The 57671-nt window shown below is 65.2% G+C and carries 53 protein-coding genes and 1 tRNA gene (1 of these 54 running past the window's edge); 37 read left to right on the top strand and 17 right to left on the bottom strand.

The features are described from left to right. The 5 genes from cofE to RA25_RS23510 all read left to right on the top strand — a co-directional run. Positions 1–661, top strand: the 3' portion of a protein-coding gene (gene cofE, locus RA25_RS20280) for a coenzyme F420-0:L-glutamate ligase (RefSeq protein ID WP_019296526.1). 113 nt of this gene lie to the left of the window's left edge; only the last 661 of its 774 coding nucleotides appear in the window; the start codon falls outside the window, past its left edge; its stop codon occupies positions 659–661. After that, positions 658–1326, top strand: a complete 669-nt coding sequence (gene npdG, locus RA25_RS20275) for an NADPH-dependent F420 reductase (protein ID WP_039174745.1) — start codon at positions 658–660, stop codon at positions 1324–1326. The genes cofE and npdG overlap by 4 nt, the downstream gene beginning before the upstream one ends. Before the next feature lie 25 nt (positions 1327–1351). Continuing rightward, entirely contained in the window at positions 1352–2392 is a 1041-nt protein-coding gene (locus RA25_RS20270) for a TIGR03842 family LLM class F420-dependent oxidoreductase (RefSeq protein ID WP_019296524.1), read from the top strand. A gap of 180 nt (positions 2393–2572) precedes the next feature. Next, on the top strand, positions 2573–3196 hold the full coding sequence (locus tag RA25_RS20265; protein WP_039174744.1) for a TetR family transcriptional regulator C-terminal domain-containing protein: 624 nt from the start codon (positions 2573–2575) through the stop codon (positions 3194–3196). Positions 3197–3353: 157 nt separating this feature from the next. Continuing rightward, positions 3354–3575 (top strand): tyrosine-type recombinase/integrase, encoded by a 222-nt coding sequence (locus tag RA25_RS23510; RefSeq protein WP_446720389.1) that lies wholly within the window; start codon positions 3354–3356, stop codon positions 3573–3575. Between the two features lie 95 nt (positions 3576–3670). Here RA25_RS23510 and RA25_RS20260 read toward each other — a convergent pair. The 10 genes from RA25_RS20260 to RA25_RS20215 form a co-directional block, all read right to left on the bottom strand. Next, positions 3671–3747 (bottom strand) — tRNA-Arg (locus RA25_RS20260). Positions 3748–3782: 35 nt separating this feature from the next. Then, positions 3783–4265, bottom strand: a complete 483-nt coding sequence (locus RA25_RS20255) for a GNAT family N-acetyltransferase (protein WP_019296521.1) — start codon at positions 4263–4265, stop codon at positions 3783–3785. A gap of 125 nt (positions 4266–4390) precedes the next feature. Beyond that, positions 4391–5161 carry a hypothetical protein gene (locus RA25_RS20250; protein ID WP_039174743.1) on the bottom strand — a complete coding sequence of 257 codons (771 nt, stop codon included), beginning with the start codon at positions 5159–5161 and terminating at the stop codon, positions 4391–4393. Beyond that, positions 5161–5538, bottom strand: a complete 378-nt coding sequence (locus RA25_RS20245; RefSeq protein WP_019296519.1) for a hypothetical protein — start codon at positions 5536–5538, stop codon at positions 5161–5163. The genes RA25_RS20250 and RA25_RS20245 overlap by 1 nt, the downstream gene beginning before the upstream one ends. 60 nt (positions 5539–5598) lie before the next feature. Then, positions 5599–6561 (bottom strand): dynamin family protein, encoded by a 963-nt coding sequence (locus RA25_RS20240; protein WP_039174742.1) that lies wholly within the window; start codon positions 6559–6561, stop codon positions 5599–5601. Next, positions 6558–8618, bottom strand: a complete 2061-nt coding sequence (locus tag RA25_RS20235) for a dynamin family protein (RefSeq protein ID WP_019296517.1) — start codon at positions 8616–8618, stop codon at positions 6558–6560. Before RA25_RS20235 ends, RA25_RS20240 begins: the two co-directional genes overlap by 4 nt. A 77-nt stretch (positions 8619–8695) precedes the next feature. After that, the gene (locus RA25_RS20230) at positions 8696–9886 is read right to left on the bottom strand and encodes a hypothetical protein (protein ID WP_039174741.1); all 1191 of its coding nucleotides are present in this window, start codon (positions 9884–9886) and stop codon (positions 8696–8698) included. Further along, the gene (locus tag RA25_RS20225; protein WP_039174740.1) at positions 9883–10854 is read right to left on the bottom strand and encodes a PP2C family protein-serine/threonine phosphatase; all 972 of its coding nucleotides are present in this window, start codon (positions 10852–10854) and stop codon (positions 9883–9885) included. The genes RA25_RS20230 and RA25_RS20225 overlap by 4 nt, the downstream gene beginning before the upstream one ends. Continuing rightward, positions 10838–12169: an FHA domain-containing protein gene (locus tag RA25_RS23350; RefSeq protein ID WP_052254321.1), complete on the bottom strand. Its 1332-nt coding sequence runs from the start codon at positions 12167–12169 to the stop codon at positions 10838–10840. The genes RA25_RS20225 and RA25_RS23350 overlap by 17 nt, the downstream gene beginning before the upstream one ends. 11 nt (positions 12170–12180) lie before the next feature. Beyond that, complete coding sequence (locus RA25_RS20215; RefSeq protein ID WP_039174739.1) at positions 12181–13500, bottom strand: serine/threonine protein kinase; 1320 nt, start codon at positions 13498–13500, stop codon at positions 12181–12183. 390 nt (positions 13501–13890) lie between these two features. On the opposite strand from RA25_RS20215, the gene ehuR reads away from it, so the two are divergent. From ehuR to RA25_RS20150, 13 genes are all read left to right on the top strand, one after another. After that, positions 13891–15285 (top strand): MocR-like ectoine utilization transcription factor EhuR, encoded by a 1395-nt coding sequence (gene ehuR, locus RA25_RS20210; protein ID WP_029204841.1) that lies wholly within the window; start codon positions 13891–13893, stop codon positions 15283–15285. Between the two features lie 95 nt (positions 15286–15380). Continuing rightward, positions 15381–16397, top strand: a complete 1017-nt coding sequence (locus RA25_RS20205) for a TRAP transporter substrate-binding protein (RefSeq protein WP_039174738.1) — start codon at positions 15381–15383, stop codon at positions 16395–16397. A 70-nt stretch (positions 16398–16467) separates the two neighbouring features. Further along, positions 16468–17034 carry a TRAP transporter small permease gene (locus tag RA25_RS20200; protein WP_039174737.1) on the top strand — a complete coding sequence of 189 codons (567 nt, stop codon included), beginning with the start codon at positions 16468–16470 and terminating at the stop codon, positions 17032–17034. A gap of 10 nt (positions 17035–17044) precedes the next feature. Next, positions 17045–18331: a TRAP transporter large permease gene (locus tag RA25_RS20195; protein WP_039174736.1), complete on the top strand. Its 1287-nt coding sequence runs from the start codon at positions 17045–17047 to the stop codon at positions 18329–18331. Between the two features lie 12 nt (positions 18332–18343). Next, positions 18344–18781 (top strand): universal stress protein, encoded by a 438-nt coding sequence (locus RA25_RS20190; RefSeq protein ID WP_039174735.1) that lies wholly within the window; start codon positions 18344–18346, stop codon positions 18779–18781. A 10-nt stretch (positions 18782–18791) separates the two neighbouring features. Next, positions 18792–19556 (top strand): ectoine utilization protein EutA, encoded by a 765-nt coding sequence (eutA, locus tag RA25_RS20185; protein WP_039174734.1) that lies wholly within the window; start codon positions 18792–18794, stop codon positions 19554–19556. Positions 19557–19574: 18 nt separating this feature from the next. Continuing rightward, a complete protein-coding gene (gene eutB, locus RA25_RS20180; RefSeq protein ID WP_019296506.1) occupies positions 19575–20582 on the top strand; it encodes a hydroxyectoine utilization dehydratase EutB in 1008 nt (335 codons plus the stop codon). Next, positions 20575–21567: an ectoine utilization protein EutC gene (gene eutC, locus RA25_RS20175; RefSeq protein ID WP_019296505.1), complete on the top strand. Its 993-nt coding sequence runs from the start codon at positions 20575–20577 to the stop codon at positions 21565–21567. The genes eutB and eutC overlap by 8 nt, the downstream gene beginning before the upstream one ends. A 19-nt stretch (positions 21568–21586) precedes the next feature. After that, positions 21587–22774: an ectoine hydrolase DoeA gene (gene doeA, locus RA25_RS20170; RefSeq protein WP_019296504.1), complete on the top strand. Its 1188-nt coding sequence runs from the start codon at positions 21587–21589 to the stop codon at positions 22772–22774. A gap of 3 nt (positions 22775–22777) precedes the next feature. Beyond that, a complete protein-coding gene (doeB, locus tag RA25_RS20165) occupies positions 22778–23770 on the top strand; it encodes a N(2)-acetyl-L-2,4-diaminobutanoate deacetylase DoeB (protein WP_039174733.1) in 993 nt (330 codons plus the stop codon). A gap of 12 nt (positions 23771–23782) precedes the next feature. Then, positions 23783–24262, top strand: a complete 480-nt coding sequence (locus tag RA25_RS20160; protein ID WP_039174732.1) for an Lrp/AsnC family transcriptional regulator — start codon at positions 23783–23785, stop codon at positions 24260–24262. A gap of 114 nt (positions 24263–24376) precedes the next feature. After that, positions 24377–25852 (top strand): NAD-dependent succinate-semialdehyde dehydrogenase, encoded by a 1476-nt coding sequence (locus RA25_RS20155; RefSeq protein ID WP_039174731.1) that lies wholly within the window; start codon positions 24377–24379, stop codon positions 25850–25852. Between the two features lie 153 nt (positions 25853–26005). Further along, a complete protein-coding gene (locus tag RA25_RS20150) occupies positions 26006–27379 on the top strand; it encodes an aspartate aminotransferase family protein (RefSeq protein WP_039174730.1) in 1374 nt (457 codons plus the stop codon). Positions 27380–27392: 13 nt separating this feature from the next. On the opposite strand, the gene RA25_RS20145 is transcribed toward RA25_RS20150, so the two are convergent. Both RA25_RS20145 and RA25_RS20140 read right to left on the bottom strand, forming a co-directional pair. Next, a complete protein-coding gene (locus tag RA25_RS20145) occupies positions 27393–28835 on the bottom strand; it encodes a sensor histidine kinase (protein ID WP_039174729.1) in 1443 nt (480 codons plus the stop codon). A gap of 5 nt (positions 28836–28840) precedes the next feature. After that, entirely contained in the window at positions 28841–29575 is a 735-nt protein-coding gene (locus RA25_RS20140) for a response regulator transcription factor (RefSeq protein ID WP_039174728.1), read from the bottom strand. A gap of 227 nt (positions 29576–29802) precedes the next feature. Between RA25_RS20140 and RA25_RS20135 the strand changes: the two genes are divergently transcribed. Genes RA25_RS20135 through RA25_RS20115 form a run of 5 tightly spaced genes read left to right on the top strand, consistent with a single transcriptional unit; the run spans position 29803 to position 34858 of the window. Further along, positions 29803–31047: an ABC transporter substrate-binding protein gene (locus tag RA25_RS20135; RefSeq protein WP_039174727.1), complete on the top strand. Its 1245-nt coding sequence runs from the start codon at positions 29803–29805 to the stop codon at positions 31045–31047. Between the two features lie 60 nt (positions 31048–31107). After that, positions 31108–31980, top strand: a complete 873-nt coding sequence (locus tag RA25_RS20130; RefSeq protein ID WP_039174726.1) for a carbohydrate ABC transporter permease — start codon at positions 31108–31110, stop codon at positions 31978–31980. Further along, positions 31973–32872 (top strand): carbohydrate ABC transporter permease, encoded by a 900-nt coding sequence (locus tag RA25_RS20125; protein WP_039174725.1) that lies wholly within the window; start codon positions 31973–31975, stop codon positions 32870–32872. Before RA25_RS20130 ends, RA25_RS20125 begins: the two co-directional genes overlap by 8 nt. 4 nt (positions 32873–32876) lie before the next feature. Continuing rightward, positions 32877–33974 carry an ABC transporter ATP-binding protein gene (locus RA25_RS20120; RefSeq protein ID WP_039174724.1) on the top strand — a complete coding sequence of 366 codons (1098 nt, stop codon included), beginning with the start codon at positions 32877–32879 and terminating at the stop codon, positions 33972–33974. After that, positions 33971–34858, top strand: coding sequence for a glucokinase (locus RA25_RS20115; protein ID WP_039174723.1), 888 nt, complete (start codon positions 33971–33973; stop codon positions 34856–34858). Before RA25_RS20120 ends, RA25_RS20115 begins: the two co-directional genes overlap by 4 nt. A gap of 48 nt (positions 34859–34906) precedes the next feature. On the opposite strand, the gene RA25_RS20110 is transcribed toward RA25_RS20115, so the two are convergent. The 4 genes from RA25_RS20110 to RA25_RS20095 are packed head-to-tail and all read right to left on the bottom strand — an operon-like array spanning position 34907 to position 38501. Then, positions 34907–35665, bottom strand: coding sequence for an iron ABC transporter ATP-binding protein (locus RA25_RS20110; RefSeq protein WP_039174722.1), 759 nt, complete (start codon positions 35663–35665; stop codon positions 34907–34909). Then, a complete protein-coding gene (locus tag RA25_RS20105) occupies positions 35662–36606 on the bottom strand; it encodes an iron chelate uptake ABC transporter family permease subunit (RefSeq protein ID WP_039174719.1) in 945 nt (314 codons plus the stop codon). Before RA25_RS20105 ends, RA25_RS20110 begins: the two co-directional genes overlap by 4 nt. After that, positions 36599–37585, bottom strand: a complete 987-nt coding sequence (locus RA25_RS20100) for an iron chelate uptake ABC transporter family permease subunit (protein ID WP_082023120.1) — start codon at positions 37583–37585, stop codon at positions 36599–36601. Before RA25_RS20100 ends, RA25_RS20105 begins: the two co-directional genes overlap by 8 nt. Next, positions 37578–38501 (bottom strand): siderophore ABC transporter substrate-binding protein, encoded by a 924-nt coding sequence (locus tag RA25_RS20095; protein WP_039174718.1) that lies wholly within the window; start codon positions 38499–38501, stop codon positions 37578–37580. The genes RA25_RS20100 and RA25_RS20095 overlap by 8 nt, the downstream gene beginning before the upstream one ends. A 367-nt stretch (positions 38502–38868) precedes the next feature. Between RA25_RS20095 and speA the strand changes: the two genes are divergently transcribed. The 12 genes from speA to RA25_RS20035 all read left to right on the top strand — a co-directional run bounded on the left by speA (position 38869) and on the right by RA25_RS20035 (position 54127). Next, positions 38869–40755, top strand: coding sequence for a biosynthetic arginine decarboxylase (gene speA, locus RA25_RS20090; protein ID WP_039174716.1), 1887 nt, complete (start codon positions 38869–38871; stop codon positions 40753–40755). A gap of 77 nt (positions 40756–40832) precedes the next feature. Beyond that, on the top strand, positions 40833–42044 hold the full coding sequence (locus tag RA25_RS20085; protein WP_039174715.1) for a saccharopine dehydrogenase family protein: 1212 nt from the start codon (positions 40833–40835) through the stop codon (positions 42042–42044). A gap of 108 nt (positions 42045–42152) precedes the next feature. Beyond that, positions 42153–43325, top strand: coding sequence for a carboxynorspermidine decarboxylase (locus tag RA25_RS20080; protein WP_039174714.1), 1173 nt, complete (start codon positions 42153–42155; stop codon positions 43323–43325). Then, on the top strand, positions 43322–44182 hold the full coding sequence (gene speB, locus RA25_RS20075) for an agmatinase (RefSeq protein WP_039174711.1): 861 nt from the start codon (positions 43322–43324) through the stop codon (positions 44180–44182). Before RA25_RS20080 ends, speB begins: the two co-directional genes overlap by 4 nt. A 193-nt stretch (positions 44183–44375) precedes the next feature. After that, positions 44376–46361 (top strand): TonB-dependent receptor plug domain-containing protein, encoded by a 1986-nt coding sequence (locus RA25_RS20070; protein WP_052254320.1) that lies wholly within the window; start codon positions 44376–44378, stop codon positions 46359–46361. Positions 46362–46657: 296 nt separating this feature from the next. Next, positions 46658–48424: an IucA/IucC family protein gene (locus RA25_RS20065; protein WP_052254319.1), complete on the top strand. Its 1767-nt coding sequence runs from the start codon at positions 46658–46660 to the stop codon at positions 48422–48424. Continuing rightward, positions 48411–50123, top strand: a complete 1713-nt coding sequence (locus RA25_RS20060; RefSeq protein ID WP_039174710.1) for an IucA/IucC family protein — start codon at positions 48411–48413, stop codon at positions 50121–50123. The genes RA25_RS20065 and RA25_RS20060 overlap by 14 nt, the downstream gene beginning before the upstream one ends. A 5-nt stretch (positions 50124–50128) precedes the next feature. Further along, positions 50129–51361, top strand: coding sequence for an AMP-binding protein (locus tag RA25_RS20055; protein WP_039174708.1), 1233 nt, complete (start codon positions 50129–50131; stop codon positions 51359–51361). Beyond that, entirely contained in the window at positions 51358–52647 is a 1290-nt protein-coding gene (locus RA25_RS20050; protein WP_039174706.1) for a DUF6005 family protein, read from the top strand. Before RA25_RS20055 ends, RA25_RS20050 begins: the two co-directional genes overlap by 4 nt. Continuing rightward, positions 52644–53483 carry a sugar phosphate isomerase/epimerase family protein gene (locus RA25_RS20045; RefSeq protein ID WP_039174703.1) on the top strand — a complete coding sequence of 280 codons (840 nt, stop codon included), beginning with the start codon at positions 52644–52646 and terminating at the stop codon, positions 53481–53483. Before RA25_RS20050 ends, RA25_RS20045 begins: the two co-directional genes overlap by 4 nt. 111 nt (positions 53484–53594) lie before the next feature. Continuing rightward, a complete protein-coding gene (locus tag RA25_RS20040; protein WP_039152654.1) occupies positions 53595–53849 on the top strand; it encodes a type II toxin-antitoxin system CcdA family antitoxin in 255 nt (84 codons plus the stop codon). Then, a complete protein-coding gene (locus tag RA25_RS20035; protein WP_019296476.1) occupies positions 53837–54127 on the top strand; it encodes a CcdB family protein in 291 nt (96 codons plus the stop codon). The genes RA25_RS20040 and RA25_RS20035 overlap by 13 nt, the downstream gene beginning before the upstream one ends. A 16-nt stretch (positions 54128–54143) precedes the next feature. Here the strand turns inward: RA25_RS20035 and RA25_RS20030 are convergent, their stop codons facing one another. Continuing rightward, the gene (locus RA25_RS20030; RefSeq protein WP_039174700.1) at positions 54144–55982 is read right to left on the bottom strand and encodes an ABC transporter ATP-binding protein; all 1839 of its coding nucleotides are present in this window, start codon (positions 55980–55982) and stop codon (positions 54144–54146) included. 267 nt (positions 55983–56249) lie between these two features. Here RA25_RS20030 and RA25_RS20025 point away from each other — a divergent pair, with 267 nt between their 5' ends. After that, entirely contained in the window at positions 56250–56543 is a 294-nt protein-coding gene (locus tag RA25_RS20025; protein WP_039174698.1) for a DUF2218 domain-containing protein, read from the top strand. A 159-nt stretch (positions 56544–56702) separates the two neighbouring features. Next, complete coding sequence (locus RA25_RS20020; RefSeq protein WP_039174696.1) at positions 56703–57620, top strand: MotA/TolQ/ExbB proton channel family protein; 918 nt, start codon at positions 56703–56705, stop codon at positions 57618–57620. Positions 57621–57671 lie beyond the last annotated feature (51 nt).

The raw sequence follows: 57671 nt of genomic DNA, 5'->3' as shown, positions 1-57671 counted from the left end.
ACGCGGCGACATCCTTTGCGTCGCGCAAAAAGTCTTCTCCAAGGCCGAGGACTGCATCATCCCGCTGGCCTCGGTGACGCCGTCGGCGGAGGCGCTGAAATACGCCGAAGAGCTGAACAAGGACCCGCGCAAGGTCGAGATCGTCCTGCGCGAAAGCACCCGCGTGGTGCGCGCCTTCCGCCGCCCGGACCAGAACGAGGGCACGATGATCTGCGAGCACCGGCTCGGCTTCATCTCAGCCAATGCGGCGGTGGATGAGTCGAATTTCGGCGAGGAAGATGCGGCGATGATACTGCCGCCCGATCCGGATGCCAGCTGCGCCCGGCTGCAGCAGGATCTGTCGCACCGTTTTGACGCCGAGATCGGCGTGGTAATGACCGACACCTTCGGCCGCCCCTGGAGGCTGGGCCAGGTCAATGTGGCGATCGGCCTGGCCAAAGTGCCAGCGACCATCCGCGAACAGGGCAAAAGCGACGCCTGGGGCCGCCCGCTGCAGGTGACTGAACCGGCACTGGCCGATGAAATCGCCGCCGCCTCGGGGCTGGTGGTGCGCAAGAACGGAAAGACACCGGCGGTGCTTCTGCGCGGGCTCGACTGGCAGCCCGCCGACAGCCGCGGCGCCGACATACTCAGGAAAAAACAGGAGGATATGTTCCGATGAGGATCGCAATCATTGGCGGCACCGGGCCGCAGGGACAGGGTCTGGCTTTGCGCTTTGCCCGCGCCGGCATCAATGTGGCTCTGGGTTCGCGCGACGGTGAGCGCAGCGCCGGCATCGCAGCAGAGCTGATGGCGAAACTGCCCGCGGGCGCCGCCGAAATCACCGGCCTCGGCAATGAAGCCGCCACCGCAGCTGCGGATGAGATGGTGATCCTCGCGGTGCCATTCTCCGCCCATAACGCCACGCTCAAGGCGCTGAAGCCGGGCCTTGCGGGCAAGATCCTGGTCGACATCGTGGTGCCGCTCAAGGAAGGCGACCCCAAGAAGTTGGAAATGCCGACCGAAGGCTCCGCCACCGAGGCCGCGCAGGCGCTCCTAGGCGACGAGATCCCGGTGATCGGCGCGCTGCACAACGTGTCGGCCACCACGCTCAACAACCTGGACTGGCCGATCAACTGCGACATCCTGGTCTGCGGCAACAGCCTGCCTGCCCGCAAGAAGGTGATGGAGCTGGTCGGCGCGCTGGATGTCCAGGCCTACAACGCCGGCGACGCCGAGGCCGCCCGCTGCATCGAGGCGATCACCCCGATCCTGATCCGCCAGAACATTTCCAAGGCGGTGCCCTTCACCCATGCGGGCATCCGCATCTGGGCCCCCGATCACTGAGATTCCAACGAGGAGGAAAACACACATGGAATTCGGTATTTGCTTCAAGGGCTTCGTTGAGCCCGAACGCGCCCGCGCGCTGGTCCGCCAGGCCGAGAACGCAGGCTTCACCTACTGCTGGTTCTACGACAGCCACATCCTGTGGCGCGAAAGCTTCGTCGCCATGGCGATGTGCATGGAGCACACCACCAACATGCGCTTCGGCCCGCTGGTGACCAACCCGAACTCGCGCGAGTGGTCGGTGGCGGCCTCGCTGTTCGGCTCGCTGGCGAAACAGTCCGGCGGCCGTTTCGACATCGGTCTCGGCCGCGGCGACAGCGCCGTGCGGGTGATGGGCAAGAAGCCCTCGACCATCAAGCGGATGGAAGAGTTCACCCACGTGGTCAAATCGCTGATCCGCGGCGAGGAAGTGCAGTACGGCGAATGCCCCGAGCCGGTGAAATTCCCCTGGGCGCAGGGCTATGAGCTGCCGGTCTGGATCGGCGCCTACGGCCCCAAGGCGCTGGCTTCGGCCGGCAAGGTCGGCGACGGCGTGGTGCTGCAGATCGCCGAGCCCAAGATCATCAAATGGCTGGCCGATCAGGCCAAGGCCGGCGGTGAGGCTGAAGGCCGCGACATGTCAAACTACCGCGTCATGGCCGCGGCGCCCGCCCACACCGGCCCAATCGAGGAAGGCATCGAGAAGACCAAGTGGTTCCCTGCCATGGTCGGCAACCACGTCGCTGACATCGTCGAGAAATACGGCACCGGCGGCGATCATGTCCCGACCAGCCTGACCGACTACATCAAGAACCGCAAAGGCTACGACTATTCCAAGCACGGCCAGAGCGATAACCCCTATCTCGACTTCATCACCGAGGACATCGTCAAGAGCTTCTGCGTGCTCGGCACCCCGGATGAGCATATCGCCAAGATCCGCGATCTGGAGGCCGCTGGCACCACCCAGTTCAACATCTATCTGGACAGCGGCGACGAGGAGAAGATCATCGCCGATTACGGCGATCACATCATCCCGGCCTTCCGGGAGGACGGTTCCGTATCCTCCCCGATGCTGGCTGCCTCCTAAGGGCTGACGCCAGCCATCTCCCCTGACGGCACAGCCTTCCGGCGGGCAGCCTCCCCTGCCCGCCGGTTTTTGCTGCCCGCAGCCGCCGTCGGACCGCCCACCGGACCGCCCGCTGGCCTTCCCCCCCGAGTTGTGCCAAGACAGCGCCGAGTCGGATTGATATGAAATGGCGGATTCCGCATGGCGCGCATGGCATCAGAGAAACCGAAGACCAAGATCCAGCGTCAGAAAACAGAACAAATCATGGCCGCGGCGCTTGAAGTCTTCTCCCGTCATGGTTCTTCCGGCGCATCTATCAACATGATTGCCAAAACAGCAGGGCTGACTACTCCCAACCTGCTTTATTACTTTGAAAGCAAGGACGCGATCCGGCGGGAGCTTATGGGCCGAACACTGCAGCTGTGGATGGCACCGTTGAGCATGCTGAGCCCGCACGGCGAACCTATTGATGAAATCTGCGAATACATCCGGCGAAAATTGGACGTGTCACGAAGCTTCCCCAAGGAAAGCAAGTTCTTTGCCAATGAGGTCCTGAGCGGGCTGCCGCGTTCCCGCAGCGAAATCTTTGGCCCTCTCAAAGAGCTCTACAGCGCAAAAATCCTGCTGCTGGAAGAATGGATGGATGACGGAAAGATTGCATCTGTGGATCCGCATCACCTTCTGTTTTCGATTTGGGCAACCACGCAGCACTATGCCGACTTCGACGTACAAATCGCGGAAATTGCTCCCAGCAAGGCGGAAGACAGATATGTTGAGGCTGAAGCATTTCTCTTAGAAATGTACAAAAAATTGCTCGCCGTTTAAGGTGCGAGTTTAGCTGAGCTATATTTTCAGCAGGCCACGCCCGAAGATATGCAAGGAACAGGGTGTTAAACCTCTGAACTGTACAGAATTCAAAAAACAAGCGCGAATAGCGGCCGCATAGCCGGGCCAATGGTAATTGCCTTAAGCACGGTCTGCGCTGCTTGGTTCGCAGTGTCCTCACCGGCTGCATGAACACATACGAACACCGTGCCCTCCTCAACGGGATACCTACGCCACCCGGATGCTGAACAATGGTATGAGGCTAGAGAAGGTATCCCACCTTCTCGGACACGCCACTGTGACCCAGACACAGAAGTACGCCAAGTTCGCCAAAAGGGATGTCGCGGACAGGGCGAGGGAGATCATGAATGGAAGCTGAAATTCCAGCAGCCCCGAAATTGGCCCTTGTATGGACCTACTATATACGGCCCAAGGTCAAAGACGCTACTTACTAACTGATTTTAAAGGAGAAAATGGCGATCCCTGAAGGACTCGAACCCTCAACCTGCTGATTAGAAGTCAGCTGCTCTATCCAGTTGAGCTAAGGGACCGCTCTGCGCCAGTTATGACAGGCTGCCCCCGGGGGTCAAGCCGCGGCGCGCAGATCCAGATGCATAAAGACCGACCACGGATCCTCGGCATAATCCGCAAACGGCGGGCAAGGGGCAAAGCCAAAGGATTCGTACAAACGCCGCGAGGGCAGGAAATCCTCGGTGGAGCCGGTCTCGAGGTAGACCGCGACCGCATGGCTGCGGCGGGCAAGCTCCAGCAGGAAGGCCAGCATGGCACGGCCTGCGCCACTGCCGCGGGCCCCTGCCAGTGTGTGCATCGACTTCAGCTCGCGGGTGCCATCGCCCAGGTCCTTGAGCGCCCCCATGGCAAGCGCCTGGCCGTCCCGTCGCAGCAGGAAGAATTGCACCTCCGGCCCCTCCAGACCGCTGGCGTCCATGGCATGGCAGCTTTCCTCAGGCGATTGCGCTGCCATCTGCGCCAGATGGCGGCGGATCAGGGCGGCAGCCTCTGGATCAGAGGGGCGGGCGGCGGCGATGTCAAAGGCTGTGTCGGTCATCGTCAAAGTCCATCGGGCGGGTTGCCCTAAGGTATTGCCCGGCCAGCGGCGGATGGCAATCGCGCAGGCGCTCTAATGCACCCCCAACGCAGGTGATGCCTGATTTTTAGGCAAGGCCGGGGATGTCAGCGGTAGAGGCTGCACCAGATGGCCATCAGGGTACGGGCAGCTTCCGGCGGCAGTGCCAGGAGCAGCAAGGCGCCGCCGTCGGAGGCCGCGAGGATGTGCAGTTGCGGCGTGACCGGCAGCAGCAGGCAGTCCGGTTTTGGCACAGGCATCCGGGCAGAGGCGGGGCGGGCCGATTTGGAGGTGAGCGCCTTTCGTACCGCATCCAGCCGGGTGAGCAGCGCGTCCGAGCCGCCCGCCTGCGTCTGTGCGCTGTGTCGCGGGCAGTGAAGCCATGCAACAGCCTGCACTTCGGCTTGGGCGCGAAACTTGTCCAGCCGGCTGCTGCTGCCCCCTGCGGTCAGGGCGGCGGCCAAGGTCCCTGCGGTGCAGCTGCCCGCACCTTGCGGCACGGCGCAAGGCCGGCGGCGAAAACTGAAAGCCTGATCCCGGGCCTGAGCATCCAGTTGCCGCAGGCGGGCAGCAAAGAGCTGGGCTGCGGCTTCCGGATCCTCGGCAGCAGTGGAGGGGTCCGTGCAGCCGTTCAGGCGGATGCCTGCAAGCCTCCGATGCACCACAGTGAGGACCGCGGCGGGCTGCTGGCGGATGTAAAGGATGATTTCGCGCGGCAGCACGGTATCGCGGATTTCGCGCAGCACTGCGGCGCCGAGACTGTCTGTCGCCTCTGCACCGGCATTGCCGCCGGGTTGCGCCAGCCGGACCAGCGCCTGCTGCAGGGCTGAGGCGGCGGCACTGCCAGGCCGCGGGGGGCGCTGCGCGGGAGTCGCCATCACATACCGCCTTTCTGGCGCGCGAGCAGCTGCCGGGCCGGGGCCGCCAACCGGGCGGCGGCCTCTGCGTCGTCGCAGATACACAGCACAGCATCGCCGGAGCCGCCACCAGCGCGCAGGAACAGGCGAGCCTCGCCCGGGGCGAGCAGCAGAACGTCATCCGCGGGCGTATTGGCGGCGCCGCCGGCCTGAACTGCTGCATCCAATGCCAGGAAGCCGCGGCGGGCCTGCTGGCAAAGGTCGTCGAGATATTCCTGCGGATGGCCGCCATCGCTGCTGCTGCGCAGGACAATGCTGGCGCCGAGGTCGCCAAAGGCGGCCAGGCGGCAGCCGGGTTCAAAATGGCGCAGGGCGTCGAGCTGGCGGGCAAGGGTCATGGCCTATCCCAGCCGCGCGGTGGTGCATCAAATCGAGCAGGTGCTGGCAGCATGGCGGCGTCAGTCTCCGTCAGTGGGGGGTTCGGGGCGCTGGCTGCGCCGGGAGGGGGCAGAGACCCGGCGCGGCATCACCCGGGGGCCCTCATTGGCGGCGGCCGCCTGAAGCTGCGGCTGTGCCTGAGGGTCCGCCTGGGGGCTGCTATCGCGCATCCCGCCGATGTCCAGCACCTCTGCCCGCAGCTGCTGGTCCGGCTGCAGCGCCTCCGTGGCAGTGGCAGGCTTCAACGCAGGGCGGGGACGGTGCGGCTGCGCCCAGTTCAAGAGCAGGTCGACCAGGTATTCGATGAACCCGTCAGCGCCGCTGGTCTTCCAGGCCTCCATATCCTCGCCCGCGGCCAGCGCCTGGCTGAGCGACAGCGGGAACACCGCATTGAAGCCATCGCCGGTTTCCTTCTGTACCCGGCGCAGCACCCGGTCACGGTCGCGCGGGGTCTTGAGCTTGTCGAAATGGGTAATCAGCAGGGTGCTGGGGGCGTCGAGCCGGGCAGAGATTTCCTCCCATACCGCCGCTTCTGACTGGCGCCAGGCCTGGGTGGCATGGGTGCACCAGATCACGCTGTCCACCTCCGGCAGCAGGTTCTGCCAAACGCTGGCGGGCATGTTGGGGTCGGAGATCCCGGGCATGTCGATCAGATCGCAGAGCTCCAGCGCCTCGGCCGGCAGAGTCAGGCGGATCAGTGCGGTGGTTTCCAGCGGCACATCGTCCAGATCCTCCAGCCGCACGGGGGTCTCGCTGCCGTCGGTGCCGGTCAGGCAGGCGCCCTCCGCCCCGTGAGAGATCCAGACCGGCGGCAGGCGGGTGGCGGTGACGCGGGTGGGCAGCGGCTGCTGGCCCACCAGCAGATTGGTGAGAGTGCTTTTGCCGGCGCTGAATTCGCCCATCAGCGCCAGCCGCGGCTTGCGGGCCGGGGCGGGTTCGGGAGGCAGCGGCGCCGGGGCGTGCTGGGCAGTCTGATACGTCATGCGGTGAAACTCCTGAGTGTTTCCAAGGCAGTAGTCGTCTGAGTCTGCTGATAGCGGGCCTCGTCGCCCGCAAACAGCGCCTGCATGTCGCCGCCGCCGCGGCGGCAATCGGCGATCTCGAGCAGGATGTCACGCTGGCCGTCGAAGAAGCCCTGCAGCCGCGCGAGGACAGCGGCGCGGACGTCGGCGGTCTGCACTGTCTTGAGCTGGGTCATGAAATCCTCGGTCTCGCCTTCGATCAGGCTGCGGAACTGTTTGGCAAAGGCCTTGTAGCCGCGGGTGCGGCGCCACCAGGAAGCCCACCAGCTGTCGTTGAAATCCAGCGCGATTGACTGAGCCAGCGCCACCGGGGAGGCAGGCTGGGGCACGTCGGGTACTGCCAGCTGGATGCCCTCCACTGCCGGGCCGAAACCGTCATAGAGCAGCTCCGCCACATCCTGCACCGCAGCCTCGTAGCGATTCTGCGCAGCAGATTGCAGACGGCTGGTCATCACCGAGTAGGCAGAGCGCAACAGCATCCGCAGCCCGGCTGGGTCGTATTCCCAGTGGCAATCCTCGCCCCATTTTTCCAAATGGTCGATCAGCGCGTGGGTGGCACGGTCGGTGAAGGTGGCATGGGCCCGGTCGGCGCGGTCGCGGAAAGCATTGAGCACCTGGCCGGCCTCTGCGTCCATTGCCTCCAGATGGGTCTGGCAGATGTCTTCGAAGGCGGTGCGGACGTCGTGCATATTGGCACCGCCTGTGCTGCCTTCACCCTGCACCAGGATTGCATTGGCGGCCTGCTGGCCTGTGGCGGCTGTGGTGGCGGTGGCGGCAATGCGCTGCAACAGCGGCGTGCCCAGGTCGGCAACGATGCGCTCGGACACGGCGCGGTTCAGGGCCGGGAGGCCTGACAGCTCCCACACCATGTTCTGGGGGGTGGCCTTGGCATGGGAGGCATTGACCGAGGCCTCGGCCCAATTCAGCAGCGCGGCAGAGCTGGACGGGTCCATATCCTCCAGCCCGCCGGTCAGCACCTGGTTGGCCCAGTAAGCACTGCCGAAGATGATCTCGGCCTCCTGCGGCCCATGGTGGGTTTCCAGCGTCTGGCGGATGCTGGCCTCGATCTCGGCAATCTGGTTTGCCGGATCGGCCAGCTCATCAATGCGGTTGACAAAAATCACCACCTCACGCGACTTGAGGTTGGAGATCATCCGGATCAGCCCCATGTCGACAGAGGTCAGCGCCTGTCCCGCCGACAGCACCACCACGCAGATGCGGCTGTCGCGGATCGCCTGGATGGTGATCTGTTCGCGCATCATGAAGGTGTCGTTGACGCCCGGCGTGTCGCGCAGGCACAGCCGGTGCGGCACCGAGCGGCTGTTGAGGAACAGATCGGCGGCGCGGGTGATGTCGGCAAAGCGGCCCTGTTCGTCCACCGTGCCCGGCTCCTCGTCGCCGAAGTCATCGCCCAGGCAGATGTAGCGTTCGATCAGGTTCTTGTCGAAATAGCCATAGTCGTGCTTCTGCCCCATCAAAAGTTCGAACTTGCGGCCCAGACGCTGGCGGGAGCGGTCGCGCATTTCCTCTATCTGGGTGCGGATTTTCTGCAGTTCGCTATCCGCGCCGGCGCGGCCAGCCATTTCGCCGATGCGGCCGCCCTTGGTGGTCAGCCGGTCCCACTCATCTTCGGTCATGAACTGGAAACAGGCCTTGTTCCCGGTGCGGGTCTCGCCCGGCTCCAGGTGCAGCGAGGTCACAACCGAGGTCCAGGGGTTCACGTCTGACGGCAGCAGGTCGGCCCAGCCGGCCATCGCATTGACCAGCGAGGTCTTGCCGGATTTCACCTGCCCCAGCAGAGTGACGCTGGGCTCGAAGGTTCCCAGTTCCTCCTGCAAGCGGGTCAGGCTGCGCTTCACCCGTTCACCCGACACGCCGAGCAGGGTAGTCAGCGCACCATCGAGCCGCCGCGCCTTGCGGGCGAAATCCGCCAGCGGCTCCAGCCCGGCGCCGAGGTTGGTGGGGCGGGCGGAGGCGCGGATGTCGGTGGCGCTCTCGATCTGGTTTTCCATGTTCATGGCGGGGCCTGTATTTCGTGTCCTGCTTCGGAGTTTTGGTCTGCTGCCCGGCACGCGGGTCTCGGGGTTTTGCGCCCCTATCCGGGCGGCTCTACCATCAGTTCCTTCTTCAGCTGGATCAGCAGCGTCACCGCATCGACCGCCGCGTCCTCGTCCTGTTCCAGCTGGCACAGCATCAGCATTTCCTCGCCGTCCTGCGCGGCCTCGCGGGCAGCCTCCACCGCGGCGCTGGCGGGCATAGCGTCGAGCGATTGGGACAGGCTGCGGATCATCTCCATGCATTGCGCCAGGACCGGGGCGGCCTGCGGGCCGCCGGCGGCTTCGGCTTCGGCCAGCATCGCCTCGGCGCCGGTTTGCAGCTGATCCAGCGCAGCGGCCAGGCTGGCAGCCTGCGGTGCGGCGGCAGCCGCCGGCGCCGGAACAGCAGGCGCAGTCTCAGCTGGCAGGGTGCCGCCGAACTGGCGGATCAGCAGCTCTGCCTGATCAACGTCAGAGGCGCGGCCCTGGTCGACCTGGCGCTGGATATCCTCGCTCAGCTGCCTGCCTCCGCTGGAACGCCACAGCCCGTCCTGCGGGGCCCCGGCGGTGCGGGCGGTCAGCCCCTGGATCGCGGCAACCGGGTAGACGCCCAGAAACTCCTCTGCCGCCACCGGCTCCAGCGTTTCGATCAAGGCAGGCAGGGTGCCGCGCATCACCAGACGGTCGGCCATGGTGAGCACGAGGAAACTGTGATCCTTGGTGCTGTCCGGCACCGCGGCCCAGAGCGCCTGTTCACCTGCGGTGAATTCCTGGCTGCACCACAGGATGATGTCGGCGCTGGCGGCGGCCTGCTGCAGCATGTCTTGCCGCTCGGATTGCGGACCTGCCAGCGGCAGTTCGCGGTAGCTGTGCCAGCGCAGGCGCGGATCGGTCAGAGTCTGGCGCACCCGGCAGGCGTCCTGCGGCAGCTCCATCTGCGCCAGCAAGCCGGACATTTGCAGCCGCTTGCCCGCGGCAGTCTCAATTTCTGCCATTTCCTCGGTGCCATAACAGACATCAACCAGCAGGCCGCCGCCGTTGCGGCCGATCACAACCCGGCCAAGCAGCATGTCGATGAGGGCGGATTTACCGCTGCCGGCAGCCCCTGCAACCGCCACCCGCACCGGCTGGCGCAGGCGCTGCAACAGCTTGCTGCCCCAGCCGCTGACCTCCGTCGGCAGACAGCCCGCGCTGAGGGTCTGTTCCAGCTGGCCTGCCAGCGGGCTTATGTCTCTTTGAGGAAGGCTCACGCGGATGCATCCGTTTTGCTGCGGCCCGCCTCCGGCGCGTCGCGCCAGGAGGATGCGGCCATGAAGGTGACAACCCGTCGGCCTGCGCGCTGGCGTGCGGCGGCGGGTTCGGGCGGCTGCTGTTCCGGCGCTGGCGCCGCAGGAGCGCCTGCAACGGCAGGTCCAGGCGCCCGCGGGTCAAACGGCTTGATCACGCAGAAAGCCGCGTTGTCCTGCTCCGGCGCGTCCAGCGCCTCCAGCCGCCGCATCAGCGCCGCACCGATGCGGGCGCTGGGGCTGTGGCATTCGGCGGCCAGCACCTCGGCAATCTCCTCCTCTGCCAGGAACAAGAGCCCGTCGCTAGCGGCCAGCACGATGTCGCCGTGTTGCAGCCGCACCGGTGCGCTGCGGCAGTCGACCAGCGGGATATCGGCGCCGGTCAGCACCGAGGTCACGCAATGGCGGTCCGGGTGGGCGGCGGCCTCAGCCGGGTCCAGGCGGCCGCGGGCGACCAGCTTCTCCAGTTCCGCCGCCATCGAATGATCGGCGTTGAGGCGGATCAACGCGCCGTCGCGGAACAGGTACAGCGGTGAATCCCCGACCGAAATCCAGTAGAGCCGGTCGCGGAACAGCACCGGCGCCAGCAGGGTGGCACCCATGCCCTGCGCCTGTACCTGCGGCTGGTGGCTGGCATATTCGCCCAGGCAAGCGTTGGCGCCGTCGGCCGCGCTGTGCAGCACCGCGCCGATGGCGGGCTCCAGCTGCTCCGGCTCGCCGGTGCGCAGCTTCAGCTCCGCAAACACCTCCGTCACCACGATCCTGGCGGCCACATCGCCGGCCGCGTGCCCGCCCATGCCGTCGGCCAGCACCGCAAAGCCGGTGCCGGCACCAGCCAGGAAATCGGCGGCGACAGCATCTTCCTGACGCTCACGGCGGCCCTGGCTGATGGCCGTTGCGGCGTCGTACTCCAGGTCAGCGGAATGCAGCATTGGAACCTTCACCTTGCTGCGGCTGATCCCAGCCGAAAGAGGCACCGCACAGAGGCACGAACCGCAGGGTGGTTTCGCCGATGCGGATCTCGTCGCCGGCCGCCAGTTCTTCGGTGCTGAGCACCGGGCGGCCGTTGCGGCGCACCAGGTTGGCCTTGCCGCCGTGGCCGATGTAAAACGCCTTCTGCTCCGGGTCATAGGCGATGGCGGCGTGGTTGTCGCGCGAGATGCTGTTGTCGCCGAAATCCAGCCGCACGGTCTGATCCTCGCCGCGGCCAATGACCGTCACACCGCTGAAGAGGGTAAAGGCAGCACCGCGGCCCGGCCCCTGCACAACCGCCAGCCAGCCAACCGGGAACTGGGTGTAGCCGGGCGCAGCCTCCTCGGTGCTGCGCGCGAAGGGATCGCTGCCGGGTGCCTGCGCCGGGCTGAAACCCAGCAGACGGGTTTTGACCCGGCCCGCGCGGCTGGCGCCGCGGCCCATTGAGGGCGCGGGCACGTCGATCGGAGCCGCAGCCGTGGGCGGACCCTGCGGCTCAGCGGCCTGCGGAGCAGGCGCGGTTTTCTGCGGCGCCTCGGCTGCAGGCGGGGGGGCTGACTGCATCTGAGGTACAGGGGCTGGCTGTGCCTCTGCGGGGGCCGGCGCGGGTGCATCCATTCCGTATTGAGGTTGCGGGGCCGGTTCAGGTAGCAGTTCCGGTTCGGGCTGCACTTCCGGCTGAGGGGCAGATGCGGACTTGCGGTGGAAAACCCGGTAGCTTTCAGGTTGCTCCGCGGCGGGCTCCTGCTGCTGCAGGCGGCTGAAGTCCGGCTCCTCCGCAAAGGCGTCCAGTTCCTCGCCGTCTTCCGCCTCCATATAGGCTTCTACTTCTGAAGCGGCGGCGAAGGGATCATCACTCTCAGCATACTCCTGGGCCGCGGCGGCGGAACCCGGATCCAGGGCCGAGTCCTGCGCCTGTTCACGGGCAAAGAAGGCGGCGATGGCATCGTCCTCCGGTCCTGGCTCGCCCAGACTGTCCAGATACTCCTCCGCGCTGTCCTGCGGCCCGTCCTGACGGGCGCCTTCCGGGCTGTCTTCCTCCAGGAAATCCTCGGGCAGAACATAGTCCTCTGCCGCGGTCTCCGGCTCCGGGTCCAGCTGGAAACCGCGGTCCAGGCTGAAGGGCACGCTGGGCTGCTCCGCCTCAGGTGCGGCAGCGAGGCTGTCAAACGGGTCGCGCGCAGGCGGCTGCACCGGTTCGGCGGCGGGGTGGCCTGCAGCCTCCGCCCGCACCCGTTCCCGCTTCTCACCGATGATATCCTTGATGAATTTCATTGCCGTTCCCTTCAGTTCTTAACGGTTGCCGGGGTGCCGTCCTGGAACCCGAAAATTCTGCGCAGGCGGCCTGCGAATGTGGGTTTGTCCGCTTCTGCACCGCTGTCTGCTGCCGAAGCCGGCGGCTGTTCGGCGGCAGGCGCGTTGCGGCTGCGCCGCGTGCGGGCGTCTTCCTCCGCCAGCCAGGCTTCCAGATCGCTGACCGGCTCGCCAAACAGGTTGACCATCTGGCGGGGGGCTTCTGGCTCAGCGGCGGGCACCGGCTCCTTGCGCGCGGTGCGCGGCTGGCCGGGAGTCAGGCTGGAGTTGGTCGCGGCCACCAGGTCGGCGATGGTTGCGTCCAGAGCGCCATTATCGGCAGGGTCAGGATCTTCGCCCGGCATGCCCGCAGCCTCCGCCACCGGATCCCCGGCATCGCATTCCGCCAGCATCTCTGCCCAGGCGCGGGTGGACTGGAACCGTTCGGCGGGCGGCACCGACATCGCCTGATCAACAGTGGCCAGCAATGCCGGATCCGCTGCCCAAGGCCCGCCCAGCAGCGGCGGGCAAGGGTCGGGGTTGCCCGCCATCACCGCATTCAGCCGCTGCTGGCTGCCCGCGGGCGGTTCCCCGGTGATCAGGTAATAGAAGGTGGCGCCGAGCGCATAGATATCGCAGGCCGGGCGCTGTGGCAGGTCGGGCTTGTACAGCTCATGCGCCGAATAGCCGTCCTTGACCGCCAGCAGCATCGGCAGTGCGGTATCGTCCTTGGGGGTGCTGCCCGCCGCGGCGCCGAAGTCGATCAGCGTCAGGGTGCCGTCCTGGCCCAACAGCAGATTGTCGGGCGAGATGTCGCGGTGCAGGATGCCCAGCTTGTGCACGCAGCCTAGCGCCTCCAGCGCCTGGGTCAGAATCTGCCGCAGCACCGGCGCGGTCAGCCGGTCCGGCTGCTCCTCGCGCACGGTCAGCAGGTCGAGCCCGTCGATGAACTCCATCGCGATATAGGCGGTCTGGTTTTCCTTGAAGACCTGATGCACGCCGACGATGCCGGGATGCTCGGCGCGGGCCAGCAGATGCGCCTCGCGCAGGAAGGCGCGCAGCACGTTGCGGCAGGACTTGGCGTGTTCCGGCGCCGACGGTTCCACCTCCGGCCCGTTACGGCGGCAAAGCCCCGCCGGAAAGCATTCCTTGATCCCCCCCCGCCGCTCCAGGCTGTCGCGCGCCAGATAGGTGATGCCGAAGCCGCCGCTGATCAGCGGGCGCTCAATCTGGTACTGGCCCTGAAGCAGCTTGAAGCCGCAGGGCAGTTCGCAGGTGTGCGCCGGATCGGCGGAAGATAGGTCGTGCGGCACGGCGTCATTTCCTCCTGGCAGCTCGGTCCCCGGCCAAAAGGGCGCGGGCGGACCTTAACGCTGCCGGCGGAATGGGGAATGTTCACGGCTCCATTCGGGCAATTGCGGCAGATCCGCCGTATTTTCGCCGCAATCCTCTCAAAAGGGCAGCAAACATTGGGTTAACAGCGCACCGGCTAGTTGCTTTGAAGTTAGTTAAACTGCAGGGCTATCTCCCCCGGCGGAGGCCCGCCGCACAGAACGGGCCGCTCTGGTATCGGCAACAGACCCTCAGGGCCGCGATACAGACCGGACCCCTGCAAACGCACTGGCTGCAGCTGATTCTCCGCAAAAACAACTTGGCAGGAAATTGTGATGGGCTTTGCAGCCAATCACCGGTACAATTGTCGCATGACAATATGGTACCCTGACCCCGCCAGCCTGACCCCGCCCCTGCACGCCAGCCTTACGCAAGCCATTGCCAGGGCCATATCGGACGGCAGGCTCCCCAAGGGCACGCAGCTGCCGACCCACCGCAAAATGGCTGAGGAACTAGGGCTTAGCGTGCACACCGTGAGCAAGGCATATGAGGGGCTGCGCAGGCAGCGCCTGATCGACGGCCAAGTCGGGCGTGGCAGCTATGTTCTGGACCCCGATACGAATAATGACCAGCCGTTTCAGCTGAGTTCGGAACAGGGCGGCGGCTTTGACCTGTCGATCTCGCGGCCACTGTTTTCGCAACAGCACGCGGAGCGGTTCCAGCAGGCCCTGGCGGAACTGCCGGAGGCGCTGGATCCGAGCTACTTCCTGTCGTGCCGTCCGAACGTGGGTCATGACTTGCACCGGGCTGCCGGGGCAGAGTGGCTGAGGATCTGCGGGCTGGAGGTGGCGGCAGAGCGGATCATAATGACCAACGGTGTGAGCCACGGCATGTCGGCGGCGCTGTCGGCGCTGACCCGGCCGGGCGACACGGTGGTGTCGGACAAGATCACCCATCACCTGTTGGTGTCGGGCTGTTCCTATCTGGGGCTGACCCTGGCCGGACTGGAGACGGACAGCGATGGCATTCTGCCGGACGCTCTGGAGCGTTACTGCCGGGAGCAATCGCCCAAAGTGCTGTTTTTGCTGCCGTCTCTGGCCAACTCTACTGCCGGGATGATGCCGGAAGAGCGTCGCAGGGTGCTGGTAGAGATTGCCCGCAAATATGATCTGCACATCATCGAAAACGATGCCTTCGGCCCGGTGGCGGAGGACCGCCCCGTGCCGGTTTCGGCGCTGGCGCCGGAGCGGTCGATTTACCTGACGACCTTCACCAAATGCACGGTGTCGGGGCTGCGCGCCGGTTACCTGGCGGCGCCGGAGCATCTTCTTCCTGCGCTGACCGGGCGGATTGTCGTGTTCGGCTGGATGGCGACACCCCTGATGTGCGAGCTGGCCACCCGCTGGGTGCAGGACGGCACCGCGCTGGAGCTGGCCCAGTGGCAGCGCCGGGCTCTGGCGGAGCGGTATGCCATTGCCGAAGAGGTGTTGCAGGGCTGGGATTGGCAGGGGCATCCGTCGGCGCTGCACCTGTGGCTGCCGCTGACCGCGGGCTGGACCACCGCCAGCTTTGTCTCTTACGCGCAGGAGCTGAAAGTGGCGGTCGCCCCGGATGCGCCGTTCCTGACGCCCAAAACCCCACCGCAGAACGCGGTGCGGGTGTCGCTGGGCAGCGTGCAGGATCAGGACCGCTTCCGCCAAGCGCTGGAGCTGATCGCCGGAATGCTGGGCCGCCCGCCGGAAGGGGTCGCGCCCTTCACATACTGATTGTCCTGCAACAATAAAAAAATTGACATGCAGTACAATTCCTCTCAAGTCTGTCGCAGCGGTGCTCAGGCACCGGTGAGACTTGGGAGGAAATCATGGCTCAGACAGTCACATTCAGCTTCGCCGCCCTGGCGGCGGCGGGCATTGCCCTGGCGGGCAGCGCGGCGCAGGCGGACACCTGGCGGTATGCCTTTGAGGAGGCGATGACCGATGTGCAGGGCGTCTATGCGCAGAAGTTCAAGGAAGAGATCGAGGCGCACTCGGATCACGAGATCCAGCTGTTCCCTTATGGCACCCTAGGCGAATCCGCCGACATCATGGAGCAGACCCAGGACGGCATCCTGCAGTTCGTCGACCAATCGCCGGGCTTTACCGGCTCCTTGATCCCTGAGGCACAGGTGTTCTTTGTGCCCTATCTGCTGCCGACCGATCAGGACCACCTGGCGCGCTTCTACAAGGAGAGCAAGGCGATCAACGGTATGTTCAAGCCGCTTTATGCCGATCAGGGGCTGGAGCTGTTGAACATGTTCCCCGAGGGCGAGGTGGCGATGACCACCAAGACGCCGGTGACCACCTGCGCCGATCTGGACGAGGTGAAGTTCCGGGTGATGACCAACCCGCTGCTGGTGGAAAGCTACAAGGCCTTTGGCGCCACCCCGACGCCGCTGCCATGGGGCGAGGTGTACGGCGGTTTGCAGACCAATGTGATCCAGGGGCAGGAGAACCCGACGTTCTTCCTCTACTCGACCAAGATCTATGAGGTCACCGATTACATCACCTATGCCGGCCACAACAATTTCACCACCGCAGTGATGGCCAACAAGGACTTCTACGACGGCCTCTCCCCCGAGGATCAGCAGCTGGTGCAGGATGCGGCCACGGCAGCCTATGACCACACCGTGGTTTACCAGCAGCAGGCGGCAGAGACCGAGCTGGCGAAGATCATGGAGGCCAAGCCTGAGATGCAGGTGACGGTGCTGACCGACGAGCAGCGCAGCTGCTTCAAGGAGGCCGCGGCAGAGGTTGAAGCCAAGTTCATCGAGATGACCGGCGACAGCGGCGCTGCGATCCTGGAGCAGATGAAAGCGGATCTAGCGGCCACCGCCAACTGAGGCCTTCACTGCAATCGCTGCTGAGCAGGTATTGCCTGCTCAGCGGTGCGCAGACCTCGGGGAGGAAGGAATGCACCAGACACATGACTCCGCGCTGCCCGGTTTCCTGGGTGTGATCGACAGCGCCATCAGCCGCATCGAGTCGTTCCTGCTGGCCGCCGGCGTGCTGCTGATGGCGGCCAATACCGTGGCCAATGTGGTGGGCCGCTTTGTGCTGGGAAACTCGATCTTCTTTTCCGAAGAGCTGAACCGGATCCTGATCATCCTGATCACCTTTGCGGGCATCAGCTATGCCGCCCGCAATGCCCGCCACATCCGGATGTCAGCGGTCTATGACCTGCTGCCGCCGCATCTGCGCAAGGTGATGGTGGTGGTGATTTCGCTGGTCACCGCGGGCTTCATGTTTCTGCTGTGCTTTTACGCGGTGAAATACATCGGCGCGCAGGCGTCGCGCGGGCGTGTTCTGCCCGCCCTGCAGATCCCGGTCTGGGTCATCCTGGTCTGGGTGCCTGCGGGCTTCTTCATGACCGGCGCCCAGTACCTGCTGACCGCGGTGCGCAATCTGACCTCCAGCGGCATCTACCTCTCCACCCATGTGCAGGAGGGGTACGAGGACGCAGAAGAAATCGAAATCTGAGGACGGACCCATGGCTGCAACCATTTTCCTGACCATGATTGTCCTGCTCCTGCTGGGCTTTCCGATGATGATCCCGCTGATTGCCGGCGCGTTCATCGGCTTTCTGATGCTGTTCGGCGATCTCGCCCGGACAGAGACCATGGTGCAGCAGATGCTGGCCGGAATCCGGCCTGCTTCGCTGATTGCGGTGCCGATGTTCATCTTTGCCGCCGACATCATGACCCGCGGCCAGTCGGCCGGGCGGCTGATCAATGTCGTGATGGCCTATGTGGGGCATATCCGCGGCGGGCTGGCGATTTCCACCGCCGCCGCCTGCACCATGTTCGGCGCGGTGTCGGGATCGACTCAAGCAACCGTCGTCGCCATCGGCTCGCCCCTGCGGCCGCGGATGCTGCAGGCGGGGTACAAGGACAGCTTTGTGCTGGCCCTGATCGTTAATGCCAGCGACATCGCCTTTCTGATCCCGCCGTCGATCGGCATGATCATCTACGGCGTGGTCTCCAGCACCTCGATTGCCGAGCTGTTCATTGCGGGCATCGGGCCGGGGCTGCTGATCCTGCTGCTGTTCTCCGTCTATGCCTACATCTATGCCGTGCGCAACAATGTACCGGCAGAGCCCAAAGCCAGCTGGGGCGAGCGGCTGAGGACTATGCGGCAGGCGCTGTGGCCGATGGGGTTCCCGGTGATCATCATCGGCGGCATCTACGGCGGTGTGTTCAGCCCGACCGAGGCGGCAGCGGCCTGTGTGCTTTATGCTCTGGTCCTGGAGGTGCTGGTGTTCCGCTCGATGGCGCTGGTGGATGTCTATGACACCGCCAAATCCACCGGGCTGATCACTGCCATCGTGTTCATCCTGGTGGGGGCTGGAGCAGCGTTTTCCTGGGTGATTTCCTTCGCACAGGTGCCGCAGCAAATCCTGGGGGCCATCGGCATTGCTGAGATGGGCGCCATCGGGGTGCTGTTTGTGATCTCCATCGCGTTTTTCATCGGCTGCATGTTCGTCGACCCCATCGTGGTGATCCTGGTGCTGGTGCCGGTGTTTGCGCCGGTAGTGAAATCGGTTGGGCTGGACCCGGTGCTGGTCGGCACCATCATCACCCTGCAGGTTGCCATTGGCTCTGCTACGCCGCCGTTCGGCTGCGATATCTTCACCGCGATTGCCGTGTTCAAACGCCCCTATGCCGAGGTGGTGCGCGGCACCCCGCCGTTCATTCTGATGCTTTTGGGGGTGTCGGTAGCGCTGATCTTCTTCCCGCAGATTGCGCTGTTCCTGCGCGACCTGGCCTTTGCCAAGTAAGGAGGCACGGCGATGTTCACATCCATTCTGGTGCCCTTTGACGGCTCCCAAGGGGCGGAGGCCGCGCTCGCCAAGGCGGCAGAGCTGGCGCAGCTATGCGGTGCGGAACTGACCCTGCTGACAGTGTACCGCCACCATTCGCTGCTGGAGGCCTCGATGCATGTGGTGCGCCCGGATCAGCCCGAGGATCTGGACGAAATCATGCGCAGCCACGCCCGAGAGGTGGCCGAGCGCGGTAAGGCGCTGGCGGCGGAGGGCGGCGTTCAAAACCTCCGCGCCTTTGTCAAAGCCGGGCCGGTGGCGCGCACCATCACAGGCTTTGCCAAAGAGCACGGGCATGACCTTATTGTGATCGGCAGCCGCGGGCTTGGCTCCTTGGAGGGCGTCCTGCTGGGCAGCGTCTCGCACAAGGTGACGAGCCTGGCGGAAACCCCGGTTCTTATTGTTTAGGAAACAGAAAATGGCTCTTGATATCCATGCCACGCCCTCACGGGTTCCTGCCCGGCTGGACGACCGCCCGGTGCCCAAACGAATTGCGCTGGTGGCGCTGGCGACCGACCACACGTCAGAGCGCGACTTTGCCCGGCTCTGCGACCCGGACCGGGTGGGCGTCTATGTGAACCGCATCAAATTCGAGAACCCGACCACAAAGGAAACGCTGCTGCAGACCGGTCCGCGGCTGACTGAGGCGGCGGCGCAGATCCTGCCGGGGGAAGAGGTGGATGTGGTGGCTTACGGCTGCACCGCGGCCTCCATCGTCTTGGGCAACGATGCAGTGACTCGGTATCTGAACGCGGCCAAGCCGGACACGCCTTGCGTCACCCCCAGCTCTGCCGCGTTTGATGCGTTTGCCGCGCTGGGGGCCAAGCGGGTGTCACTGCTGACCCCCTACAGCCCCGCAGTCACCGAAGAGATGGCACAGTATTTTTCGGCGCACGGGCCGGAGGTGGTGAATGCCGCCTGTTTCGGTCTGACCGACGACCGCCAGATGGCGCGGATCTCCGAGGACAGCATCATCGAGGCGGGGATTGCCGCCTGCGATGCAGGGGCTGATGCGCTGTTTTTGTCCTGCACCGCACTGCGCGCCGCTGCTTGCGTGCAGCGGATCGAGGACCAGCTGGGCAAGCCGGTGGTCAGCTCAAACCAGGCGATGGTCTGGCGCTGTCTGCGGCTGGCCGGGGTAACGGATAAGGTGCCGGGCTACGGCCGGCTGTTTGAACTCTAACAAGACAAGACAGGTTCAATGACTGAGAAAATCACCCTTCAGGACAGCTATCAGGCCCGGGCGCGGATCGCCGCGCGGGTCCGGCGGACGGCGATGGCGCCCTCACCCGTGCTGAGCGCACGGAGCGGCGGGCAGGTCTCGCTGAAGCTGGAAAGCAGCCAGATCACCGGCAGTTTCAAGCTGCGAGGAGCAACCAATGCGGTGCTGGCCCTGAGCGAAGAGCAGCGCGCGGCGGGAGTGGTTGGCGTCTCCACCGGCAACCACGGGCGCGGGCTGGCCTATGCGGCGGCGCAGGCCGGGGTGCGCTGCATTATCTGCATGTCGGAACTGGTGCCGCAGAACAAGGTCGAGGGCATCAAGTCCCACGGCGCCGAGGTTAGGATCATAGGCCGCTCGCAGGATGATGCGCAGGTCGAAGTCGACAAGCTGGTGGCCGGGGGCATGACCATGCTGCCGCCGTTCGACCACCGCGATATCATTGCCGGGCAAAGCACCGTGGCGCTGGAAATGCTGGAGCAGGCGCCGGATCTGGAGACGGTGCTGGTGCCCTTATCGGGCGGCGGGCTGATTTCCGGCGTGGCGATGGTGATGAAGGCGGTGAACCCGGCGATCCGGGTGATCGGTGTCAGCATGGAGCGCGGCGCTGCGATGCACGCCAGCCTGCAGGCCGGCAGGCCGGTGCAGGTTGAGGAGCTGCCGACGCTGGCAGATTCGCTCGGTGGCGGGATCGGGCTGGAAAATGCCTATACCTTTGAAATGACAAAGGCATTCGTCGATGATGTGGTGCTGCTCTCCGAGACGGAAATCGCGGCCGCCATCCGCCATGCCTATTTCGAGGAGCGGCTGGTGATCGAAGGCTCCGGCAGCGTCGGCATTGCGGCGCTGCTGGCGGGCAAGATAGGCAATCCAGGGCGCTGTGCGGTGCTGGTGAGCGGCCAGAACATCGCCATGGACCTGCACAAGCGCATCATCGATGGTGAAGATGTGGATGTGGCGGCGGAGAGCAAGGGAGGCGCGGATGCCTGACATCAAGATCCTGACCGAAGCGGAGCTGCGCGATCTGGTGCCGCTGGACGCGGATGCGGTGGACTGTGTCGAGCAGGGCTTCACCACTCTTGCCGGCGGCAAGGTTGTGATGCCGCCGATCATGACGCTGCCGGTGCCCGATCACAAAGGCGAGGTCTGCGTGAAGACCGCCTATGTGCCGGGGATCGACAGCTTTGCGATGAAGATGAGCCCGGGGTTTTTCGACAACCCCAAGCTGGGCCTGCCCAGCACCACAGGGTTGATGGTGGTGTTTTCCAGCCGGACCGGCCTTTTAGAGGCGCTGCTTCTGGACAATGGCTATCTCACTGATGTGCGCACCGCTGCGGCGGGGGCGGTCGCAGCGCGCCACCTCGCGCGGGCGGATGCGTCCCGCGTCTGCATTATTGGCGCAGGTGTGCAAGCGCGGATGCAGCTGAAAGCGATGACCTTGGTGCGCGGCATTCAAAACGCCGTCATCTGGGCGCGGGAAAGCGCCAAGGCAGAGGCCGCGGCGGCCAGCCTGCGCAGCGAGCTGGGAATTGATGTCACCGCCGCTGCCGACATCGCGCAGGCGGTTGCCGGGGCGGATATTGTCGTCACCACAACCCCAGCAGCCGACCCTGTGGTCCAGGCGGAATGGCTGCGGCCCGGCCAGCTGGTGATCGCCATGGGCTCCGACCAGGAGCACAAATGCGAGCTGGAGCCTGCCTGTCTGACCAAGGCGGACCTCTATGTGCCCGACAGCCAGGCGCAATGCGCCGTCAAGGGCGAGCTGCGCAGCGCCATCGCCGCGGGGCTGATCGCCGGGCACCAGAGTTTTACGGAACTGGGAGCCATCACCTCAGGGCAGGCCCCCGGCCGCCAGTCGGACAACGAACTGATCATTGCCGACCTAACAGGAACCGGTGTGCAGGACACCGCCATCGCAACGCTTGCAGGCTCCCGCGCTGATGCGGCGGGGGCTGGCGCCACTTTCACCAGCTGATCAACCAGGAACCACGCATATGGCAGACCCCAAGCTGTATTTCTCCCGCGCAGAATATCAGGCGCGCCTCGACAAGACCCGGGCCGAAATGTCCCGCCGCGGGCTTGACCTTCTGATCGTCACCGATCCCTCAAACATGAACTGGCTGACCGGCTATGACGGCTGGTCCTTCTATGTGCATCAATGCGTTGTCGTCGGCTTGGACGGTGAGCCGGTCTGGTACGGGCGCGGCCAGGACGCCAATGGCGCCTTGCGCACATGCTGGATGGAGCCTGCAAACATCATCGGCTACCCGGATCACTACGTGCAGTCGACCGAGCGCCACCCGATGGATTACCTGTCGGCGCAACTGAAAGACCGTGGGCTGGACGGCGGCGCGGTCGGCGTTGAGATGGACAATTACTATTTCACCGCCGCGGCCTATGCATCCCTGCAAAAGCACCTGCCGAATGCGCGGTTCGGCGATGCAAACGCGCTGGTAAACTGGCAGCGGGCGGTGAAATCCGAGGCCGAGCTGACCTACATGCGGCAGGCGGGCAAGATTGTGGAGCGGATGCACCAGAGGATCTTTGAGCGTGTCGAACCGGGGATGCGCAAATGCGATCTGGTGGCCGATATCTATGACGCCGGCCTGCGCTATGACGCGGAGCTTGGCTTTGGCGGCGACTACCCGGCGATTGTGCCGCTGCTGCCCTCCGGCTCTGACGCGGCTGCGCCGCATCTGACCTGGGACGACCTGCCGATGAAATCCGGCGAGGGCACGTTTTTCGAGATCGCAGGCGTGGTCCACCGCTACCACTGCCCGCTGTCGCGCACCGTGTTCCTGGGCAAGCCGACGCAGACCTTCCTGGACGCCGAAAAGGCCGTGCTGGAGGGGATGGAGGCCGGGCTGGAAATGGCCAAGGCCGGCAACACCTGCGAGGATATCGCCAAAGCGTTTTTCAAGGTGCTGAAGACATACGGCATCGAAAAGGACAACCGCACCGGCTATCCGATCGGCGTTTCCTACCCGCCGGACTGGGGCGAGCGCACCATGTCGCTGCGCCCGGGTGACACCACGGTCCTAGAGGAGAACATGACCTTCCACTTCATGACCGGCCTCTGGATGGAGGATTGGGGATTTGAGATCACCGAAAGCATCCGCATCGGGGCGAACGGGCCGGAATGCCTGTCCGATGTGCCGCGCAAGATGTTCGTGAAGGACTGAGCCATGAAGCAAAATCCAATTTCCCCCACCATCCCGCTGGACCAGGACGGGGTGCACCACGGCTATCTGAAGCTGCCCTACAGCCGCGATGATTCTGCCTGGGGCTCGGTGATGATCCCTCTGACGGTGATCAAAAACGGCGAGGGGCCGACCGCACTTCTGACAGGTGCCAACCACGGCGACGAATACGAAGGCCCGATTGCGCTTCAGGAACTGGCGGCAACCACGCGGGCGGAGGACATCACCGGCCGGCTGATCATCGTACCGGCCTTCAACTACCCGGCCTTCCGCGCCGCCAGCCGCACCTCTCCCATCGACAAGGGCAATATGAACCGGTCGTTCCCGGGCCGCCCGGACGGCACTGTGACAGAGAAGATCGCCGACTACTTCCAGCGCACACTCTTGCCGATGGCAGACCTGGCGGTGGATTTCCACTCCGGCGGCAAAACGCTGGATTTCGTACCCTTCGCCGCCGCCCATATCCTTGATGACAAATCCACGCAGGAGGCGTGTTTTGCCGCAATGAAGGCCTTCAATGCGCCCTATTCGGTGGAGCTTTTGGAGATCGACAGCGCCGGCATGTATGACACTGCGGTCGAGGAAATGGGCAAGGTCCTGGTCACAACGGAACTTGGCGGCGGCGGGTCGTCATCTGCGCGTAGCAATGCCATCGCCAAGAAGGGGCTGCGCAATGTGCTGATCCATGCGGGTATTTTGCGTGGCGAAATGCAGCTGGACGAGACCGTGAATCTGACGATGCCGGATGATGACTGCTTCCTGTTCAGCGAAGGCGACGGACTGTTTGAGATCATGGCAGACCTCGGCGAAGCAGTTGCCAAGGGTGATCTCCTAGCCCGCGTCTGGCCTCTGGACCGCACCGGCCAGCCGCCGGTGGAATACCGCGCCCGCCGTGCCGGCCTCCTGATCAGCCGCCACTTCCCCGGGCTGATTAAATCCGGCGACTGCGTTGCGGTTGTCGGCGTCACCGCCGGCTGATAGGCGGAAGGCATGCAACTGGACCAGCGCGATCTCGACATCCTGCGCGTGCTCTCCACCGAGGGCCGTATCACCAAGGCCGCGCTGGCCGACCGGATCGGCCTGTCGCCGACCCCCTGCTGGGACCGGCTGAAGAAGCTGGAGCAGGGTGGTTTGATCGAGGGCTACGGCGCCCGTATCAACCTGCGCAAACTGGCGCCGCATGTAACAGTGTTTGTCGCAGCTGAGATTGCCGACCACACCGCCGCCAGCTTCCGCGCGTTTGAGGCTGCGATGCAGCGCTATGAGGAGGTCACCGCCTGCTGGGCGCTGGGGGGCGGGTTCGACTACCTGCTGCAGATCGTCACCCGCGACATCGACGCCTATCAACGGCTGATCGATGAGATGCTGGACGCCCGCATCGGACTTTCCCGCTATTTCACCTATGTGGTGACCAAGCCGGTCAAGGGCACGGGCGCGCCGCCGCTGGACATTCTTCTGGAGCAGGGGTGATCCCGCGCAAATATCCCTGAGCGGCAGCTGTTTCTTCTGCACCGCCCCTGAACTTCAGTCACATCCTCTGCCCGCGTCAGGCACATTCCTCTGCAAGACATGAGGAGGACAGCCATGACAGAGACCGCGCTCTCAGCCCGGACCGGGATTGCCGACAAGGCCCTGGTGCGCTCTTTTTCCTACATAGGCGGCAAATGGCGCGCCGCCGCCAATGGCGAGACCTTCCCGGTTTGCGATCCGGCCGATGGCGCAGAGCTTGGCCATGTGGCCAGCCTTTCAGCAGAAGAATCCTCTGCCGCGGTGGATGCGGCGCAGACGGCCTTTGCGGCTTGGGCCGGGATGCTCCCGCAACAGCGCGCTGCCATCCTGCGCCGCTGGTTTGAACTGCAGCTAGAACACAAAGAAGACCTCGCCCGCATCATGGTGCTGGAACAGGGCAAGCCGCTATCCGAGGCGCGCGGCGAAATCGGCTATGGCGCTGCCTTTGTGGAGTTCTACGCAGAAGAAGCCAAGCGCCCCAACATCGAAGGCGTGACCAGCCATTTGCCCGACGCAGAGGTGGAGCTGTGGCGCGAGCCGGTGGGGGTGGCGGCGCTGATCACGCCCTGGAACTTCCCCTCTGCCATGCTGACGCGCAAGGCAGCCGCTGCGCTGGCGGCGGGCTGCACCGTGGTGGCACATCCATCGGCTGAGACCCCCTTCAGCGCATTGGCGCTGGCGGAACTGGCAGAACGCGCAGGCTTCCCGCCCGGCGTGTTCAACGTGGTAACCGGCAACGCGCCCGCGATCGTTGCACCCTGGACCCGCGACACCCGCGTGCGGGCGCTCTCCTTCACCGGCTCTACTGAGGTGGGCAAGCTCCTTTACCGCCAGTCGGCGGACACGGTGAAGCATCTGGTGATGGAACTGGGCGGCCACGCGCCGGTGATCGTTTTCAAGGGCTGTGATCTGGACAAGGCCGTCAGCGAAACCATCAAGGCCAAATTCGCCACCTCCGGCCAGGATTGCCTCGGCGCCAACCGGATCTATGTGGAGCGCCCGATCTATGCAGAATTCTGCGCCCGCTTCACCGCAGCCGCCCAGGCGCTGACCATCGGCAAAGGCATGGAGGATTGCGAACTTGGCCCGCTGATGAATGAAAAGGCGGTTCAAAAGCAGGAAGAGCATGTGGCTGATGCGCTGGCAAAGGGCGCAACGCTGGCCTGCGGCGGCAAGCGGCACCCTTTGGGTCCGCTGTTTTTTGAGCCTACCGTGTTGACCGATGTGCCCGCAGATGCGTGCATCATGTCGGAGGAGACCTTCGGCCCCGTCGCCCCCATCACCCCCTTCGACACCGAGGAGGAAGCGGTGGCGCGCGCCAATGACAGCGAATACGGGCTGGTCGCCTATGTCCACAGCCAGGACCCGCGCCGCATTTACCGTCTCAGCCGCGCGCTGCAATACGGCATGGTGGCGGTGAACCGCACCAAGGTCACCGGCGCGCCGATCCCCTTTGGCGGCACCAAGCAATCCGGCCTGGGCCGCGAAGGCGCGCGGCTGGGCATGGAGGAATTCACCGAGGTTAAATACGTCTGCCGCGACTGGGCGTGAGGATACCGGACTCCGGCGCGGAGTCCGGCCCGGATTTGCACGGCAAATCCGGGTGTCAGACACAGGCGGGACATCCCGGATTCCGCGCCGGAATCCGGGCCGGAATTCTCGCAGAATTCCGGTTTGCCGCAGAACTTGAGAAGGAAAACACCAATGCTGAAGAACGACCAGCTTGACCAGTGGGACCGCGAGAACTTTTTCCATCCCTCGACCCACTTGGCGCAGCACGCCCGCGGCGACAGCCCGAACCGGGTCATTAAAACTGCCTCGGGCGTGTTCATCGAAGACCGTGATGGCAACAAGCTGCTCGATGCCTTTGCGGGTCTTTACTGCGTAAACGTGGGCTATGGCCGCCAGGAGATCGCTGAAGCCATCGCTGATCAGGCGCGGGAGCTGGCCTATTACCACTCCTACGTGGGCCACGGCACCGAGGCCTCGATCACACTGGCCAAGATGATCCTGGACCGCGCGCCAAAGAACATGTCCAAGGTCTATTTCGGCCTTGGCGGCTCGGACGCCAATGAAACCAACGTCAAGCTGATCTGGTACTACAACAACATTCTGGGCCGCCCCGAGAAGAAGAAAATCATCTCCCGCTGGCGCGGCTATCACGGCTCTGGGCTGGTCACCGGCTCGCTGACAGGCCTCGAACTGTTCCACAAGAAGTTCGACCTGCCGGTGGAGCAGGTGATCCATACCGAGGCACCGTACTATTACCGCCGCGACAACCTGGATCAGACCGAAGAGCAGTTCGTGGCCCATTGCGCGGCGGAACTGGAAGCGCTGATCGAGCGCGAGGGCGCAGACACCATCGCCGCTTTCATCGGCGAGCCGGTGCTGGGCACCGGCGGCATCGTGCCGCCGCCCGCGGGCTACTGGGAAGCCATTCAGGCGGTCTTGAAAAAACACGACATCCTGCTGGTTGCGGATGAGGTCGTCACCGGTTTCGGACGGCTCGGCTCCATGTTCGGCTCGGACCACTACGGGATAGAGGCCGACATCATCACCATCGCCAAGGGCCTCACCTCGGCCTATGCGCCGCTTTCGGGGTCCATCGTCTCCGACAAGATGTGGAAGGTGCTGGAGCAGGGCACCGATGAGAACGGCCCGATCGGCCACGGCTGGACCTACTCCGCGCACCCGATCGGGGCGGCGGCGGGAGTGGCGAACCTCAAGCTGATCGACGAGCTGAACCTTGTCACCAATGCCGGCGAAACCGGCGCCTATCTGAACGCCACCATGGCAGAGGCGCTCTCGGTTCACGCCAACGTGGGCGATGTTCGCGGCGAGGGAATGCTGTGTGCGGTGGAGTTCGTGAAGGACAAGGACAGCCGCACCTTCTTTGACGCTGCGGAGAAGATCGGGCCGCAGATCTCTGCCAAGCTCCTGGAGCAGGACAAGGTGATTGCCCGCGCCATGCCGCAGGGTGACATCCTGGGCTTTGCACCGCCGTTTTGCCTGACCCGCGCCGAGGCCGATCAGGTGGTCGACGCCACCTTGCGCGCGGTCAAGGCAGTACTGGGGTAACGCCCTCCGCCGGTCAGTTGCGGCAAATCTCGAGGACGGCGCGCAGGCCCCGCCTGCCGTCCTCGAAAGTGAGCCGCCCGCCGTGCTGTTCCGCCACCGTGGCAACAATCGTCAGCCCCAGCCCGAAGCCGTCGATGGCCCGGGTGTTTTCGCCGCGCCGGAACGGGGCAATCACTTCGGTGATCTCCGCCGCCGTCATGCCGGAGCCTTCGTCCTCCACCGTGATGATGGCGTAATCTGCGGTGGCACTGAGAGTAACGGCGGCGCGGCGGCCGTATTTCAGCGCATTGTCGATCAGGTTGGTGATGGCCCGCTGCAAGGAAACAGGCCGCGCCACCACCAGCATCACCTGACCCTGCGGCACCGCGCTCTGGCCGGGGGCAGAGGTAAAAACGGACCGCCCGCCCGCCGCCACCTGCGGCTCCGGCGGCAGCAGCTCCACCGGTTTGCCCATGTCCTGATAATCAGCCGCCAGCGCCTCCACCAAGGAGCTGAGCGACAGGCGGCGCGGGGTCTCGGCGCTCATCTCGGCGCGGGTGTAGGTCAGCACGCTTTCGATCATGCCGGTCATGGCGTCCAGATCCGCCTCGAACTTCTGGCGCAGCTCCACGTCCTGGATCAGCGCCGCACGCAGCCGCAGCCGGGTGGCGGGGGTGCCAAGGTCGTGACTGATCCCGGACAGCACCGCGGCGCGGCTGGCAAGCTGTTCGCGCTCTGTCTCCAGATAGCTGTTCACTGCTGAGACGATCTCCTGCAGCTCGCCGGGGCCTTGCATCGCATAGGCGTCCGGCCCGCCCAGCCGGCGGCGGTGGCGCAGGGCGCGGGCGAAGCGGTCGAAATGGGCCGAGGTGTCCATCACCAGCGTCGCCAGCACCGCCAGGGCCAGCAGCGACAAGAGAACCGCCGGCAGGCGCAGGTCGCGCGGCGCGGCAGAACAGCCCCAGACGGCAGTGCCGTCGACCCGCTGCCAGGGGCCATAGCCCGCGCGCGCAAAGATCACCGGCTCGCTGCAATAGGTAGCCAGCAGCCGGGTAACCGCCCCCAGTTTCTCTGCCGCGGTGGCTCCTCCTGCGGGCGGCAGTTCCGCCACCGGATACCGCAGGGCGGGGGAGGCGATAACCAGCGCCAGAACCTCCCCTGACAGGGGATCGGGGCCGCTGTCCAAGATCGAGACATTGGTGAACAGGGAAGGCTTCGCGATCCCCTGCAGCCGCAGATAATCGCCAGCGGCCAGGGACGCAGCCTGTTCCGGCGCCACGGACGTTACTGTCACCCCCGCAGGCGGCGGCGCGCCGCGGCGCAGGGTGGCGTCCAATGTAATGCCGGAAATGGCAGCGCGAGTCAGATGCGCCTGCCAGCTGGCGCCGGAGTGGAACCAGCCCCAGGCACCGCCCAGCCCGGCGGCAAAGGCCAGCGGCAGCAGGATCAGCCCCCGGGTTCTGAGCCGCAGCGCCACCTGCCTCAGTCCCCGCCAGTCTCAACATCCACCGCCAGGACATAGCCGGTGCCACGCTCGGTGCGCAGCAGCCGCGGGTCCTTGGGTGTTTCTTCAATCTTGGAGCGCAACCGGCCCACCAGCACGTCAATTGCGCGGCCCGAGCCCTCGTCACTGCCGCCGTCGCCTGTCACATCCAGTGCCGCCGCAATCTCCTCACGCGTCAGCGGAATATGCGGGTTGGCCAGGAACACCTTGAGCAACCCGGTCTCGCGCCGCGACAGCGCCACCTGCACGCCGACGGGAGAGATCACCTCATCCCGCTTGGCGTCATAGGTCCAGCCGCCAAAGCGGAAGGTGGCCACGCTGCGCCGGTAGATCAGCGACGACGACCGCCGCGCCCGCTGCAGCACGGCGCGGACGCGCGCCAGCAGCAGATCGGGGTTGAACGGTTTGGCAATGTAATCATCCGCGCCGGATTCATACCCCGCCATCCGCTGGTGATCGGCGGACAGTGCCGACACCAGAATGATCGGCACATCCTGCTCACTGCGCAGCCGGGTGCAGATCTCCACCCCGTTTTCATCGCCCAGCATCACGTCGAGCAGGATCAGGTCGATCCGGCCCGCGCCGATCTGCTCGCGGATCTCCGCCTCGCTGCCGCAAGGCAGGGCGATAAAGCCGTTCTGGCGCAGGTACTGGGTCAGCATCATGCGCGTTTCAACGTCGTCATCCACCACCAGAAGCCGCGGAATCGCCATCTGTTGCTCCCTCCCCGAAACCGCCCCGTGTGGCCGTCCCGGCTGTTTGTTTGTAACATCATGCAACAAAATCAATTGCTGCGTAACAACAGGTAACAGGCTGGCGGAAAAACTGCTGCAGCAGGCGGCAGGGGCGCTGCCGGGCAATTGAAATGCAGCACCGGGACCGGGCAAGCTGACAGGTGAAGGCTGCGGGGAGCAGCCGGCACATAAGGGAGGAATGAGCGATGAAATACACCGCTTTTGCGGCCGTATCGGCCGTGGCACTGGCCTGTGCGGCCCCAGCAGTTGCCGGGCCGGAGGCCGAAGTTCTGCACTGGTGGACATCCGGAGGCGAGGCCAAGTCGGCCGCGGTCCTGCAACAGGAATTTGCCGACAACGGCGGCACCTGGACCGACATGCCGGTGGCCGGCGGCGGCGGCGATGCGGCAATGACCGCGCTACGCGCCCGGGTGCTCTCCGGCAACGCGCCGACCGCGGTGCAGCTGAAAGGCCCCGCCATCCAGGAATGGTATGAAGAAGGCGTGCTGGCCGATATCTCCTCCGTCGCTGAGGCCGAGGGCTGGGGTGATGTGCTGCCCGGCTCCATCGCCGAACACATGAAATGCGAGGGCAAATGGTGCGCAGCACCCGTGAACGTGCACCGCGTCGACTGGATCTGGGCCAATGCCGCGCTCTTGGAGGCCAACGGCATCGAAATGCCCCAGACATGGGAAGACTTCAACGCCGCCGCCGACAAGCTGATGGCCGCGGGCATCACCCCGCTGGCGCATGGCGGCCAGGCCTGGCAGGACGCCACCGTGTTCGAGGCCGTGGCGCTTGGAATCCTGGGCCCGGAAGACTTCCGCAAGGCCTTTGTCGACCTGGATATGGACACCCTGAAGTCCGGCAAAATGGCCGCGGTCTTCGACCAGATGCGCAAGATGCGCGGCTATGTGGACGCCAACTTCCCGGGCCGCGACTGGAACCTGGCCACCTCGATGGTGATGAACGGCGAGGCGGCGTTCCAGATCATGGGCGACTGGGCCAAGGGCGAGTTCCTGGCCGCGGGCAAGGAGCCGGGCAAGGATTTCCTCTGCGCCTCGGTGCCGGGCGACGGTTTCCTTTATAATGTCGACAGCTTTGCCATGTTCGAGGTCGACGGCGAGGACAAGCAGGCCGGGCAGGATCTTCTGGCCAAGCTGATCGTCGGGCCGAAGTTCCAGGAGGTGTTCAACCTCAACAAGGGCTCGATCCCGGCGCGGGTGGACGTGAAACTGGATGCCTTTGACACTTGCGCCCATCTGTCCTCCAAGGACATGGGCGACAGCGCGGACAATGGCTCGCTGCTGCCCAGTTATGCCCACGGCATGGCCCTGCGCGGCGCGCAGTCCGGCGCCATCACCGACGTGGTGACCGCGCATTTCAACTCGGACATGTCCTCGGCTGAGGCCGTGCAGATGCTGGCCGACGCTGTCGCCAACTCTCTCTGATCCTCCCCCGGGCCTCGCGTCCTCCGGGATGCGGGGCCACCTTATTCAAGGGCCGTCACTATGACTGAATGGCTTGAACGTCATATTCCGAAGATGGTGCTGGCGCCGTCCTTCGCCGCGGTACTGGTGTTTGTCTACGGCTTCATTGCCTGGACCGCCTGGGTATCGCTGACCCGCTCCCGCCTGCTGCCGAAATACGAGATCGACGGGCTGATCCAGTACGAGCGCCTGTTCAACGCGCCGCGCTGGGACACCGCGATGTCGAACCTGTTTGTGTTCGGCACCCTGTTCATCCTGATCTCGATGGTCCTCGGCCTGATGCTGGCGATCCTGCTGGACCAGAAGATCCGCACCGAGGGCGTCCTGCGCACCATCTATCTGTATCCGATGGCGTTGTCGCTGATCGTGACCGGCACCGCCTGGAAGTGGATCATGAACCCCGGTCTGGGGCTGGAAGCCATGGTGCGGGGCTGGGGGTTCGACAGCTTCACCTTCGACTGGGTGATCAACCCGGACAAGGCGATCTATGCGGTGGTCATCGCCGGTGTCTGGCAGGCGTCCGGCTTTGTGATGGCGCTGTTTCTGGCGGGACTGCGCGGGGTCGATGGCGAGATCATCAAGGCCGCACAGGTCGATGGCATCCCCACCTGGCGGATCTATACCGCGATCATCATCCCCTCGATGGCGCCGATCTTCCTGTCTGCCTTCATCGTGCTGGCGCATCTGGCGATCAAGAGCTTCGACCTGGTGATTGCCCTCACTGGCGGCGGCCCCGGCTATGCCACCGATCTGCCCGCCACCTATATGTATACGATGGCCTTTTCCCGCGGCGATATCGGCCAGGCGGCCAGCTCTGCCATGGTCATGATGGGCGTGGTGTTCGCGATCATCGTTCCGTATCTCTACTCTGAGCTGAGGGCCAAACATGACTGATGTAACGCTTGCCCCCGCCGCCGCAGCAAACAGCCGCAACTGGAGCCACTTCGCCCTGCGCTGGACGCTGTTCTCCCTCCTGGGCCTGTTTGCCCTGTTCTACCTGATGCCGCTCTTTGTGATGATCACCACCTCGCTGAAAAGCCTGGAGGAAATCCGCACCGGCAGCCTGATCGCTTTCCCGCGTGAGGTCACCTTCGACGCCTGGCGCACCGCCTGGTCGGAGGCCTGCACCGGCATCCAATGCGAAGGCCTGCGGCCCTACTTCTGGAACTCCGTCGTGATCGCGGTGCCTGCGGTGGCCATCTCAACCATGCTGGGTGCGGCCAACGGCTATGTGATCGCGCAATGGCGGTTCCGCGGCGCCAACCTGATCTTCTCGCTGATGCTGTTCGGCTGCTTCATCCCGTTCCAGGTGGTTCTGCTGCCAATGGCACGGATGCTGGGGCTGATGGGGCTGGCGGGCAGCATCCCGGGGCTGATCTTTGTCCATGTGATTTATGGCATCGGCTTCACCACGCTGTTCTTCCGCAACTTCTATGTCACCATCCCGCAGGATCTGGTGAAGGCGGCCAAGGTGGACGGCGCAGGCTTCTTCCGAATCTTCTGGTCGATCTTCCTGCCGCTCAGCCTGCCGATCATCGTGGTCACCGTGATCTGGCAGTTCACCCAGATCTGGAACGACTTCCTGTTCGGCGTCTCCTTCAGCCAGGCCGGCACCCAGCCTGTAACCGTGGCGCTGAACAACATCGTCAACTCGACCACCGGCGTGAAGGAATACAACGTCGACATGGCCGCCGCGATCATCGCCGCGCTGCCGACGCTGCTGGTCTATGCCGTTGCCGGCAAATACTTCATCCGCGGCCTCACGGCCGGATCCGTAAAGGGGTAAATCCATGGCACCTATTCTGGACATCACCAACCTGCGCAAGAACTACGGCGCAACCGAGATCCTGAAAGACATCAACGTCAGTATTGAGCCGGGCGACTTCCTGGTGCTGGTCGGCCCTTCCGGCTGCGGCAAGTCCACGCTGCTCAATTGCATCGCCGGGCTGGAGCCGATTTCCGGCGGGCAGATCGAAATCGGCGGCCGCGACATGACCCACGTCAGCCCCAAGGACCGCGACATCGCCATGGTGTTCCAGTCCTATGCGCTCTACCCGACGATGACGGTTGCCAGGAACATCACCTTCGGCATGAAGGTGCGCGGCGCCGATGCCGCCACCCAGGAGCGCAAGCTGAAGGAGGTCGCAGCGCAGCTGCAGATCGAGGCGCTGCTGGACCGCCGCCCGGGCCAGCTCTCTGGCGGCCAGCGCCAGCGGGTGGCCATGGGCCGCGCACTGGTGCGCGACCCCAAGCTGTTCCTGTTCGACGAACCGCTGTCGAACCTCGACGCCAAGCTGCGGGTGGAGATGCGCACCGAGATCAAGAAGCTGCACCACAACCTAGGCGCCACCATGGTCTATGTCACCCACGACCAGATCGAGGCGATGACGCTGGCGACCAAGATCGTGGTGATGAAGGGCGGTGTGGTGCAGCAGATCGGCACGCCTGCCGAAATTTACAACAAGCCCGCCAACCTGTTTGTCGCCGATTTCATGGGCAGCCCGGCGATGAACCTGATCCCAGCCCGTGCGCAGCCGAACGGCGAGGGCACACGGATCGAGATGGACTGCGGCGGCAGCGCCCCGATCGTGCTGAAGGACAGCCGTGCAACCGGCCTGCCGCAGGACGTGATCCTGGGCGTGCGCCCCGAGGACATTGCCGAGGCGGGCTTCCGTGCGGGCGAAGGCGTGCAGGAGGCCGCCTGCCTGATCGACATGGTGGAGCCAGCGGGTGCGGACACCTATGTGGTCTCCAACCTCGGCGGCAAGCAGGTCACCGCGCGGCTGCACGCCGAAACCAGTGCGCAGCCGGGGCAGATGCTGGACCTGGCCTTTGATCTCTCCAAGGTCTCCTATTTCTCGCCCGCAACCGGCGAGCGGCTGAATTGACCGGGCTGCGACTGGCCGCCGACGTGGGCGGCACCAACACCCGGCTGGGGCTGGCACGCGGCGGCGTGCTGCTGGCAGACACAGTGCAAAGCTTCCGCAACGACGCTTTTGGCAGTTTTGCGGAAGTGATGGACCTATACCTTCAGGATGCCGCCCCCGGCGGCGTGGAGGAACTCGCCATTGCCATCGCCGGTCCGGTCACCGGCGCCACCGCGCGGCTGACCAACCGGGACTGGCACTTTGACGCCGCAGCGCTGTCGCGGCATCTGAACGGCGCGCAGGTGCATCTGCTCAATGACCTTGCCGCACTGGGGCAAGTCTGCCCGCATTTGCAGGCAGACTGCCTGGACACAGTGGTTGCCCCTGCAAGCGATGCGGGCGGAGACGGCCAGCGGCTGGTGGTGGGCATCGGCACCGGTTTCAACCTCTCACCGGTGCTAGACGCCGGCGGGCAGCTGGAATGCCTCAACGTGGAATACGGCCATGTCAGCCTGCCGCTGGACGTGGCAGAGCGCCTGCGCAGCCACGTGACGAAGGCCGGAACGTTCACCACTGTCGAGCATCTGTTCTCCGGCCGCGGCCATGCGGCGGTGCGCAGCCATTTCCCGGCAGATGATGCGGGCACGCAGGAGTTCCTGGGCTTCTATGCCCATCTGCTGGCGCTGCTGGCCCGCAACCTGATGCTGGCTTTCCTGCCCGCGCAGGGCATGTATTTCGCCGGCGCCGTGGCCCGCAGCATCCTCACCTCCCCGGCGCGGGGGCTCTTTGCGGAGCGCTTCCAGCAACCCTTCGCACTCGACGCCCGCATCGCCGCCCCGGTGCATGTCATTCTGGATGACGCCGCCGCCCTGAAAGGCTGCGCAGCCCTGCGCCTGCCGGGCTGAGGGTTTGACGCCACGAATTCAGCACCATCCTGATTACAACCTGCAGACTTAGCGGTGATATTGTGCAAACACCTGCCCTTCCAGCCGGGTGATTGCCACCGGCGTCTGATAGAGCGCGCTCAGGTGCTCCGCAGTCGCAGCCTCTGCCACCGGGCCCTGAAAGGCCACCTGCCCGTCCCGCAGCGCCACCACGTGATCGGACCAGCTGATCGCATAGTTCAGATCATGCACCACGATCACAATCCCCTTGCCCTGCGCCTCTGCCAGATGGCGCAGCTGCGCCATCAGGTTGCGGGCGTGATTGAGGTCCAAGTTGTTCAGCGGCTCATCCAGCAGCAGCCAATCCGTGTCCTGCGCATAGGCCATGGCGATGAAGGCCCGCTGCCGCTGCCCGCCCGACAGCTCATCCAGAAACCGCTCCTGCAGGCCGCCCAGATCAAACAGCTCCACCGCATTCGCAATGGCCGCATGATCGGCAGGCCCCAGCCGCCCCGCGCTGTGCGGCCAGCGGCCAAAGCCGACCAGGTCGCGCACCCGCACCCGGCTGGCGACGCTCAAATGCTGCGCCACCACCGCCATCTTGCGCGCCAGCACCGCTGGAACCGCCTGAACCAGGTCCAACCCGTCCATGCGGATGCTGCCGCCAGCGGGCGTCATCTGCCGGGCAATCAGCTTCAGCAGCGTCGATTTGCCCGCGCCATTGGGACCGATCAGCGCCGTCACCTGGCCTGCCGGGATATCGGCACTCACGTCTTGCAGGATGGGGCTCGCTGCGGAGCCGTAGCTGAGGTTTGAAACTTGGATCACTGGATTTTTCCTCTCACCAGCAGGACCAGGAACAACAACCCGCCGCAGAACTCGATCACAACGGCCAGGGTGGATTGCAGATGCAGCAGCCGCTCGAACACCGTTTGCCCGGCCACAAGGATCAGCGCGCCGATCAGGGCGGCGGCGGGCAAAAGCAGCGCGTGGCGGTGGCTCTGCATCAGGCTGTGGGCCAGGCTAGTCACCAGCAGGCCAAGGAAGGCCAGCGGCCCCACCAGCGCGGTCGCAACCGACACCAGCGCCGCAATCAGGCACAGCACCCGCAGTTGCAGCCCGTCATATGCCACGCCGAGGCTGCGTGCCGGAGTGCGGCCCAGAGCGGCCACGTCCAGCACGCGGTGATGACGCACCAGCCACAGGGCGGCCAGCGCCATCAGCCCCAGCCCCGCCATCAGCGCGGAGCGGTCGATGCCGCTGAACTGGGCAAACATCCGCGCCTCGACCATGGTGAACTCCGAAGGCTCCATCAGCCGCTGCAAAAAGGCCGTCAGGGTGCGGAACATCACCCCCAGCACCACGCCCGCCAGCACCATCAGCTGGATATCGTGGCGGGTGCGGCTGAGCAGGCTGGTGAACAGCACCAGCGCCGCACCCAGCATCACCGCGGTCTCTAGCGCAAACCCCGGAAGGCCGGAAATGCGGCTGGCGCCCGCAGCCCCCAGCCCCGCCACCAGCCCGGTCTGCAGAAGCAGGAACAGCGCATCAAACCCCATGATCGAGGGCGTCAGGATGCGGTTCTGGCTGATGGTCTGGAACAGCACCGTCGCCACCCCGGCAGAGGCACCGACCGCCAGCAGCGCCGCCAGCTTGACCAGCCGCAGCTCAAGGATATAGGCGGTCGGGCCGCGCAGGCCCCAGAACAGGAACAGCGCCGCCGCCGCCGCCAGCAGGCAGCCCAGAACAATCAGCCGCCGGTCAGCCACCCGCCCGCCGCCCCAGCAGAAGGTACAGGAACACAGCGGCCCCGAAGATGCCGAACACGGTGCCGGCCGGGATCTCATAAGGGTAGCGCAACACACGCCCCAGGATATCGCAGACCAGCAGCAGCCCGGCCCCGGCGGCGGCCACAACGGGCAGGCTCTCGCGCAGGTTGTCGCCCATCAGCCGCGACACCAGATTGGGCACCACCAAGCCGATAAAGGGCAGCATCCCAACCGTCACAATCACCAGAGATGACACCAGCGACACGGTGACAATGCCAAACCCCAGCACCTGCCCGTAACGAAGGCCCAGGTTCAGGCTGACATCGCGCCCCAGCCCCGCAATGGTGAACTGATCGGCGGCAAAATAGGCCAGCAGCGCCAGCCCGCCCGCCAGCCACAGCAGCTCATACCGCCCCGCCAGGATGCCGGAAAACTCACCGCTCATCCAGACGCCAAGGTACTGCAGCAGCCCGCCCTCGATGGCGATGAAGGTGGCCACCGCCATCAGAAGCCCGCCATAGACCAGCCCGGACAGCGGGATCAGCAGCACCTGATGCGGCGGGATGCACCGCGCCAGCAGCATGAAAACACCAGTGCCTGCCAGCGCCGCCCCAGCGGCGGCCAGCATCTTGACCAAAATCGGTGCGCCCGGCGCCAGCAGCGTCACCGCCAGCAGGCCCAGCATCGCCGCCTCGCTGGTGCCGGTGGTGCCCGGCTCGACAAACTTGTTGCGTACCAGCAGTTGCATGATCACCCCTGCCACCGCCATCGCGGCACCGGTCAGCAGCACTGCGGCAGTGCGCGGGATGCGGCTGACCGCCAGCACCTGCAGCGCCTGCGGATCGCTCAGCAAGGAGCCAAGCGGCAGCGGCCCGGCCCCCACCAGCAGGCTGACCAGCGCCAACGGCACCAAGAGCGCCGCCGCCAGCAGCAGCCAGCGGCGCGGCGCAGCCGTATTGGGGGCGGCCAAATCAGCCACCCGCTTTGACGCCCTGCGAAAACCCGGCCTGGATTTCCTCCAGCGTGGCCGTCATCGACTGGATACCGCCGCCCGCCACATAGATATTGGCGGCGTTCAGATAGACCACTTGCCCCCGCGACCAGGCCTTGGTGCCCGCCACCAGCGCGTTGTCCAGCGTCACTGCTGCCGCCTGATTGCCCTGCCCCAGCGCCACCGCCCGGTCCACCACGATCAGCCAGTCGGGATCGGCAGCAGCAATGAATTCAAACGAAATGGCCTCGCCATGGGTCTGCGCATCCAGATCCGGCACCGCCTCAGGCAGCTCCAGCGCCTTATGCAGCCAGCCGAACCGGGACTGCGCCCCATAAGCCGAGACCCGCGGCCCGTTGGTCATCACGATCAGCGCATCGCCGCGCCCGGCCACTGCCGCCTTGGCCTCCGCCAGCTTGGCGTTGAACGCTGCTTCCAGCTCTGCCGCCCGGTCTTCGCGCCTTGTCAGACGGCCATAGGCCCGCAACCGCGCCAGCGCCTGCCCTGCCAGATCAGAGCCCCAGATCGTCATGTCGATGGCAGGCGCAATCTCCGACAGCGGCTCCACTTGCGTGGAGGACCGCCCGCCCGCCACAATCAGGTCCGGCGCCAGCATGGCAATCGCCTCGAAATCCGGCTCAAACAGCGTGCCGGCAGAATCTGCGCCTTCCTTCAAATCGTCCAGATAGCTGACAAACATCTCGGCAGGTACGCCCACCGGCTGCACCCCAAGCGCGTCCAGCGTATCCGCCGCAGCCACGTCCAGAACCACGATTCTCTCTGGGATTTCAGACAGCTCCACCCTGCCCCTTGCGGTCTCAACCGCAACCGCTTGCGCCGATGCCGCACCCGCCAGGGCGAAAAAAACCGGCGCCGCCAGTTGCAAAACCTTCCAATGTGCCATTTCCTGTCCTCTGATGAGATGGACTTCGGCTGGCTTGGAAGGCTTGCTGAAAATCAAGGGGGGCTTACCGGCACATGCTGCAAAAGTCCAGACGCACCATTTCGCTGCCCCCGCGGCAGCCAGCGGATGCGCCCGCCCGGCGAAGGCGCGCAAATCACCGGCCTGCCTGCAGAAAACCTCTTGAAGCAGCGAAACACCGATTGTAAGGAGGCGGCCACCGCACGGTCCTGCACCTGATAAGGCTTCGACCCGAACCGTCAGCTTTGCACCTCCCAGCCCCCTCGAACTCTGGACAGAAAGGCCCCGCGATGCCGCACCGGCTCCCCCTCTCCGATTTCCTGAAACGCCCGGCACAGGCGCAAAGCCGATGAGCGGCGGCGAGACCTATGAGGGCCTCTATGGCCTCGACGCCTGGGGCAGCGGCATGCTGGAGGTCACCCCGGACGGCGCCGTCGCGCTGCGCCTGCCGCAGGACCCGGACGCCAAGCCGACCCCGCTGCCGGAGGTGATCGCGGCGATTGAGGCGCGCGGCATTTCCGCCCCTGTGGTGCTGCGGGTGCATCAGTTCCTGGAACAGTCGCTGAACCAGCTGCATGAGGCGTTCAACGGCGCGATTGAAGCTGCGGGCTACAAGGGCCAGTACCGCGGCGTGTTCCCGATCAAGGTGAACCAGCAGGCTGAGGTGATCGGCCACCTGATGGCCGCGGGCCAGAAATTCAACTACGGGCTGGAGGCAGGCTCCAAGCCGGAGCTGATGATTGCCCTGTCGCAGCCCCTGCCCGAGGATGCGCTGCTGATCTGCAACGGATCGAAGGATGAGGCGTTTATCCGGCTGGCAATCCTGTCGCGCAAGCTGGGCCACAACACCGTCATCGTCATTGAGACGCTGGACGAGTTCGACATCATCCGCCGGGTGGCAGAGGATCTGGACATCCGCCCGCTTCTGGGCGTGCGGGTCAAGCTGACCGAGCGCGTCACCGGCAAATGGCAGGCCAGCTCCGGCGACCGCTCCACCTTCGGCCTTGGAGCCCATGATCTGGTGACGCTGATGGACCGGCTGCGCGACAGCGGCTTCCTCGACTGCTTGGTGCTGCAGCACAGCCACCTCGGCAGCCAGGTGCCCAACATCTTCGACATCCGCCGCGCAGCGGACGAGGCCTGCCGCTTCTTTGTGGAACTGACCCGCATGGGCGCGCCGTTGACCCACATGGACCTCGGCGGCGGCCTGGGTGTCGACTACACCGGCGCCCGCCGCCCTGACGACAACTCGGTCAACTACACCGTCAACGAATACTGCACCAACATCGTTGAAACCATCCGCTACGCACTGGATGAGGCGGGCCTGCCCCACCCCACCATCGTCACCGAAAGCGGCCGCTTCGTGGTGGCGCATTCCTCGATCTTCATCTTCGAGGTGCTGGGCGCCACGCTGTACGATGCGCCGCAAAAGCCGCAGGTGCAGCCCGACGACCACCACCTGGTCTCCGACCTGATGGCGGTGGAGGCCTATATCGGCGCGCCGCGCTTTCAGGAGGCGCTGAACGACGCGATCTATTACCGCGATGAACTGCGGGCGCTGTTCCGCCGCGGCCAGATCGGGCTGGCGCAGCTGTCGCGCGCCGAGCAGGGCTTCCTGTATCTGGCGGGCCTGTTCAAATCCGCCGCCCGCGGCGACGACAGCCTGACCGAGGCCGCCAGCGCCCTGGGCGCCTTCACCGACCACTACCAGGGCAACTTCTCGCTGTTCCAGTCGCTGCCGGACGTCTGGGCGATCGACCAGCTGCACCCGATGATGCCGCTGCAGCGCCTGAACGAGATGCCCGCCCGCAACGCGATGATCACCGACATCACCTGCGACAGCGACGGCAAGCTGGATCATTTCATCCTCGCCGACGGCACCTCCAACGCCCTGCCGGTCCACGACCTGCGCGAGGATGAGCATTACCTGATCGGCGTGTTCTTTGTCGGCGCCTATCAGGAAACGCTCGGCGACTTGCACAACCTGTTTGGCGATGCCAACGTGGTCACCATCTCTCTGGACGGCCAGGGCGGCTTTGATATCGAGCACGAGACCGAGGCCGATACCATCGCCGAGGTGCTGTCTTATGTGGAATACGACCCGCGCCAGTGCCTGGAGACCTTCCGCAAGCGGGTGGAACGCGCCGTGAAATCCGGCAAGGTCAACGCCGCGGAGCGCCGCCAGATGATTGCCGCCTACAAGGACAGCCTTGCCGGCAGCACCTATTTCGACTGAAGCCGCCCCCCGGCTGACCACCCAGGGGCACATCGGAACACCGGGGCCCCGGCCCCATCTGCAAAGGAAAAAAAAACATGGAAAAGGTTCTGGTTGTTGGCGCCGGCGGCGTCGGATCCGTATCGGTCACCAAGATGGCCATGCACCCGGAGATCTTTAAGGAGATCACCCTGGCCAGCCGCACGGTCTCCAAATGCGAAGAGATCGCCGCCAACGTCAAGAAACGCACCGGCGTCACCATCCGCACCGCGCAGCTGGACGCGATGAATGTCGCCGACACCGTGGCGCTGATCAAGGAAACCGGCGCCGAGCTGCTGGTGAACCTGGCCCTGCCCTATCAGGACCTGGTGCTGATGGACGCCTGCCTGGAGGCCGGCATTCACTACCTCGATACCGCCAACTACGAGCCCGAGGACGAGGCCAAGTTCGAATACAAATGGCAGTGGGCCTATCAGGAGCGCTTCAAGGATGCAGGCCTGACCGCGATTCTGGGCGCCGGTTTCGACCCGGGCGTCACCTCGATCATGGCGACCTGGGTGCGCAAGCACAAGCTGGAGGGCATCCGCCTGATCGACGTGCTGGACTGCAACGGCGGCGACAACAGCAAGCCGTTTGCCACCAACTTCAACCCGGAAATCAACATCCGCGAAGTGACCGCCCCGGCCCGCCACTGGGAAAACGGCGCCTGGATCGAAAGCCCGGCGATGACCCATAAGTACGAGTTCGACTTCCCTGCAGTGGGCAAGAAGAACATGTACCTGATGTATCACGAGGAACTGGAGTCGATGTCGACCCACTTCCCGGAGATTGAGCGCGCCCGTTTCTGGATGACCTTCGGCGATGCCTACATCAACCACGTCACCGTGCTGCAGAACATCGGCATGACCAGCATCGAGCCGGTGATCCACAACGGCCAGGAAATCATCCCGCTGCAGTTCCTGAAAACCGTGCTGCCGGATCCCTCTGAACTGGGTGAGCTGACCAAGGGCAAGACCTGCATCGGCGACATCATTACCGGCCCGGCCAAGGACGGCGGCGCAGAGAAGACTTATTACATCTACAACATCTGCGACCACGAGGAATGCTATGCCGAGGTCGGCAGCCAGGCGGTGGCCTACACCACCGGCGTACCTGCAATGATCGGCGCCGCGATGGTGATGAACGGCACCTGGCGCGAGCCGGGTGTATGGAACACCGAACAGCTGGACCCGGATGCCTTCATGGACATGCTGAACACCGACGGCCTGCCCTGGCAGGTGGTCGAACTGGAAGGCCACCCGGAGTTCTAAGCGCTCCAAGACACCGGCTGCGGGCATCCACTGTCCGCGGCCAGACATACGGGCTGGTTTCTTCAGAAGCCGGCCCTTTCCGTTCCCGCCGCAACGAAAGACCCCGCCATGGACATCAAAGCGCTCTCCACCGACAGCTTTGCCCGCTTCGACCTGCACCGTGTGCCCTCCCCCTGTTTTGTGGTCGACGAGGTTGCGGTCGAACGCAACCTGACGATCCTGAAACAGGTCGCGGATGCCTCCGGCGCCAACGTCCTCTTGGCGCTCAAGGCGTTTTCGATGTTCGCCGTCGCCCCCTTGGTGCGGCGCTACCTGTCCGGCACCTGCGCCTCCGGCCTTTACGAGGCGCGGCTCGCGCGCGAGGAATTCGGCGGCGAGGTCACCACCTATTCCGCGGGCTTCAAGGCCGAGGATCTGCCGGAAATTATCCGCCTGTCGGATCACCTGATCTTCAACTCTCCGGCCCAGCACCGCCGCTTTGCGCCGCTGATTGCAGAGGCCCGCGCGGGCGGCGAGACCATCTCCATCGGCCTGCGCGTCAACCCCGAGCATTCCGAGGGCTGGAACGAGAAATACGACCCCACCGCCCCCTGCTCACGCCTCGGCACGCCGGTATCGCAGCTGAGCGATCAGGACTGGGAGGGCGTCGAGGGCCTGCATATGCACACGCTCTGCGAACAGCTGTTCGAACCGCTGCAGCGCACCTTCGCCGCGCTGGAAGAGAAGATGGGCCACCGCCTGTCGAGCCTCAAATGGATCAACCTCGGCGGCGGCCACCACATCACCATGCCGGACTATGACCGCGACGGGCTGATCGCCCTGATCCGCCATATCCGCGAAACCTACGATGTCGAGGTCTTCATCGAGCCGGGCGAGGCGGTGGCGCTGCATTCCGGCATCCTGGTGGGGGAGATCCTGGATGTTGCCGAAAACGCCATGCCGCTGGCGATCACCGATATCTCCGCCACATGCCACATGCCCGACGTGATCGAGGCCCCCTACCGCCCCGACCTATTGGGCGAAGTCTCGGACGTGCCGCCGCACCGGCTGGGCGGCCCGTCCTGCCTCGCGGGCGATGTGATCGGCGATTACGGCTTTGCCACCCCGCCGCAGCCCGGCGACCGCATCGCCTTTCTTGATCAATCGCATTACTCGATGGTCAAGACCAACACCTTCAACGGCGTTCCCCTGCCCGCAATTGCGCTGTGGAACTCCGATACTGACGCGCTGAAACTCCTGCGCACCCCCTCCTATGACGATTTCAAGGACCGTCTGTCATGACCTACTTCCTCGAAGGCGAACTGAGCGACGCCGAACGCGATCCCGCCACCGCCCGGTTCCGGGTGATTCCGGTGCCGCTGGAGCGTACCGTCTCCTACGGCGGCGGCACCGAGGGCGGCCCGGAGGCCATCCTTGAGGCCAGCGTCGAGCTGGAACGCCTCTACCGCGACGCGGAACCCTGCGCCGCGGGCATCGTGACCGAAGACGCCGTCGACTGCACCGGCCCCCTGCCCCAGGTAATGGAACGCATCGCCGCCCGCACCGAGGCCGCAGTGGCCGCAGGCGCGGTGCCGGTGACGCTGGGCGGCGAGCACGCGCTCAGCTACGGCGCGGTGCGCGGCGTGGCCCGCGCGCTGGGGCGCCCCGTGGGCATCGTCCAGATCGACGCCCACGCCGACCTGCGCAAGGCCTATCAGGGCGAACGCCACTCCCACGCCTCGGTGATGCAGCTACTGGCAGAGGAAGACAGAATCCGCATCGCCCAGTACGGCGTCCGCGCCATGAGCCAGGAAGAGGTCGACCGCCGCGCCGCCTGCAACGTGATTTCCATCGACGCAGAGGAACTGGTCACCGGCAACATCCACTCCGTGACCCTGCCCGATGATTTCCCGCAGGATGTCTATGTCAGCTTTGACGTCGACGGGCTGGACCCGGCGATCCTGCCCGCCACCGGCACGCCCGTCCCCGGCGGTCTCGGCTACTATCAGGCGCTGAACATCGTGCGCAGCGCCCTTGCGGGCCGCAATCTGGCAGGCTGCGACGTGGTGGAGCTGGCACCGACCGAGGACAGCCGGGTGTCGGAATTCACCACCGCCCAGATCACCTATGCGCTGATGTCCTTCGCAGCAGCCAAGTAACGCGCCCGCGGCCGGGGGCATCTGTTTCCGGCCGCATCGCTTGCGCGGCAAAACTGCAACAGTGCATAACAAACTAATTTACTCAACAATACCCCCTTGCGCCAGGCGCAGCACCTCCCTATCAGGCCCAAGCCTTTGAAAAGGCGAGCCAGGATTTAACCCAAGCTAACAGCTCCAAGAACACGGGTTAATCATGGCACGAACTTCCAGCATCCGCCTGTCCGGGCTGCTCTGCAGCACCGCGCTCACACTCATTACCGCCTCCGCCGCGCTGGCCGAGGAAGACGAGGTCCTGTCGCTCGACCCCATCGTGGTCAAACAGCGCGACGCCATCGGCAATGCCGCCGACCGCGCCACATCGGTTTATGTGGCCGACGCCGAGATCGAACGCGCCGCAATGGGCGACCTCAAGGACCTGTTTGCGGGCATCGCCTCGGTCTCCGTCGGCGGCGGCATCCCGATCGCGCAGAAGATCTTTGTCAACGGCGTCGACATGCTGAACCTCGCGGTGCAGGTGGACGGCGTCAGCCAGAACAACCGCACCTTCCACCACGTCAGCGCCAACGCCTTCGACCCCGGCCTGATGAAATCGGTGCGCGTCGACCCCGGCGTTGCCCCCGCCGATGCCGGCCCCCGCGCCTTGGCCGGCCGGGTGGTGATGGAAACCATCGACGCCGGGGACATCCTGGAAGACGGCGAAACCTTCGGCGGCCAGTCCCGCCTGTCCTATTCCAGCAACGGCAACACCGCCCAGGGCTCGCTGACGCTTGCGGGGCGAAGCGGCGGCTTTGAAATCCTCGGCTACGCCAAGCGCTCCACCGGCGACAATTTCGAGGACGGCGACGGCCTCGAGGTGACCGGCTCCGGCGCGAACCTGACCGCAGGCCTGTTGAAATTCGCTTATGAAGGCGATCAGGGCGACCGCATCGAACTGTCGCTGCAGGAAGTACAGGACAATGAAATCCGCAACTTCCAGCCCAACTTCGGCGCCAGCAGCCGCGGCTTTGCGCCCTATTACACCAAGCGCCGCATCGCCTCGCTGCGCTATGAAAGCGGCAACGAGACCGGCCTGTGGGATCCGTCGGCAACCCTCGGCTTCTCGGAAATCAACGTCGACCGCCCCTCCGACCCGTTCGGCGATTCCACCGCGACCAGCTCCAACACCTATTCGCTGACGCTGCAGAACGACTTCCACCTGTCCGACAGCAACACCATCACCGCCGGGGTGGATTACCAGGAGCGCGAAAGCTCTGTGAACGCCACCTGGACCAACGGCAAAACCGGTGAGGAAAGCAAGAACATCGGCATCTTCGCCCAGGCCCGGCTGGAACCCACCGACCGGCTCAGCGTCTCCGCAGGCCTGCGCTATGACTGGCAGGACTTCACCGGCCAGGATTTCGCCCAATCCGGCACCGCCTTCACCGGCTCAGCCTCCGGCGCAAGCGGCAACCTGTCGGTGGTCTATGATCTGACCGACTCCCTGTCGCTGCGGGCTGGCTATTCCAACGTCTTCGGCGGCTATGATCTGGAGGACAACTTCCTGTTCTACCAGGCGTGGGACTACTCGAACCTGCAGTCCTCACGCGCCAGGAACATCGTCGTAGGTGCCGACTGGCAGCGCGGCAACTGGACCTTGGGCGGTGAGCTGTTCAAGACCAATATCGACAACGTCCGCGAAGTCTCCCGCGCCGGTGCCGTAGGTGGCAACGACTTCGAAAGCAAGGGTTTCAACATCGCCGCCACCTATGGCTGGGACAGCGGCTTCGCCCGCTTCACCATGAACAACAGCGATGTGTCGTTCAACGGCGGCCCGGCAGAAAGCTTCTACCTGGTCGATTCCGGCACCCCGATCGGCAAGGTGCTGGCGTTTGAGGTGCAGCAGGAAATCCCCACCATGAACCTGCTGGTCGGCGGCAGCGTCGAGGCCGCACTGTCCAACGACAACGGTGTCAGCGAAACCTACACCCAGAAACAGCCGGGCTACGGCGTGTTGAACCTCTTTGCCGAATACAGCCCGCCGTCGCTGAACGGGCTGACCATCCGCGCCGGGATCGACAACGTGTTCGACAAGACCTACGCCGACCGCGCCACCTATGGCACCGAATACACCTCCTCGACGATCACTGCGTTCAACGAACCGGGCCGCAACATCTCTGTTGTTGCCACGCTCAAGTTCTGAGGCAGCTTCGGACCTCGCGGCTTCCGGCGGTTCCCCGCCGGAAGCCGCAAACCTCACTAAAATACTCAGAAATCCCTTTCCCCGTCCCGCCGCACAGGCTAAGTACGGGGCGTGAAGGCACCTTCACAGCCGGCGGCCAGCCTTTTGCCCGCGCCGCTTCGCAGCCAGCTTCCCGCTAGTTCCTGTCAAAAACAGACCCGGCACGACGGCCCGGCACCGCCGGGGTCCGCCTGCGCCGCGGCACGGCTACGGGAAGACCCCATGCACCCTGCCCGCCCCCTGACGGGAGGCCAGTGATGAGCCTCCACCAAAGCATCCCTTGCGCCGCCACCGCCGCGCAGGCCGCCTCGCTTCAGGCGCTCCTCAACACCTATCTGCGCGAAATGACCCCCGGCAGCGCCGTGTTGGCCGATGACCGCAGCACGGTGGAGATCCCGCTCAGCCACATCCCCGCCCGGCTGCGGCTAAGGATCACCTATTTTTCCGACACTGGCCCGCACACCTTCGGCCCGGCGCAAATCCAGTTTGATACCTCCAGCACCTGGCAATCCGCCCCCGCGGTGCAGGTCCTGACCCTGATCACACAGGAGTGTTTTGCCCGGCTCAACAGCCGCGACGCAGGCCAGCTGCCGGAATTCCTGCGCGGCCTCTTCAACAGCAACGCCGGGATCGAGCAGAACCTGCGCCGTCACGCAGGAAAGCCGGACCCGGACGGCTTCCTCAGTGCAGAACAGGCGCTCACCTTCGGCCACTGGCTGCACCCCACCCCCAAAAGCCGCGACGGGCTGACAAATTGGCAGCAGACGGCTTATGCACCGGAATACGCGGGCGAATTCCGCCTCACCTTCTTTGCCGCGGACAAGACACTTGTCACAGAAGGCTCCGTCAATCTGCCCGCCGCAGACATGCTCCGCCAGATCCCCGGCCTCGACGGCGCCTTCCGGCTGCGCCCTGATGAGGTGCTGATCCCCGCCCACCCGCTGCAGGCGCAGATGCTGCGGCTGGACCCGGCGGTGCAGGCGCTGCTGGCAACAGGCCGCCTGCGCGATCTGGGCGAGGCCGGCAGCCCCTTCGCCGCCACCTCCTCCCTGCGCACGCTCTACGCAGCAAACTGCCCCTGGATGCTGAAATTCTCGGTTCCCGTGCGGCTCACCAACTCCCTGCGCGTGACCAAGCACAATGAGCTGGAAACCGGCGTCTGCATGGCGCGGCTGCTGCACCATCTCGGCGCCGGCAGCCTGCATCCGCGGTTTTGCATCCTCAACGACCCGGCCTATCTGACCCTCACCCTGCCGGGCCGCAGCGAAAGCGGCTTTGAGGTGATCTTCCGCGAAAACCCCTTCATGAGCACCGCGGGCCAGGGCGTCTACAACCTAGCCGCCCTCACCGCCGACCCGCTGCCGGGCCGCACCGCGCTGCTCACGCGCCTTATCCAGCGGCTGGCAGCCGACCACGGCGAGACACCGGCAGACACCTCCCGCCTGTGGTTCGAGGCTTATCTCACCTGCATGCTCGACCCGGTGCTGGACCTTTACGACCGCCACGGCATCGCGCTGGAGGCGCACCAGCAGAACAGCCTCCTGGACCTCAGCACCGGCCTGCCGTCGCGCGGCTACTACCGCGACAATCAGGGATATTTCATCGCCCAGGACGCCCTGCCCCGCCTCAGCGCGCTGGAACCTTCGCTGGCACAGCAGCCCGCCCTGGTCTACCCGCGCGCCCACATCAATGAGCGGATGGCCTACTACCTGGTGGTCAATCAGATCTTCGCAGTGATCCGCCGCATCGGCTGCGACGGGTTGGTGCCGGAGCCCTCGCTGCTGCAGCAGTTGCGCCGCCGCCTGACCTTGGCCGCCAGCCGCCTCAGCGGCGCCGGGGCAGAGTTCGCCCGCTACCTGCTGACCGCCCCTGCGCTCAGCGCCAAGGCCAACCTGCTGACCCGCGCCCGCAACATGGATGAGCTGGAAACAGACGCGCAAGAAGGCCTGTTCCTGCAGATGCCGAACCCGATCGCCGCGACACAGGCTCACTCCCTGCAGGAGCGCGCCGATGTCCCTGCATGAGACCCTGAGCCGCGCGTCGTCCGCACCCCGCGTGCTGCGCCAGCTGTGCGAGGCGCTGCTCAGCGAGGGCTGGGCCGCATCGCTGCAACTGGACCGCAGCCAGACCATCCACTGGTCCCTGCGCCGGACCCAGTTCCGCGCCCGCGGCCGCCGCGGCGCCTTTGGCCGCTACCGGCTGCAGGAGGGCAGCATCGAGATCCATGACAGCACCAAATGGCGCCCAGCCGCCGCCGAAGACGTGCTAGCAGCGGTGGCAGAGCCTTCCCCCGCGCTGGACATCCTGCGCGCCGACCTCCGCCATACCGAACACCTCAGCGATCTGACCGCGCTGCACATCCCCGCCGCAACCCGGCGGCACCGTTTGGGCATTTCCGCCCTTGAAACCGCCCTGCACGAGGGCCACCCCTATCACCCCTGCTACAAGGCCCGCAGCGGGTTCTCGGACGCCGACCACCTCGCCTACGGGCCTGAAAACGGCGAAACCTTCCGCCTGACCGGTGTGCTGCTCCACCGCGATCTGGTGCAGCAGGTTCTGCCGCACAAGGACTTCTGGGAACAGGAACTGGGCCGCGAAGAATGGCAGCGCATCGCCGCGCTGGCCCAAGCCCAGGGCGTGCCCTTGCAAGACGTCCGCCTGCTGCCCCTGCACCCCTGGCAGCACGCAAGGCTGCAGAACGACCCGCTGTTCAACGCATGGCGCAACGGCGGCCAGCTGACGGAGACCGGCCCCATCGGTGACCCTTACCGCGCCACCCAGTCGATCCGCACCCTGATGAATGCCGCGGACCCCGCCCGTGCCCATGTGAAAACCGCGATGGCCATGCGCAATACCTCGTCCTTGCGCACCCTCGCACCGGAATCGGTTGCTGTCGCCCCCGCCATCTCCCAATGGCTGGCGGATGTGCTGGCAGGCGACCCGCTGTTCACCAGCTGCTACCCGCTGACGATCCTGCCGGAATACGCCGCCATCACCGCCGGCCGCGGCACCGCGCTGGACGGGCATCTGGCGGCGATCTGGCGGCACAGCCCGGGCTCGCTCAGCCTGCCTGCAGACCAGATGATGCCGTTCAATGCCCTTTCCCTCACGGACCCCGATGGCCGGCCGCTGATCGCCCCATGGATCGAAGCCCACGGGTTGGATGCCTGGCTTTCCCGGCTGATCGAGGTTGCGGTGCTGCCCATCTGGCACCTGATGACAGCCCACGGCATCGGGTTGGAGGCGCATGGCCAGAACCTGATCCTGCGGCATGAAAACGGCTGGCCAACCGGCCTGATTGCCCGCGATTTCCACGAAAGCCTGGAATACGTGCCAGAGCTGCTCTCGCATCCGGATCTCTGCCCGGACCTCGCGCAGATCGACCCGGTCTACAAGGATGCGCCGCTGGACAAGTTCCACCGCATGTCCGGGCCGGAAGAACTCCGCTGGCTGGTGATGGATACGCTGTTTGTCTTCAACCTCGCCGACCTCTCGGATCTTCTGCACCGCCACTACGGGCTGGCAGAGGCCACCTTCTGGCGCCGGGTCCGCACCCGGCTGGACCGCTACGCCGCCGAACACGACCTGCAGGACCGGCAGGCCGCCTTTGCCCCTTTCACCCCTCAAATCCGCGCCGAAAGCCTGATTTCCCGGAAATTAGAGCCTGATAATCCGCAGCACGGCCACCTGATCGCCAACGCATTGGCCACCGGAAAAGGATAACCGCCATGTTTGTTCTGAACGACACGACCATCGACCCCTCGGACCTTGCAGCGCGGCTGGACCGCGTGCTGATGGATCCCGCCACGCACCGCTACGGCCTGCACATGCAGAACGCCGGCGCCGCGCTCTCGGCGCTTCTGTACCTGCGCGCGCAAGGCGCCGGCGTCTTCCCGATCCACGCGGGCATCCCGCCAGAAACCGCCCGCACCATGGCCCAGGCCGCGGGCTGCGATGTGATGCTCAGCGACGGGCTGAAACAGACCGCCCTGCCGCAAGCCGGCACCGCCCCGCGCGGCGGCGTTCTGGTGCAGATGAGCTCCGGCACCACCGGTGCCGCCAAGGTGATCACCCGCAGCTGGGCGGAAATCGCGGCAGAGGTCGAAAGCTACGCCGCCTTCTTCACCGCCAGCGCCGCGATGACTCCGGTGATCGCCTGCCCCGTCACCCATTCCTACGGGCTGATTGCCGGCGTCTTCGTGGCGCTGCACCGCGGCCATGTGCCGGTGGTGATCGACAGCCTGAACCCGAAGTACATCCTGCGCCGCCTGCGCGAGACCGATCAGCCGCTGCTCTACACCTCGCCTGCGATGCTGCACACGCTGGCCCGCCTCCTGCCCGCGGAGCAAAGGCTTTATGCCGCCAACACCTCCGGCACCGTGCTGCCAGAGGCCTGGTTCCAGCTGATCCGCGCCCGCACCACCTATCTGTTCCAGCAGTACGGCTGTTCCGAGGCCGGCTGTGTCGCCATCAACCCCGATCTGCAAAACCCCTATGACGTCGGCCAGCCGCTGCCGCATGTGGCCCTGGCCGCCGGGTGCAGCAGCAATCCAGAGGCAATCCGCATTACCATCGCCGGGCAGACGATCGACACCGGCGACCTCGGCCACCTCAATGACAGCGGCATGCTGGTCTTCACCGCCCGCGCCGATGACATGATCAATGTCGCAGGCCTCAACGTCTATCCGCAGGACGTGGAAAAGGCGGTGATGGCCCTGCCCGGCGTCAGTGACGCCGTCGCCTTCCGCCTGCCCGACCCGCATTCCGGCGCCCGCGCGGGGCTCTTGTATGCCGGCACCGCCAGTGAAGACACCATCCGCCAGGCCTGCCGCGCAGCGCTTGCGGACTACCAGCAGCCCGCCCTGATCCGGCATCTGCCTGCCCTGCCCCGCCAGGCCAACGGCAAGATCAGCCGCCGCGAAATCGCCGCGAAATTCACACCGGAGAGTGCAGACGCATGACCTACGACCATATCCTCGAGGCCATCCGCCAGACCCTCTCCGGCCCGCTTGCCAACCCGCATATGCAGAACTTCTCCGCCCAGTCGGTGCTGAACGACGACCTGCACATCGACTCGGTGATCTTGATCAACCTGATGCTGCATCTGGAAACCGACCACGGCATCGAGATGCCCGAGCGCGAGCTGTCCAAGGATGACTTCGCCACCGTCGACGGGCTGATCCGGATGCTGCTGGGCGAAGAGCCCGCGCCGCAGGCAGACACCGCCCCCGCCCCCAGCGAGATCACCGTGCATTGCTTCGTCAGCTGTCTCTGCGCCGCGATCCGCCGCCATGAGCACCTGAACTTCCGCCCCTTCTACTTCGGCACCTGGGACAGCAGCTTTGCAGTGACGCCTGCGATGCAGCTCGCCTACCACAGCGAGGAGATCACCCAGGACCTCTATGCCGATTGGGTCGAACGGCTCTACAGCATCCCGGTGCGCGAGTGGTACGACCACAGTCAGACCAAGGAGCAAAACCTGATCCGCTTCGAACAGCTCCTCTCCACCAAATCCGATGACGCGCAGCTGGTGGTCTTCCTAGATATGTTCCACCTGCCGGAGCGCGAGAACAAGTACAACCAGAACCCCTTTCCGCATTACGTCATCATCGAACTGACCGATGATCCGGACCTCTGGCACCTCTATGACCCGGACTACCGCTGGCGCGGTGACCTGCCGCGCGAGACCATCCTGAGCGCGATGGCGCAGCCGACGGTGGCAGGCGGATACATCCTGAACAGCGGCGATGCGCAGGCACCGCAGGCGCAGGATCTGGCCGCCTACTTCACTGAAACCTTCCGCGCCGATGACAACCTGCTGACCTCCGCCCTGCGGCGGATCTTCAGCTACCACTGCGACCCCGCCCGCCCGCTGGCGCTGGCGGACCTCGGCCGCGCGGTGCGGGAAATGCCGGTGCTCTCCTTGCGCAAATACGCCTATGAGCACGCCTTTGCCTTCTTCTGGCAAGAGCTGGACACCGCGTTTGAACCCTTCGACGCCGAATGCGACCGGGTGGAGGCGCTCTGCGAGGGCTTCCGCAGCCTGCATTTCCTCGCCGCCCGCATCGCCCATACAGGCGACCGCGCCATGATCCCCGACCTGTTCGCGGCGCTGGATGCGCTGGACCAGCTCGAATTCACCATCAAATCGGCGCTGCACGCCCAGTTTGACACCTGGTGTGCCATCAACCTGCCAGCCCAGAATTGCCGCCCGGCCAGCCCCCAGCCGCAGGAGGTTCCGGCATGAAAATTTCGCTTTGCACCATTTCCTTCCGCCACCAGCTGATCGGGCTCAAGGAAATCGCCTTCTGGGCCCGCGACAACGGCTTTCAGGGCATCGAGCTCTGGGGCGTGCACGCGCGCAACCAATCGCCGCTGGCCATTCACAACGCCCAATGGATGGCGGCGCAGGGCCTGTCGGTGCCGATGATCAGCGACTACCTGCCGCTGCATGACCCGGACCTGTTGCGCGACCGCACCCTGGCGCTCTGCGCCCAGGCCCGCACCTGGGGGGCTGGCAAAATGCGCACCTTTGCAGGCCAGCAGGCCAGCGCCGATGCCACCCCGGAAGAACGCCGCCAGACCACCCGCGCCCTGCGCGAGGCCTGCATCATCGCCGCGGATCACGGGCTGCGCCTGCTTGTTGAAACCCACCCCGGCACCCTCGCCGACTCGCTAACGGCGACCTGCGATCTGATCGACGCCACGGACCACGACGCGCTCGCCATCAACTTCGACGCGCTGCACGTCTGGGAAGGCGGCGACGACCCGGTGGAGGCCCGCCGCATCCTGTTGCCCCGCATCGCCCATTACCACCTGAAAAACGTCTCCACCCGCGACCGGCTGGACGTCTTTGCCCCCGCCAACGTCTACAGCGCCGCAGGCAGCCGCGACGGCATGGTGCCGCTGTTCGAAGGCGCCTATGACTACTCCCGGCTGCTGGCCGAATTAGCCCAGGATCCCGCCTGCGAGGCCTCTCTGGAATGGTTCGGGGATGCGGTTTTCCAGACTCTAAAAAGCGATATCGCCCAGATTCGCACCCGAACCCAAAGCGACATGCCAGAAACTGCAGAGGCCGTCTGACTGTCGGCACCTTGCCAAATTGACACCTGGTGCGCCCCGCAAGGCGCACCGGAGTTTGCGATATATACTCGGACGGTATATGTTGGCGGTATAACACCGGAGCATATCCCCATGACCGCCACCGCCAAACGCAAGACCTCCCTGACCCTGGATGCGCAGGCGCTGGACCGCGCCAAGGCTCTCGGCATCAACGTCTCCGCAGTGGCAGAGACCGCGCTGATGCAGGCCGTTGCCGAGGCACGGCGTAAGCAGTGGCTGAAGGAAAACGCCGATGCCTTTGCCGCGCAATCCGACTGGCACGAACAGCACGGCCACCCGCTGGCTGACATCATGACTGCGCCAGGGGCAACCTCGTGGAAGGACTGACCCGCTTCGACGTCGCGGAATACAACGGTATCTCCATGGTCGTGATCGAAAGCGATCTGCTGCCGCCCGACCCGTCCGTCGTTGTCATCCCGTTGCTGCCAAACTACCCGGCCGTGACGCACCTGAACCCGGAAATCACGCACAACACCCAGCGCCTGATCCTGGCAACCCGGCTGATCGCAGCGGTGCGCCGCGCCAGCCTGCGCCGCACCGGCTCTGTTGCGGATCAGGGCGACCTGATCACCCGTGCGGTGGATGTGCTGATGGCGGGCGTTTAGGCCTCCCGCCTCAGTATCACACCATCTCCGCCACCCGCTCCGCCGTGCCCGCCTGACGCTGCCACAGCCCGGCATAGACTCCCTGCCGCGCCAGCAGTTCGGTGTGGCTGCCGTCCTCGGCAATCTTCCCCTCCTGCAGCACCACGATCCGGTCCATCTGCGCAATCGTCGACAGCCGGTGGGCAATCGCAATCACCGTCTTGCCCTGCATCACGTCCAGCAAAGTCTTCTGGATCGCTGCCTCCACCGCACTGTCGAGCGCCGAGGTCGCCTCATCCAGGATCAGGACCGGCGCGTTCTTCAGAACCACCCGCGCAATCGCGATCCGCTGCCGCTGGCCGCCCGACAGCGCCACGCCGCGTTCCCCCACATGGGCGTCATAGCCGGTCCGCCCCGCGTGGTCGCGCAGGCCCATGATGAACTCATGCGCCTCCGCCCGCTTGGCGGCAGCAACCATCTCTGCCTCCGTGGCACCAGGGTTGCCGTACATGATATTGGCCCGCACCGAGCGGTGAATGAGCGAGGTGTTCTGCGTCACCACCCCGATCCGGCTGCGCAGGCTCTCCTGCGTCACGCCGCGGATGTCCTGCCCGTCGATCAGGATGCGCCCGCCTTCCGGGTCGCGGAACCGCAGCAGCAGGTTGATCAGGGTCGATTTCCCCGCCCCCGACGGCCCGGCGATGCCAACCCGCTGGCCTGCCGGGATATGCAGATCAATGCCGTTCACCCCGCCTGCCGTGTTGCCGTAATGGTGCCGCAGCCCCTCGATCCGCACCTCGGCATGGGCCACTTTCAAGGGCTTTGCCCCCGGCGCATCCGTCACCTCATGCGCGGCCGACAAAGACCGCAGCCCCTCGCGGATCACCCCCATGTTCTCAAACAGCCGGATCGTCACCCACAGGATCCAACCGCTCATGCCGTTCAGGCGGATCGTCAGGGCTGAAACCGCCGCCACCTCGCCAACGCTGACAGACCCGCGCATCCACAGCCAGATGGCAGGCGCCACCACGATCAGGATCAGCACGCCGTTGATGGCAATGCTGCCAAACGCCAGCCGCGTCATCATCCGCAGGAACCGCTGATAGCGCGTCCGCAGCCGCCGCAGCGCCGACAAGGCATAGGCCTGCTCCTGCCCGTCGCGGGCAAACAGCTTCACCGTCTCGATATTGCCATAGGCATCGACAATCCGCCCGGTCGCGGCAGAGCGCGCATCGGACCACTTCTCAGCTGTCGCCGCCACATTCAGCGCGGTGTGCCGCACATACAGCCCATAAAGCCCGACCCAGGCCACCAAAGGCACTGCCAGCCGCCAGTCGATCTGCGACAGCACCACCACCGCGCCGATCATATAGGTGACGGCAAACAGCACCGCCTCGAACAGCATATGCACGCTGTCCTGCACCGCAGGCCCCATCTGCATCACCCGGTTGCTCAGCCGCCCGGCAAAATCGTTCTGAAAGAACCCCGCCGACTGCCCCAAGAGATGCCGGTGCGCCTGCCAGCGCACCTGCTCCTGCAGGTTCGATGACAGCGTCTGCTCCAGCAAGAGGTGATTGAGCCCCACCAGCGACGGCCGCACAACCAGCACACAGAACAGCGCCAGCAGCATCTCGGTGCCATGCGCGTCCCAGAACGCGCCCGCGCCGGTCTCCGCCATCAGATCGACCAACCGGCCGGAATAGAAGATCAGCCCGCTCTCCATCAGCGCGGTCAAAACGCCGGTGGCAAACATCAGCGGCAGCCATTTTCGGTAGGGCCCCAGCTGCTGCGCCAAATAGGCCCTTAAATTGGCCCGCGGCGGCGCCTGATGGGCCGGCGCAAAGGGATCGACAAGATTTTCAAAAGCCCGGAACATTGTGGAGGCCTCTCAAGGATTTTCGTGGAACCGCTTGAGATGTGGGTCGCCGTATCCGCCCGCCCGAAGCCCTTAAAACAGAGTCTAACAAGGGCAAGGGCGCGGATCCTGCCTGCACCGCAGCCTGGCCCTTCTACGCATCCAGGCCCCGCTTGTCAGCAGCGAAATTCACGCCCCGGCGGCAAAATGCGCGCCAGTTTTCCGCTTGCAGCAGGCTTGCAGCGCGTTATTGTGCCGCAATCTGAGTAAAACACTAAGGATTACAACATGCTCACCGATCAGGGCCATTTTGAGACCCCGAACGCCTCCAAATACCTGCAGCAGCTGTGCAAACATTTTGCGCATAAGGTGCCCGTGGACCACAATGACACCCGCGGCACCATCGCGCTGGGAATGGGCCCGGCCACCCTGCAGGCCACAGAAAACACCCTGACTGCCGAAGTCACTGCGCCGGATGTAGCTGACCTGGCCGAGGCGCGCGACATCATCGACCGCCACCTCATCCGCTTCGCCTTCCGCGAGGAATTTGTGGCCATGACCTGGCAGTCAGACGCCGCCTGACCCGATAATCTTGACAAAACGGGTTGGTTTTCCTACCCGTGACCCCGCGTTTCCCCCTGAGACGCTTGCAGCAAGGCATTCCCCGCTCCCTCAGGGGCCGCCCAGCCATCCCGACAATCTGACGCCGCCCCTGCGGCGCCTCTGGCTGGAGACCGGTCCATGACCCTTCGTTTGCCCGCAGCCGCGGCTGCCCTTCTGCTCATGGCCCCCTTTGCCACAGCGCAGGAAAGCCCGGCAGCCCCGGTCCCTGCCATCACCGCAGACACGCCCGCCGCCGCCGGAACAGCGCCAGAGCCGACAGCCGCGGTTGCCCCGGCCCCAACCCTTCCGTCAGACGCAGATACCCCCGTCGCGGACCCTGCAGCCTCCCCTGCCCCGCAGCCCGCGGCTGAATCGCCCGCCGCCCAGCCCGAACTGGCGCAGATGGCGGGCGATGCCTCTGCCAAAGCGCTGAACTTCCTGCGCGACGGCGGCCCCTCGATCTGGGCCATCGCTGCCCTGTCTGTCATCACCCTGGCGCTGATCCTGTGGAAGATCTGGCGGCTGGCCCTGATCGGTGCCTGGTCCCGCGGCAAGGCCGCCCGCGCTGTCACCGCTTTTGAGTTCGGCAACCGCGCCGAAGCGCTGGACATCACCGCAGGGCGGCGCGGCATCCGCTCCCGCGTGGTCGTCGCCGCGCTCAACGCCACCGCCAGCCTGCCGGAGGACCGCGCCCGCGAGGAAACCGCCCGCGTCGCCAAACTGCATCTGGCCAGTGCCGCCACCGGCCTCGGCGCGCTCGAACTCATTGCCACCATCGCCCCCCTGCTGGGCCTCCTCGGCACTGTTCTGGGCATGATCGCCGCCTTCCAGGCGCTGCAGGCCGCAGGCTCAAAGGCCGACCCCGCCCTGCTGGCCGGCGGCATCTGGGAGGCGCTGCTGACCACCGCCGCCGGCATGGCTGTGGCGATCCCCGCCTCCGCCGCGCTCACTTGGTTTGAGGCCGTGATCTCCCGCATCCGCCGCGACATTGAGGACAGCGCCACCCGCATCTTCGTTGCCGCCCCGCCCGATCCGCTGCCGCTGGCGGCTGAGTAGCCCCATGCAGCTCGCCCCCGCCCCGCGCCCCCGGCGCAAGCCCAGCCTCAC

The sequence above is a fragment of the Leisingera sp. ANG-S5 genome, assembly GCF_000813925.1.
Taxonomy (GTDB): Bacteria; Pseudomonadota; Alphaproteobacteria; order Rhodobacterales; family Rhodobacteraceae; genus Leisingera.
The sequence above is the reverse complement of the archived record's forward strand: the minus strand, read 5'-3'. Positions and strand labels throughout refer to the sequence as shown.

What these genes read in the sequence shown, in the direction of transcription:
- doeA (WP_019296504.1), top strand. Translation starts at nt 21,587, where the DNA reads ATGGCAGACCCCAAGCTGTATTTCTCCCGCGCAGAATATCAGGCGCGC.
- RA25_RS20135 (WP_039174727.1), top strand. Translation starts at nt 29,803, where the DNA reads ATGAAATACACCGCTTTTGCGGCCGTATCGGCCGTGGCACTGGCCTGT.
- RA25_RS20050 (WP_039174706.1), top strand. Translation starts at nt 51,358, where the DNA reads ATGACCTACGACCATATCCTCGAGGCCATCCGCCAGACCCTCTCCGGC.
- speB (WP_039174711.1), top strand. Translation starts at nt 43,322, where the DNA reads ATGACCTACTTCCTCGAAGGCGAACTGAGCGACGCCGAACGCGATCCC.
- RA25_RS20245 (WP_019296519.1), bottom strand. Translation starts at nt 5,538, where the DNA reads ATGACCCTTGCCCGCCAGCTCGACGCCCTGCGCCATTTTGAACCCGGC.
- RA25_RS20065 (WP_052254319.1), top strand. Translation starts at nt 46,658, where the DNA reads ATGAGCCTCCACCAAAGCATCCCTTGCGCCGCCACCGCCGCGCAGGCC.
- RA25_RS20200 (WP_039174737.1), top strand. Translation starts at nt 16,468, where the DNA reads ATGCACCAGACACATGACTCCGCGCTGCCCGGTTTCCTGGGTGTGATC.
- RA25_RS20250 (WP_039174743.1), bottom strand. Translation starts at nt 5,161, where the DNA reads ATGGCGACTCCCGCGCAGCGCCCCCCGCGGCCTGGCAGTGCCGCCGCC.
- RA25_RS20155 (WP_039174731.1), top strand. Translation starts at nt 24,377, where the DNA reads ATGACAGAGACCGCGCTCTCAGCCCGGACCGGGATTGCCGACAAGGCC.
- RA25_RS20150 (WP_039174730.1), top strand. Translation starts at nt 26,006, where the DNA reads ATGCTGAAGAACGACCAGCTTGACCAGTGGGACCGCGAGAACTTTTTC.
- RA25_RS20070 (WP_052254320.1), top strand. Translation starts at nt 44,376, where the DNA reads ATGGCACGAACTTCCAGCATCCGCCTGTCCGGGCTGCTCTGCAGCACC.
- RA25_RS20125 (WP_039174725.1), top strand. Translation starts at nt 31,973, where the DNA reads ATGACTGATGTAACGCTTGCCCCCGCCGCCGCAGCAAACAGCCGCAAC.
- RA25_RS20195 (WP_039174736.1), top strand. Translation starts at nt 17,045, where the DNA reads ATGGCTGCAACCATTTTCCTGACCATGATTGTCCTGCTCCTGCTGGGC.
- ehuR (WP_029204841.1), top strand. Translation starts at nt 13,891, where the DNA reads ATGACAATATGGTACCCTGACCCCGCCAGCCTGACCCCGCCCCTGCAC.
- RA25_RS20040 (WP_039152654.1), top strand. Translation starts at nt 53,595, where the DNA reads ATGACCGCCACCGCCAAACGCAAGACCTCCCTGACCCTGGATGCGCAG.
- doeB (WP_039174733.1), top strand. Translation starts at nt 22,778, where the DNA reads ATGAAGCAAAATCCAATTTCCCCCACCATCCCGCTGGACCAGGACGGG.
- RA25_RS20270 (WP_019296524.1), top strand. Translation starts at nt 1,352, where the DNA reads ATGGAATTCGGTATTTGCTTCAAGGGCTTCGTTGAGCCCGAACGCGCC.
- RA25_RS20190 (WP_039174735.1), top strand. Translation starts at nt 18,344, where the DNA reads ATGTTCACATCCATTCTGGTGCCCTTTGACGGCTCCCAAGGGGCGGAG.
- RA25_RS20240 (WP_039174742.1), bottom strand. Translation starts at nt 6,561, where the DNA reads ATGACGTATCAGACTGCCCAGCACGCCCCGGCGCCGCTGCCTCCCGAA.
- RA25_RS20225 (WP_039174740.1), bottom strand. Translation starts at nt 10,854, where the DNA reads ATGCTGCATTCCGCTGACCTGGAGTACGACGCCGCAACGGCCATCAGC.
- RA25_RS23350 (WP_052254321.1), bottom strand. Translation starts at nt 12,169, where the DNA reads ATGAAATTCATCAAGGATATCATCGGTGAGAAGCGGGAACGGGTGCGG.
- eutC (WP_019296505.1), top strand. Translation starts at nt 20,575, where the DNA reads ATGCCTGACATCAAGATCCTGACCGAAGCGGAGCTGCGCGATCTGGTG.
- RA25_RS20025 (WP_039174698.1), top strand. Translation starts at nt 56,250, where the DNA reads ATGCTCACCGATCAGGGCCATTTTGAGACCCCGAACGCCTCCAAATAC.
- RA25_RS20235 (WP_019296517.1), bottom strand. Translation starts at nt 8,618, where the DNA reads ATGAACATGGAAAACCAGATCGAGAGCGCCACCGACATCCGCGCCTCC.
- RA25_RS20130 (WP_039174726.1), top strand. Translation starts at nt 31,108, where the DNA reads ATGACTGAATGGCTTGAACGTCATATTCCGAAGATGGTGCTGGCGCCG.
- npdG (WP_039174745.1), top strand. Translation starts at nt 658, where the DNA reads ATGAGGATCGCAATCATTGGCGGCACCGGGCCGCAGGGACAGGGTCTG.
- RA25_RS20085 (WP_039174715.1), top strand. Translation starts at nt 40,833, where the DNA reads ATGGAAAAGGTTCTGGTTGTTGGCGCCGGCGGCGTCGGATCCGTATCG.
- RA25_RS20255 (WP_019296521.1), bottom strand. Translation starts at nt 4,265, where the DNA reads ATGACCGACACAGCCTTTGACATCGCCGCCGCCCGCCCCTCTGATCCA.
- RA25_RS20140 (WP_039174728.1), bottom strand. Translation starts at nt 29,575, where the DNA reads ATGGCGATTCCGCGGCTTCTGGTGGTGGATGACGACGTTGAAACGCGC.
- RA25_RS20120 (WP_039174724.1), top strand. Translation starts at nt 32,877, where the DNA reads ATGGCACCTATTCTGGACATCACCAACCTGCGCAAGAACTACGGCGCA.
- RA25_RS20160 (WP_039174732.1), top strand. Translation starts at nt 23,783, where the DNA reads ATGCAACTGGACCAGCGCGATCTCGACATCCTGCGCGTGCTCTCCACC.
- RA25_RS20080 (WP_039174714.1), top strand. Translation starts at nt 42,153, where the DNA reads ATGGACATCAAAGCGCTCTCCACCGACAGCTTTGCCCGCTTCGACCTG.
- RA25_RS20205 (WP_039174738.1), top strand. Translation starts at nt 15,381, where the DNA reads ATGGCTCAGACAGTCACATTCAGCTTCGCCGCCCTGGCGGCGGCGGGC.
- RA25_RS20055 (WP_039174708.1), top strand. Translation starts at nt 50,129, where the DNA reads ATGTTTGTTCTGAACGACACGACCATCGACCCCTCGGACCTTGCAGCG.
- RA25_RS20265 (WP_039174744.1), top strand. Translation starts at nt 2,573, where the DNA reads ATGGCGCGCATGGCATCAGAGAAACCGAAGACCAAGATCCAGCGTCAG.
- eutA (WP_039174734.1), top strand. Translation starts at nt 18,792, where the DNA reads ATGGCTCTTGATATCCATGCCACGCCCTCACGGGTTCCTGCCCGGCTG.
- eutB (WP_019296506.1), top strand. Translation starts at nt 19,575, where the DNA reads ATGACTGAGAAAATCACCCTTCAGGACAGCTATCAGGCCCGGGCGCGG.
- RA25_RS20030 (WP_039174700.1), bottom strand. Translation starts at nt 55,982, where the DNA reads ATGTTCCGGGCTTTTGAAAATCTTGTCGATCCCTTTGCGCCGGCCCAT.
- RA25_RS20045 (WP_039174703.1), top strand. Translation starts at nt 52,644, where the DNA reads ATGAAAATTTCGCTTTGCACCATTTCCTTCCGCCACCAGCTGATCGGG.
- RA25_RS20095 (WP_039174718.1), bottom strand. Translation starts at nt 38,501, where the DNA reads ATGGCACATTGGAAGGTTTTGCAACTGGCGGCGCCGGTTTTTTTCGCC.
- RA25_RS20020 (WP_039174696.1), top strand. Translation starts at nt 56,703, where the DNA reads ATGACCCTTCGTTTGCCCGCAGCCGCGGCTGCCCTTCTGCTCATGGCC.
- speA (WP_039174716.1), top strand. Translation starts at nt 38,869, where the DNA reads ATGAGCGGCGGCGAGACCTATGAGGGCCTCTATGGCCTCGACGCCTGG.
- RA25_RS20060 (WP_039174710.1), top strand. Translation starts at nt 48,411, where the DNA reads ATGTCCCTGCATGAGACCCTGAGCCGCGCGTCGTCCGCACCCCGCGTG.